Genomic DNA, 57,671 nt, shown 5'->3' with positions numbered 1-57,671 from the left:
GTAATAACGTAAGCTGTTTATCTATAATTAAAACTGGTTTGAAGTTAAACAAAAAGACACAAATGAGACAAAAGACCCCTTGCATGGAAGGTATGCGCTTCAAACCAGGGATGTGTGGCAGACTGCATCAAGGCAAGGCATTATGTCCTCCGAGGAGATGTAATCCACATCAAAATCAAAGACATGAGCGAAAAGATTTATCTCATGTACCTGGCTCTGCCTGCATAAAACTGTCTGGTGGCACCCATGTGTCAGGCAAATGCTTGTTGGCCCAGCGGCACATGGCTTGTGCAATCGGCAACAGGTCATGCCCGCGCTCAGTTAGCGCATAGGCATAGCGTTTTGGGCGCTCTTGATACAATGTTTTACGCACCAGACCACTTGCTTCCATTTTCAACAATCGGCTCGCCAACACGTTGGTGGTAATACGCTCTGGTGAGTTAAGGAATTCGGAGTATTTCGATTTCCCGTTCACCATGTCACGCACCAGCAGCATGGTCCATCGGTCTCCTGCCATTTCAAGAGTGACAGAGATTGGGCAACTAGATCTTGTTTCATTTGTCATAAGGCAATCATAACTTATGACTTGCGTTTTACAAGTCGCTATGTCTAATGTAACTAATAACTTGTTAATTGCAAGTTACTAGTTACTAAAATCTATGAAAACACGGCAGTCACCTTTGTGAGGGGAAAAACAATGAAACTATATAATAGCATGTCGCCGAATGGCATGAGGGTCGACATTTTTATTGCTGAAAAAGGCATTGAGATTGAGACCGTTAACGTGGGCATCATGGACGGTGAAACCCAAGGCGAAGCTTTCCGTAAAATCAACTCGCTGGGTGAAGTGCCTGTGTTGGAACTAGCTGACGGCACCATCATCACAGAAAGCATTGCTATCTGCCGGTACCTTGAAGCCAAACACCCTGCTCCTGCCTTGTTTGGCATTACAGAAAAAGAGCAAGCGCTGGTGGAGATGTGGAACCGCCGTATCGAGTTAAAACTGTTTCAGGTTATCGGTGCAATCGGTCTTCACACATTCGAGCTGTTCAGAGAACGTATTACTCAAGTGCCTGAGTATGCCGAAACACAAAGAAACTTGTTCCCCGAAAGGCTCGGGTGGCTTGACAAGGAACTTTCAGATGATCGCGCGTTTATTGCAGGCGAGAATTTCAGCGTGGCAGATATCACCGGCATGGCAATGCTCGGCCTATGTCGCTTTGTGCAATATGAAATTCCCGAAGAGCTTACCCGCGTTAAACGGTGGGAAGCGGCCATTAAAGCTCGACCAAGCTGGCCTCAAATGCCAGGTTAAACGACACTATTTAAAATGGCCGGTGAGCGTACTGTCTCGCCGGCATCCTTGTGTATCACCCGTGTGGAATATCTTCCAGAGGCACATAATCCACATCAAAACCGAAAGCGCGCGGAGCAACAGCTTTTAGCGCCTTTTCGCTGCGGAAGTACGCGGGACACCCAACAGCAAACACCGCCACCCGCTGGCCGTAACGCAAGCGTTCGGCATTAATGGGTGTGCCGGTTTCATAGTCCACAATCACGATCAGGTCCGGCACGGAGGCCACAACTTTACCGTCTCGTTCGGCCAGCAAATACTCATTCTTGATGGTGATATGCAGACTTGGCCCCTCTTCATCGAAACCTGAAATGGTTGCCTGTCCCACATCATAACCACCGACAATACGCGTTGCTTTGTCTGACACTTTGCCCACATGCAACATGCGGCATTCACCGTATATTGATGCACCAAATAGCGCCTGCAGATGCGGCAGCATTTCGTCGGCGCGACCACGGTTCTCGCGTAGCACTTTGCCCAGCGCAATAGAGAAGCTAACCGTGCCCGGAATGATAGCTGGTTTTAGCTCCGCCCCCGTCATGGGGTGTTCACCCGTCACAATCATACCGCCGGACACCATCGCCAGGCTGCGAATATGGCGTTCATAGGTCGGTGTATCTGGTGTCGTGAATGTGGTGATGTTGCCCGCATAGTCCATCGCAACCGCCGGCGTTGGCTTAACGCCCGCAATGGCATATGTCATCATCTGTGCCTCAGGCAGGGCGCGGCCCATACCGTCCCCGTCCACAACAGGGATATCGCACCCAGCCGCTGCCGCAATGGGAATAAGCGAGTTACCGCCACCAATCTCAAACGACACAACAGCATCCACCTTGCGGCCCACGTGTGCTTCAAACGCCTTCAATGTTTCAATACTTTCGCTGATAGACGGCAACAGCTCAAGGCTGACCGTGGGCGCGCCGACCCCGCCCAGCGCCACAACATATGCATCATCAGCCAAGTCCTCGGCATTAATCATGGTGGCAGGGCCGTATTTTTCGAGCGTAGCCTTCGTGATCATTTGTGGCACATACGGGTCGCCGCCACCGCCAGTAGCAAGAAAAACAGAACCCAAAGACAAGTCATCAAGATCGCTTGCATTTACCTGTTTCATGCATTTTCTCCAGCTTTATTCAATGCAGCAATGTCCCCTACCACTTTGACGCGCAGGCGCGTTGCGCCCTCGTCCATGTACGGAATTGCGGTTTCTTCAATGTCTGCCACGCGGATTGTCGCGGCGTCTGCACCAGCAGCAACAGCCTTGGCCGTTGCTTCGGCCGTCACCATTTTCACTGCTTCTTCACGCGGTGTTTCACGGTAGGACAAAAGCCGTTCCGTCTCACCGCCGATTTGCGCGATCGCAGCGCCAATAGCATTGGCAACACCTGCGTTTTCAGGACGGTACTGTTTAGATGCGGCCTTCAAGTCACCAGTGACTAAAAGCGCACCACCACCCACCAAAATGACAGGCACAGGGTCACTGTTTGGCTTCATCATATCAATGTTCTGGTCCAGCATCCGGTGAATGGTGGCGATGCCTGCCTCAATCACCGCGCGGTCCAAACCAGCAACACCCGCTTTGTCACCCACATCTGCGCTGCCAGCCGCCACAACAATGTCTGTAGCGGTCAAGGTTTTGCCGCCAAACACCAATCCTTCGGTGACAAGCTTATGGCCAACAGACTGCGGCCCCATTTTTGTGCCCTCGTCTGCCACGATACTGCCACCACCAAGGCCTACAGCCAAAATGTCTGGCATGCGGAAATTGGTGCGCACACCACCAACCTCGATCACCACATTGCTTTCACGCGGGAAACCATCCTGCAGCACACCAATATCGGATGTTGTGCCGCCAATATCCACGACAATTGCGTCCTTAAGACCCGTGAGCTTACTGGCACCGCGCAAGGAATTGGTTGGGCCGGATGCAAACGTCAAGGCCGGGAACTGCTTGACAAAATCAGCACTCATTAGCGTGCCATCATTTTGGCTGACATACATCGGGCAGTTCAAACCGCGCTGCTTCAAGGCGCTGTTGAACGCACCCACAACACGGTTGGCAAATCCAAGTAAAGCGGTGTTTAAGAGCGCCGCGTTCTCACGCTCCATAATACCCAAACGACCCATTGTGTGCGACTGCGTCACCCGCATACCCGGTATGGCAGCGGCAATGCGCTCAGCCACAATACGCTCAGGTTCTGCGTTCATAGGTGAAAACGCTGCCGACACCATAGCAGCAGTTAGCTTTTTCTTTTTCAGGTCTTCGATAACGGCATCGATTTCGCCGTCACGCAGGTCGGCCAGCGACCACCCATCATACAGCGTGCCGCCGTGGATCATGTATGTATGGCGACCCAGCACATCCGCAATATCGTCAGGCCAGTCAGCCATTGGCGGCAGGCCTGCACCTGACGGCAAACCAATACGAATTGCGGCAACCTGCGACAGCTCGCGGCGCTCCACCACAGCGTTTGTGAACTGCGTGGTACCTATCATAACTGCTTCAATATCACTGTCCTCAACACCGTCTGTTGCAAGTACAGTGTCCAGCGCATTCGTTACACCGCCCAGCACATCTGCTGTGGTTAGTGCCTTCGTTGAAGCAATGACATCTGAACTGGATAACAAGACTGCATCTGTATGCGTGCCGCCAACATCAATACCAATACGCATTACGCTATCTCCTCATTTGTCGTGCGATCACCCCATGACAGCGCACCGAACATAAGTGCTGAAAGGAAGGCAGAATCAAGCACACCAACACCGAGGACAGAACCAACAATACCCTCATTAATCAAGGCAGCGACCAGTGCACCAACCACCCATGCAACAACGGCCTTTACCGCGATTGGGCGGTTCGCGGTAAGCGCTTCCGCGGTGTAGCGGCTGCGCTTGATCAGCAGGTAATCTGTGATGATCACACCTGCCACCGGCACAAAAATAACCGCGAGAAAACCGAGGAATGCAAGGAAGCTATCGAGGATGTTCATGAAGGCCGCCACAACACCGAGCGCACCAAGTACTGCGGTAATAAGCGTGCCCTTCAGCTTGGGAAATGTCGCTTCAACAGACAGAACCGTGCTGTATAGATTCAGCGAGTTTAAAACCCAGCTACCTGCAATAACAATGGCAAAGGCACCGACACCCAGCCCGTAATGCAACAACACATCCAGAATTTCTGTTTTACCACTGGCAGCACCAGCCATACCAGCAACAGCAAACACAACGAGCTCAACCACCATATAAGCCCAAAAGGCCACATAAATAGCCCCGTGCCACTGGCGAATAAAGCGCGTGATATCCGGCAGAATAATCGCGCCGATGATAATGCCACCAACCACAGCAGAAACACCGTCACCAATTGTAAGTGTCGGTGTTTTTTCCATCGCCATCAATTCACCAAGTGAATGACTTTCAAACGTACCCCAAATGAGCATGACCGTAACAACAGCAAGTATCGGCGCAAGCGCGCTGGCAATCAGGTTGATGGCGCGGAAACCAAACACGGTGGTTGTGGTCATTAGAATACCGGCGGCAATTTCAATTGGCCATGCAGGAACAACAGCACCAAACACGTCTGCCGCCAAGCGCACAACCGCACCGGAAAACAGGTCGATGTTCACACCGAACCAGCCAACCAGCGACACAGCAAACGCCATGTTAACAACCGCTGCACCTCTGTCACCAAAGGCAATACGAACAAGCAAATAAGAACTAAGACGGGTACGTGCCCCTATAGAGCCCATAACGGCGCCAATCACCGTTAGTACCACTGAACCAATCAGCAGCGCGAGCATTGTATCTACAAACGAGAGGCCTTGATATATCTCAAGGCCTGCAACAAAAACCGGCAGAGCAAATGCTACCATAACCGCAATTGCTGCGACACGCGGCCATGCCACAAGCTGATCATCTGTGATCGGTGCGACTGAAAATTCGCTGCTATCGGTCATGTTGGCTTCCCCATTTCGTTCTTGTTAATACGCCTTCACGCTAATGCACTATGCATCATTTTTTACAAAATAGGCTTTTGAAATGTACCCACTGCACCGTAGGATATTTTCCTCACATACCAGCATTTAACATTTCCTTTAAGAAGTGTGCGAAACAAGGCTTGGCTACATGACCGACAAACCAACCATCAAGCTTGATGACATCAATCGGAAAATTCTGGCAACCGTTCACTTGAACGCCGACTTATCCAACCAGGAACTTGCTGAGCGTGTTGGCCTGTCACCAAGTGCCTGTTTTCAGCGCACCAAGGCGCTCAGGGAAGCAGGTTACTTCTTCAATGCGCAAACAGATATGGATCTGGACCGTATTTTCGAACATGTACTGGCACAAGTTGAGTTTACGCTTGAAAGCAACAACGCCCGTGCGCGCAAAACATTCGAAGCAGCCATCGAGGAAATACCCGAGTTTATGGATTGCCTGCGTATGAATGAAGGCGAATATATCTCGTTCACCTGCTGTCCCAGTACGCAGGCGTTAAATGCGCTGTGTGACACTATTAGCGAAAACCCTGACCTTGGGGTTAAAAACATCAAAGTGCGCATGGTGATGGAGCGTACTAAATGGTACCTCGGTTACCCATTAGAAAAGCTAAAGTGGAAAGAGTAAGCGGCAAATAAAGCCTTTCCAGTCAAAAAAAGAGAGGGCTCAAAAGCCCTCTCTCCAAACATTGGGTTTAGTTCTTATCAGAACTGCGCCCGAACTCTCAGGTAATACTGTCCACCGTTAAAGCCGAACGGACCAGCTTCCGGGTATAGTTGACCAAGGCTACCAGCAAACGGGTTTCTGTCAGAATGGTTGCTGAGGATGTTATCAACACCACCAACAATGCTTAGGCCTTCCCTGACTTCATACGTAACTTGTGCGTCAAAGAGGAACTCTGAACCGATGCCGTTAACACCGTTACCAGTATCGTCCCAGCCGCCATAATAGTTCACACGCAGTAATGTGCTGAACGGCCCCTGTGCATGTGTCCAAGTCAAGCTACCTTTAATGTTAGGCAGCAAGTCCTCTAGCGCAGCCACACGACCATCATTAATCGGGTTAAGCGTACCACGATCAGTCACTTTGGTTCTGGTGTAGTTTGCAGCAAGCGTCAGGTTAGAAACGCCGTCGCCCAGGTCAAAGCCGTAACGACCAACAACATCAATACCGCGTGTATTGGTGCTAAAGCTGTTTGAGAAGAAACGGAACTGAGACAGGTCATCAAGGCCGATGAAGTCTTGGCGGTTGATAGTACCAGCGGCATCAAGGCCCGTTAGCGCCGCGCCCACACTGTCAAAGCTTGTACCACTAACAGCGTTCAAGGCATCAAGGAAGTTAACGTTTGCACCCAAGGCAACGCGGTCATCAACATCGATGTCGAAGAAATCAACTGTCCATGTTGCAGCGCCCCAATCAAAGGCGAAACCAACCGAGATGTTGCGTGCTTCCTCAGTACCAAGCTGCGGGCGACCATTACCCTGTGCTTCGATAAAGTCTGCAGCCAACTGGCCAGCAGCTGATGACAAAGGCAGTGTACCTTGGTCGACCAAGACACCGTTCACGTTCTGTGTCGTCACGTTCGTAATATTGGCCTGACCAGCAGTTGGTGCATGGAAGCCTGTTGAATATGTTGCACGGATACGCAGGTGATCATCTGCATTATAGAGTGCAGCAAGCTTATAGTTAAGCGTATCACCGAAAGCGCTGTAATCTTCGTAACGAAGCGCACCTTGAACTGTTAAGTCCTCGGTAAGGTCAAATTCGATATCAACATAACCAGCATAGCTGTCCTGTGAATTGGATGAACTGTTAGGAAAGCCACCAAAGCCGTTTGAGCTTGATGAAAAACCTTGGTCAGCAAGTGGCCCAAGCGCAAACGACGCAGCATCACCAGCAAACAGATCAAATGTCTCTTCGCGGTATTCACCACCAAAGGCGATATTAATATCTGACGCAAAATCACTTGGAAGAGCATACACGAAATCAGCATTGATCGCTGTTTCAGTTTGCTTTTGTCCACCAGGAATAAAGTTCCTCGGCGTATCCGGGCCAAGCGAAGCGTTCACCGTGTTGTTAATGAAGAAATCAGTCCGGTTGGCACCGTGTGTAATGCTCAGATCATAGTCAAGGCCGGCACCAAACTCAAGTTGGCCGCGAAGACCACCAGCGATGCTGTAGTCTTCGTTGTCACCACCGAAGCGCGGGACAAAACCACCCGGGATAGTTTCAATGAAAGAGAAGCAGTTAGCACTTGCAGTTACAGCAGCAAGCACAGTCGGATCAGGGATAAGACCAGCGTTTCCTGTTAGTGGAATACCGGCAGGACAAGCCTCGCCTACGCCAACACCATCCAGATCACCAACACGAACAGACGCAACGCCGTCTGGGTCGAGTGCGCCGGTAAGTGGATCAACATTTGGGCCACGGTAAACACCGCCACGGTTTGTTGGATTTCTGTAGAAGAAACCACCCGTAACTGTTCGCTCTGCATAACTACCAAAAGCATAAACTTCAGCAGATTCACTTAATGTAATCGCTGAGTTCACAAATACTTTCAGATCATCTTCTACATCTGGCTGTCCCCAATATTGAGGCACTTCGTCAGTGTAAGAGTTGATCGTCTCAAAATCAGCTGCATCAGTATTGCCTGCAGCAATCAATGCCAATACGTCGTCACGGACAACAGAACGGACCGTGCCATCTGTATCGCCGTACTCAGCGCTCAAGCTTACGAAGCCCGTGTCACCAATAGGCAAACCCAAGTTAGCAGAAATCCGGTAGTTGTCGCCGTCGCCAGCGTATGTTGAGCCATAAGTAGCTTCAACCGTTCCGCCTTCAGCATTATCTTTCAATACAAAGTTGATAACACCGGCAATCGCATCTGAACCATACTGGGATGATGCACCATCGCGCAGAACTTCAACGCGCTTCAGCGCAATTGATGGAAGGGCCGAAATGTCTACACCCTGTGCGCCATCAGAGATACCACCGCCAAGGAAAGAGATAACGGAACCACGGTGACGCCGCTTACCGTTTACCAGAACCAGCGTGTTGTCAGGAGACAGACCACGTAAGTTTGCAGGACGCACAATACTTGCTGCATCGGAAATTGGCTGCGCGTTAATATTGAATGACGGAACAGAAGTTCTAAGCAAGTCTTGCACATCGCTTGCTGAACTCTGCCTGAATTCGCCAACTGAAATTACGTCGATGGGCGCAGGTGTATCTCCTGCTGAACGGCCTTTTCGGCGCGAACCAATTGTCGTGATTTCCTCAACATTGACAACTTTAACACCGTCATCATCTTCTTCATTTGTTTGAGCAACGGCAGGCAAAGCCATCATGCTTGATAGTAGCGCCGTCGATGTCAGCAAAGTGACATGCCTTTTAAAAGGACTTTTAATCATAGTGGTCTCCCCGTTCTTTTCACTAATTAAAGCTGTTTTTATGGCCCAGCTTTTCCCCAATCGTGACAGACTTACCCACTTCATTGCGCCGTAAACACTGGCGCATATTAATATTTGAATCGTGTATGCACAGGATGAAAGCAAAAAGCATATGCATTTATTTCAACCTATAGCTGTTACATAACATCTCCAATGTAGAGTGCGTCTCAGCACTTCATCACTCAAAGAGCCTCTTTAAATAAACTAAAGTTACATAAACAAAACAACTACCCGTGGCTCAGAGCTAGTATTAATCAATCGTATTAATATTAACTCACATAAGTTTTCTGACACCTTCAACCAATTATTACAATCTTGACCAAACAGTCACATATAGCGAAACTCTGAAGAAAAAAACTAATGTCACAAAAAAGCAACAATGAGAAAAATGAAATAAGATAAGAAACTTGATATTTATTGCGACATAAAATTATAAAAAAACTCAACACAACGACATTTAAGCATGTTCGTTTTAATATACAATTTTGCCTTCCATATCATGCAGGCGGTGCAAAAATTGAATAAAAAGCACATTCTTTTTGCTAAGTTTCAGGCATATTTTAAAGCTAATATTCCACTAACAGCGAAACAACTTTAGTTGGATGCTTATGTGAATTCCAAACCACCATGGAATCTGACCAATTCCGCATGAAAAGTTAAACTTTACACGCTTAACTTGTTTCACCGTTCTTTGGTTCGTGTTTGCAAACGATGCAACTGGAAAGCTAAAATACACCGAACGCCATAAACGTAGGAGTTTACTTTGAATAAACGGACCTTTGAAAGCCTGGTTATCTTGCTGGGTGCAGCCTTCACAATTGCTTTTTCCATCATTGTCATGCCGCCGCTAATCGAGAGTGGCGACATTATTGGCGCCTTTGCCGCTGGCTTTGTAAACCCATACGCATCGGGTTATTCGCTGGACACTATCATTACGGGTCTGATTTTGATCACATGGATCATTTACGAGCGCAGCACGCACCACGTGCGCGGCGGTTGGGTGGCTATCATTTTATGTTTTGTACCCGGCATTGCTGTTGCTTTTGCTTACTATTTAATCCTGCGGGCACGCCAACCCGAAGCAACGGTCTAAACCGCCCAGCCCTCGCATTAACTTGTTGGAAACCTACAGACGCTAACTTGCTGAATGCACGTGATACGCCAACTCTAATCGACGCGGCGCAATATACCTTGGGGGTATAGAATGATACTGGAAGAGATCAGTAATTATAAGCGAACGCTCAGGCTGTACATCAATGGTGTTGGCTGTATTGGCGCCTTTACATTTGCCGCAGTGCAACTGTCTACAAGTTATACGCAAATGTTTCTACTCAGCATGATTTGCGGCGTTTATTTCGGCATCGTATCGTTTTTTCTTTTCAAAGATGGCCGGTACCTCTGGAAAGGGCGCGGCATACTGGCTGTGCTGCCCACCACATTATTGTTTGCCATATATTCTAATCCCGAGTTCGGCGTTTATTGGGTTTATGTTGGCATTGTCACCTTGTTTCTTATGCTCGAGCTAATAGACGCTGCCGTCAGCTCTCTCGTTTTCACAGGCGCCGCCTTTTTCCTTGTCTCCGGGCATTTTGAGACTGATGTTTTATTCCGCATATATTCCACCGTCATTCTGGTTGGCGCCTTTTCCTTTTGTTTTTCATACCTGATTGATCGCCTGCTTGATACGCTGAATGCAACGGCAACACATGATCCATTAACCAAAGCACTGAACCGCCACACGTTTCACAAATCAATCAACGCGGCATTGGAAGATCATCAGCGTTATCAGGTAATTGGTGTCCTCTTCCTGTTTGACCTTGATCACTTTAAAAAGATCAACGACGAGCACGGCCACATAACCGGCGACAAAGTTTTACGTGATGTATCGAAAATTGTTAAAAACCGGATCAGGGAAACCGATCAGTTTTTCAGGTATGGCGGTGAAGAGTTCGCTATTCTTCTACGACACACACCACTACAAAACGCTGCCTTTCTTGCAGATGATATACGCGCGCGCATCGAAGAGTACGCATTCACTGACGGCATCAGAGTAACCATCAGTGGCGGCATCTCAGAGGTAGATAGCAGCATCGGTGTAAACACGTGGATTGAGCGAACAGATACTGCACTCTACGAGGCCAAATCATCTGGTCGGAATAATATTAAAATTCACATTCCCGCGCTGGAAAACTGGTCTAGCGAAGCCATTGCTTAAGTAGCCAATTGCGACAAAAACTGTGGCGACAATCAAAGGCCACCGCAAACTCTTTATGCACTGTCTTACCTATTCCTGCGCTCATCGGCGCACCTGCATCGCTTCACCTATATTACCGAAAGATCAGAAATTAATCACGAAGCACTGCCTTCGCGGCTTCAATGCGGGCATTAAATATTTTCAACTGTTCCCCATCAGCATATGCGGCCGCAACACGATTTGATGCGCTGTCCAGTGCCCGAACAAGATCAGCCGAAGCTGCCGCCTTTGCCATTGCATCAGTGCTGCCTTTCTCGCCAATCCAGATAGGTGATGAATGTGCAAACGGATAACTATCCATTCCGGGCCATGCCATGGCGCCACCGTGTGCACGCGCTGCTATCCACCCGCCTTCAGGTAAGTCAACTTCTCCGTTAAAGGTTTTATTCTCCCCGGCATCAATGCCCGCGCTTCGCCACACTACCGTGCCGTTCACAACAACCTCAACATTCTCGACCGCCAGTGCAGACGTTAAATTGATAGACCATCTGCGCTTGCCATGTTGCGTTATGCCACCAGGCTTGGTGTTTCCGTCCACAGTAAACAGCAATGCAGGTGCATTGGTTACAAATGTTTCACCTGCCTGAACCGTGTTCATTACAGTGTTCCATGTGGCTGCTTTATTGCCGATATCAGCGTACACACGTGCGGAGCCAGGTGCCGGTGTGCGGTGAAAATCAGCGAAACTGTCTGTACCAGCCATAGCAACAATTGGTTTACCGATATTCAACAATCTGTACCAAAGTTCCGAGGTGCCCAGTTCATCTGTCCATGCGCATACAATTTCAAGCCCGAGAACTTCTGCAAGGATAGCGTCAGATACAAATTCCAGCGGAATACTGGACAGGTTACCCTGCTCAAACGGATCATGATTTTTGGCCACGGGGTGAACATACGTGACCATGCCTCCTTTACCGCTGGCAAAATCAAGCACTTCGCCGTTGGAGCGATCCACACCGGCAAGCCTTGGGTAAACAGAACGCGGCCCCCAATGCCATGGGCGGTATTCTTCCTGAATACCCACAAGACCCACATGACCATGAAAATGCGAACGCACTTCTTGCCCTATCTTGACAATGTTACCCCGTGTGGTTGTTACATCCCGCCCTGTATAGGGACGATCGATTAAGCGCGTATGCAAATTCGCCAACAATGAAGCACCAACATTCAAGTTTTCACCGTCCATCATTGGCTTCAGGTCGTCTGGCACCAATCGGTAAGGACCATCATAATTCAGGTGAAAATGATAATCAGCGGAGGCGTATCCGCTCGCCGGTGCATCCCACACCTCATCAATTGATAATTCAATTTCGTCGGCATTGTCAGAGCCCAAATCAATGATCTGGCGATCAGCCTTGGTCATCAGGCCGTTTACTGCTGTGATAGTCAGCGCACCTGCCGGTACATTAAGAGTGATGGCACCATCAGAATAGAAATAATTCATGCCGTTTTCACCGTCGAAATATACAGCACCCTTGCTCGGCACAACAGGGTGCCCTGTCGCATCCAGCACGGACAAGCGCGCCGGTGTCGGCTCACCGCCTTTTACTGTGCGTATCGTCACACTGCGGCGATCTTCGCCCCAATTCCTGCTGCGAATAGCTACATCCTCAACGGCACCGCCGTGTGCAGACGTGCGCTTCAGTTCGTATTGCTGGTTGGCATCCGGTTCCGAGAAGTAGATGGTGTCACCGCGCGCGCTCCACGTCGGCGTCAGCGCATAACGTGTGCCATCCGTTAACTCACTGCGCAAATTTGGCTGATTAACGTCCATACTAAACAGACGGTAATCGTCAATCTCCGGCAACGTCACCACAAGCGTTTGCTCACTGGGGTGTACATCAGCCATCAGGTGCGCTGAAATACCCGTGGAATAGAGCGCAACATCCGTGCCTTTGGTGAATGAGCGATACCGCAAATGCTTGGACGAGAACCCTTCCAGATGCACATAAACCATACCGCTGCCATCAGCCAGCAAACGCGCGTTGCGTTCAACACCCGCAATGTCGGTCACTTGCTCACGGTTGCCAGCGCTCAGGTGTTGACGCCAAATATTCAGTGTGCCGCCAATACCAGACGTAAAATACACATATTGACCATCTGCTGAGAAAGTTGGATCCAACTCGATTGTAGGCGTGTTAATGACTGTTTCACTGCCGCTTTCCATACTCCGCACAATAATGCTGGTATCAGCACCGTCATCCCTGATGAAGGTTATCAGCTTACCGTCCGGCGACCAGCGTGGTCGCGCGTCCACAGCCTTCGTGTCAGTAATGCGCACAGCGTTGCCCGATGCCAAATCAAGCGACCAGATAAACCCCGCGTCTGCGTAAACCAGTGTTTTACCGTCCGGCGATGCGGCAGGATCAATAGGACCAGAGGTTAAGCTCGGGAACTCATGGCCTTCGAGATAAACCTGATGCCCAAAGCCATCCACTTTCGGATAACGATTTGTCCACTGCGCGGACACATCGGCAGCAAACAGCCCTGCACAAAACACACCGAGCACACCCCCGATTATACCAGTGTTGAATGTGGTCATCGCGATCCCCTTTTTAATTAGATAACCGTTGCCCCCGAGGTCACCGATTACCTTTATTTTATTTAGTTTTCAGTCTTTGGCTTGAAAATACATCGACGGTGTGGGTGCCGGGTTCGGGTATATGCGCGATGCATCTGCCCCGCTATACATCACCCCGTTTTGCATTACCCAACTTATGGCACGCGCGTTTTTGATGTCTTCAAGCGGGTTTTTATCAAGCACGATCAAGTCAGCAAACTTACCCGTCTCAAGCGAACCTAGCTCATCACCAAAGCCATGATACCAGGCACCATTAATGGTCGAGATTTCAATAACCTGCGCTGGTGTAAAGCCCCCCATTTGATACAGCTCCATTTCCCAGTGTGCATCAAGGCCGCTCATTTGGCCGTGTGCACCAAGCTGCAAGGACACGCCCGCCTCATAAAGCGGTTTCAATGCGGCTGCCATTTTGGGCGCATACTGCTCGTCGTCCCGGAAATAGGTTGGGCGGCGTGTGCGCAAAAGCTCATCCCGCGTTTGGAACTTTAACAGCTTTGCATCTTCCCAAACACGTTCTTTCCGGTGGAAATACGTTTCACCAGACGGGCCGTTGTACACAACGATTAATGTCGGCGTAATACCAACCTCTGTTGCAGCCATAAACTTCGTTACGTCGCTATAAAGCGGGGTCATTGCCATCGAATGTTCAAGACCGGTAATACCGTCAATAACCTGGGTCATATTCATCTGGAAATTCGCAGCGGTTTCCGCCACATCATGAATGCCAAGCGCACGCGACGCTGCCACGGTGGCATGACGGGCAACACGGTTAAACTGCGTGTAATCCTTCACTGCTTCCGCACCAAATGCGTTATTGTAACTTAACGCCTGATACGCATCTTCGTACGAAGTAATGGGGCGCATCAAGCCTTTACGGTATTTGGCACCAAAAATAGGCGTGCCGCTTGTAAACAGGCGCGCGCCGTACGTTTTACCGGCCTCAAGACGATCACGCACCCATGCGTCTTTTTCAGCGGTACCATATACTTCGTATAATGTGGTGACCCCGTGTGCGAGCGGTGACAAAAGCCCTGGCAACGACCCTTCAATTGTATGCAGGAAAGACTGATTGTCGCCGCCGTAGTGACCGTGTGCATCAACGATACCTGGCATGATATATTTACCAGTGGCGTCAAACACCTTTGCGCCGTCAGGAATGGTCACATCTGTGCCAATGGCGACGATTTTATCATCTCTCACCAGCACTGTTGCACCTTCAATCACACGGCGGTCGCTATCCACCGTGATTACCGTTGCACCCGTTAGCGCAATCGTGCTGTCAGGCTTGGCAACCGTATAGGCAACAGCAATATCTGTTTTCCTGGCGCTGTCTTTTTTGTCTGCCAGCACATCATCCAGAGCTTTTTCATAGAACTGCGTACCGCGTGTCCAATACAGGCCGTTGCTGTCTGCTTGCCAGCCCAGATAAACGCCTTCTTCGGTATCAATACGCTTGGTGAAACCCATTTTGTTTTCAGCGCTGATCGTCACCGTCTTACCGACATAGTCAAACGGTGTTACGAAATTGCGCTGGTATTCACGAAAGGCGATCCATTTCATATCAGGCGACAGCATCGCACGTGAAGACACCGGGAAATTATAGAGTGTTTTCTCGCCTTCACCGTTCAAACCAATGCGTTTCAGCATCAGGCCATCATCACTAAATTCCGCGAAGTAAATAGACTGCCCATCATCCGAAAACCGTATAGGGGAAGCACGGCGAATTTCCGGCGTGTTGCCATTTGACCAGCTTGCACGCACGTCTGTCACTTTACTGATCGTGCCGTCACTTTTGCGGACCATCAGTTCGAAACTGGTCTGATTTTCCAGTCGTGTGCCATTAGCCAATGTGCCGGGCCCGCGCAAGAACGCCAGCATTTTGCCATCAGATGAAAGGGATAATGCGCCGTACTGTGTAGCAAGCTCAGTTAACTTTTCTGGACGACCGCCGCGCAAACTGCGGCGGTATATGGCACCCATGTCTTGGTCACTCCAGGTCGCGTAATATACCTTCTTGTCGGCGCTGTTATAGACCGGGCTGGCTTCAAGCACATCGCTGTTGGTAATATTGCGCACGCCTTTGTCGGTGTGCAGATACAGATCACCAAGTGCTTCTGATAGAATACCGCCTGCTGCAGGGCTGGCGAAGCGCTGAATACGCGTTTTGCTTTCCCCCGTTTTAATTTTATTAACCGTGCGCACAGTCCTGTTCACTTCGCGGGATACCTGCGCGGTAAACGGAATATTGCGCACGTCACCTGTTGCCGTATTGATGCGCACAATCTTACCGCCATCACTGAACAAAAGGTCCGTACCGGATACCCACGCCATGCCTGCACCCGCACCGTAATGGTTTCCGTTTTCCATCTGGTCACGGTCAAGGCCGGTGCGGACCATACGGTCCTTGCCTGTTTTCAGGTCGCGCACATAAAGCGTGGTGGTTAAATCTTCACGGCCCATAAAGGCCAACTGATCACCGTCCGGTGACAAATGTGGGTTAAACGCTCCGCCAGCTTTTTGCACATATATCTCAGCCTCGGCAGTCGCTTTGTTGTATCGGTATATACGGGCACCGTCGCTTGGCAGGCGACCATTTGCGTGTTCGTAGTAAATAAAACCACGCTTGGCATCATCAACATACTGATTAGCAAAACTGAAAATAGCACTGTCAGCAATCTTTTGCTTTTCTCCAAAACGGTTATAGATCTCGCCGTGCAGTGTCAGCTCACGCGGATAACGGGATGCCATAATATGCCGCCCATCGGCAGACCAACTGGCACGCACCACAGGTTCTTTGGATTTGGTCAGGTTTTCAAGCTTGCCGCTTTCGCGGTTCATGATCCAAATATTGTCAACGCCGTCACGGTCTGACGTGAACGCGATCTCGCTACCGTCCGGGCTAAAGCGTGGCAGATGGTTCCATGACCGCCCACTGGTCAGCGCCTTGGCAACACCACCGGCAACCGGCATTTCGTATATGTGCCCAAGCAGATCGAAGATAACGGTCTCGCCATCCGGCGACACATCAAGGCTCATCCACGTGCCTTCAGATGTTTCAAACTCTACAAGCTGTGTCGGGGTACCCTCAGGGTTTGCGGTGTCGATCGACCATTCTTTTTTATCTGCGCTATCATCTATTGCAGATGCCACAAAAGATGGCAACGCGGTCAGCATTGTTGCGGCCGTCAGTGCCGATACCAATTTCGCTGAAATGTTTAAAGTCATCATAATCCCTCAAGCCTCATCCAAGGCATGTTTGTTAAAACAACTCAAAACACCTGTATTGTTATACGCAGACTACACCCGTATTTCTATAGCCCAAATGGCACAACTAAAACCCAAATGGCGTAGCTAAAACAAAGAACAGAACTGCTACTATAGCTATACTCGTGGTTATTAGACCCGTTTTTCTTGAACGAAGCCATCCAGACAAGCCAATGCTGGCAAGCAGACTAAGGAAACCCAAACCATATCCAAGCAACATACTTGCCCACAAAATGTTCATAACAGTCACATCAATGGGTTTTGGAAAGTCTGGATGGAGGAGAATGATTAATCGCCATGAAGCAACAACCGCAATCAATAAACTGCAAGCCGCTAACGCCGATGCACCAACTATCCAGCTAACTGATTTCTTTTCCGAGGTAAAAACCAAGATAGTTACGAGTATGGTTGCCGAGATACCGCCCAAGAAGGCACTAACAAAGGATAATTGTTCCGCGACAGCGGTGACATAACTGGGGTTGAGTTCTGCCATCTAAAATCCTGACCTTTCCAGTGACGTTGATGAGATGATACTAGCATATGAGCTATTTACCAACCAACTGGCGCGCAAAAACTGCCGAAACTTATGCATTATAGCTTACTGATTCTGAGAACTCACAAGCATCCAGTCGAGCTGGCAGGTTGCTGCCTTAATCGACAGCAACCTGCATTCATGATTTCTACCAGGCTATACCGTAGTCATCGCCGCTGTCGCTGGCACCGCCCCACATAGATCCTGTTTTGTGATCAAAATAGATCGCAGTCACAGGGCTGTAGGTCCGGTTCACAATCTCAACACGGTAACCACGCTTGGTCAGCTCACCGCGCACCCACTCAGACACTTTGCCTGTCACCTGAATGCGGCCCGGCTCTGATTTGTGCGCGCCGAACGAGCTTTGCATCTGATAACTGGTGACATTGTGTGCCTCAACCGCTTCCTGCACGTTCATGTCGAACTCAATCATGTTGAGGAAAAACTGCAGCAGGTTCTGATCCTGACTGTCGCCGCCTTGTACCGAAAAGGCCATCAGCGGCTTGCCGTCTTTAAGTGCAAGGCTTGGTGTCAACGTTGCACGCGGACGCTTGCCCGGTGCCACAACATTAAACGGGTTCAGGCTTTCATCAAGAACGAAGCTTTGCATACGCTGGCTAAGGCCAACGCCGGTTTCACCTGCAATAAACGCTGGTATCCAACCGCCGCTCGGCGTGATGGATACAACCCAACCTTCTTCGTCTGCCGCTTGAATGGATGTTGTTCCCGCGAGAAACGCTTCATCATCTGTCATCAGGTTCGGCGTCAGGTTTTCCGCAACTTGAAAACCATCTGCGCCTTCGCCCGAAGCTTCCGGTGGAATGGGTGTCCATTTTTCAAGCAGGTCAGTGTATGGGTTTTCACCGCCCTGAAACGGATACGGATCACCCGGCTTAACGTTTTCGTCGTTTTTGTCCCAGTTGATTTGCGCGCGCCGCTGTGCTGCATATTCTTTTGACAACAGACCACCAATTGGCTCTTCAGGTGCCACATATGGGTCACCGTAATAGAAATCACGGTCTGCAAATGACAAGTTCATCGCTTGATAAAGCGCATGAATGTAATCCAGTGAATTGTAGCCCATTTTTTTCAGATCAAGCTTCTCAAGAATGTTCAGCGCTTGCAAAAGCACTGGCCCCTGCACCCACGTGGTCAGCTTGTAAACATCCACACCTTTGTAATTGGTGCTTACTGGTTCCTCGATGTAGACCTGCCATTTATCCAGATCTTCCATCGTGATCAAGCCGCCGTATTCTTTGGAACCACGAACCATTTCCTCTGCGATATCACCGCGGTAAAAACGGTCATAAGCTGCATAAATTGCTTCTTTGCGGCTTTTACCGGCTGCCAGTGCCGCAGCTTCGGTATCCACAAGCTTTTGGAGAGTCGCTAACAACTTGTGCTGCTGAAAAATTTCACCAGCGTAAGGCGCTGCACGCTCTTGACTGTCATCATCGTTCAGATGCGGCAAAAACACTTCGCGGGAATATTTCCAGCTTGAGAGCAACTCTTTGCGGCCCTCAATGTTATCGGCCTGATTTTCCTCAATCGGATATCCATCAGCCATCTGCATGGCCGGTGCCAGCACTTCAGCAAGGCTTAGCTTTCCGTATTCAGCCAACATTACCATCAACCCGCCTGGTGTACCGGGTGTGACGGCAGCAAGCGGGCCGTATTCAGGCGGGTATGCCATACCTTTACCCTTGAAGAATTCCGGCGTTGCACCAGTGGGCGCCACACCCAGCGCATTGATACCGATGACTTTACCGGTTTTCGGATTGTAAATCAGCGCCTGTGTTTCACCGCCCCAGCCAAGCGTGTCCCACATAGTGCTGGTAGCAGCGAGCATGGCGCAAGCTGCATCCACCGCATTGCCACCGCGCGTAAAGGTCATGCTGCCAGCCGTGGCAGCCAGCGGTTTACCTGTTACCGCAACCCAGTGCTTGCCGTGCAACACCGGCTTGAGCGTTTGTGCCGTTGCCGGTGCACCAGCGCCAAGCATACCAATGCTGCATACTGCAGCCGCAAACACGGAAGACCGCGCCGCTGATTTAAAGGATGAAAGACGAAAACGTGACAACATAAAAGACCCCTGTTTGACTTAGTAAACCCACAAAGCAAACCCTAGCCAGCAGCGGTGCAAAAGTAAACAGAAGCTGGGCTCTGTGCGTTGTATAGCAGGCAATGAATTCAAACTTTAGTTTTCTAGGTAGCCCGACAACAGCTGTGCATTGCGGTAATTAGCCTGCCATCCAATATCGAATAGGTCACCGAGAAGCGGAATAAGGCCAATGAACCAATCAATAAACACATTAACAGCCATACGCAGCTTAATAGAAAACGGCACACCGCACTTATGAGCCTGATAGATAATCCAGCCAGCGAGCACTGCCGTGATCGTGTCACCAACGCCCGGGATTAAACCGATTAATGCATCCAGCCCAAAACGGAAACGCGTGCCCGGAATGCGGTATTTTCGGTCAAGTAACTGTGCCAAATTTTGTACGCGTCTCACGCGTTTTTCATGTTTTAGCACACGGGGCTCCTCTCAAACATGCATGTATAGAAAGTAAGAACTGTAGCCATTGTTGCAAGTGTGACGCTACATACAAAGCAGGTGAAGCTGTTTACGTAGCAGGTGAAATGGATCGCGATTTCTTTGAGGAAAAAGAGATTGATGCATGGCAAATTGTGACATTGCGTAAGTGATCAAGAACTGAATAATCCACTAAAGCTATGGCTAAAAGTCTCCTCTCAGTGCGAGAGGGGGCTTTTCACTTCCCATGAATCGAACCCCGTCACATGGGGTAACAGGGGTTGATTTGGCGTATATTAACACATAGCCGCAACCGTCTTACGGTTCACCGCAAGACATGAGCAAACACCGCACATATCGCATTACAGTTGTTTCCTACACATGACGGTTAGGAGATGACATTATGCAGGCATCCAAAATACAAACCATCCTTTGGTGGCTTTTCTTTGCTGCTTACTTTGCCTCAAAGTATTTTGTTAGCGGTTTTACCGGCTTTTCGTGGGGTTATCTCCTGAGTGTAGTTGTTCTGTGCATCCTAACTGCGCTACTACCATGGTACGGCGCGAAATGGATTGTCAGCAAAATGCAGGGTGCCGGGCACATCATGACAGCGCTTGTCCTTCCTGTTGCGCTGACCACACTCGGTCTAAGCATTTTCTTTTTAGCGTTTATTGCACCCAATTACCCAACCATTGAACTGGCAAACATCATTCACCGTGCATTGATGCCCGGCGCTGCCATAACGGTACTGCTATTCTTACCGGACACGATCAACAGGCTACGCGGCAGCAATAAAACGAACGAAACTGACGCCTGAACCAAGGCATAACTTTTGCCACTGTTTTTTTGATATCAAAGCAAGGTTTCAGTAAACTGAAGCCTTGCTGCTTACTTAAGCTTGTGACAATCGTTGCTAATATAATTTGTCTGACAGACAAAATGGTGCTAGAGCGTGCGCCTTACGCGCTGATACAGTCAGCATTTAATAGATACTGCGCCCCGCCTGCCGCACCTGTTGCCGCCCTGGCGCACCCGAAAGAACAACATGACAGAAATTGATGGCATCGCATCCGGCATTGCTCCTGGATTGGCGCAAGCCCTTGCTAATCGCGGTTACACCGAGCTAACGCCGGTACAAAAGGCAATGCTCGCACCAGAGCTTGACGGCGCAGATGCGCTTGTTTCCGCACAAACAGGCTCCGGCAAAACGGTAGCATTTGGTATCGCCATAGCCCCTACCATTCTAGAAGGCGCGGAACGATTTATCGCTGCCAACACACCGCTGGCACTGGTTATCGCACCAACACGTGAACTAGCCCTGCAGGTAAAACGCGAACTGGACTGGCTTTATGCACCAACCGGTGCCGTTATTGCGTCATGTGTAGGCGGTATGGATATGCGCACAGAACGCCGCAACCTCGACCGCGGCGCACACATTGTTGTAGGCACGCCTGGCCGTTTGCGCGACCACATTGAACGCGCATCGCTTGATATGTCAGCACTACGCGCCATCGTGCTTGATGAAGCAGACGAAATGCTCGATCTTGGTTTCCGTGATGACCTGGAATTTATGTTAGGTTCTGCGCCAGAAACACGTCGTACGCTGATGTTCTCTGCCACTGTACCGCGCACAATCACTGGCCTTGCCAAACGCTATCAACGCAATGCCGTGCGTGTAACTACCAAAACTGACGACAAGCAGCATCTGGACATTGAATACCGCGCCATGGTGATGGCACCAAGCGACCGCGAGAACGCGATCATCAATGTGATCCGTTATTTTGATGCACAAAACACCATTATTTTCTGCAGCACACGTGCAACGGTTAACCACATGACAGCGCGGCTGAACAACCGCGGCTTTTCCGTTGTGGCTTTGTCCGGTGAGTTGAGCCAGAAAGAACGCACACATGCACTGCAAGCCATGCGTGATGGTCGGGCGCGTGTGTGTGTAGCAACAGATGTTGCTGCGCGCGGCATTGACTTACCAGGTCTGGAACTCGTAATTCATGCCGACATTCCTAAAAACAAGGAAATCCTGCTGCACCGTAGTGGCCGGACAGGGCGCGCTGGTCGCAAGGGTGTTTGTACATTAATTGTGCCATACAACGCACGCCGCCGCACAGAACGCCTGTTGGAGAATGCCAAAATTGATGCGGCATGGGGAAAACCGCCATCAGTTGAAGAAATTACAGCGCGCGACAATGAACGTTTCCTTAGTGATCCATCATTTACCGAACCAGTAACAGATGAAGAAAAGCCGCTCATCGAGCAACTGATGGGCCATCACAGTGCCGAGCAAATTGCAACGGCACTCGTACGTATGCGTATTGGCAACCAGCCTGCACCGGAAGAATTAACGGACGACGGTCCACTGCGTGACAGTGGCTATGTGCGCGGTGAAGGCCGTGACCGCAACCCGCGTGAACGCAAACCCAGAGAGCAACGCCAGGACTTTGCTGACGGCACATGGGTTTCACTATCTGTTGGCCGCAAACACAAGGCGGAGCCCCGATGGTTGTTACCGATGCTCTGTAAAGCTGCTGATATCACCAAAAAAGATATCGGCGCTATTCGTATCAATGATGACAATACACACGTGGAATTAGCCAAAGGCATCTCTGATAAGTTGCTTTCAGCACTTGGACCTAATCGCAAGCTAGAAAAATCTATTTCCGTTGATGTACTGCGTAGCCCAGCGCCCGCCACAGACGGTGGAAACACTGAGCGCAAATCATATGGTGACAAGCCAAAGCGTGACCACAAACCATTTGATCGCGATAAAAAACCATACAGTCGTGACGATAAAAAACCTGCATGGAAAGATAAACCAAAGAACGACAAGCCCCGCGGCGAAAAACCGGCTTGGAAAGACAAGCCTAAAGGTGAGAAGCCTGAATGGAAAGATAAGCCAAAGGCTGACAAGCCCTATGCCAAGAAGGCTACGCCTGCAGCCACAAAAGCGCCCTCACCTAAAGCTGAAAAATCAGCATACACACCGCCGGTTGGTGATGATTTACCAAAAGTAAAATCAAAACCCGGTAAAACAAAGCCTGCGAAAGATACACCGAAAAAGAAAAAGCCAAAATGGACAAATGCACAGCGAAAAGAACGCGATGCAGCATTGAAAGCACAAGGTAAACCAGCGTTTAAATCTGCCAATAAAGCGAACAAAGGCAAAAGTGCATCAACAGCTGGCGGCGACACGCCGCTGCGGCGAAAGAAAACTGATTAATTTAGATTAATGTAAGCGCGCTAATTGCCGGTGATTTCGCTTAATCGGCCACTAGCGCGCAAAGCTTCAAGCTTGTCATTAACATGCGACATCAACTCTTCCACCTGTTTGCTGCGCCGGCAAACCAGCACATCTTCATTGCTCACAATACTGTAATCGGCCTCAAACTCGAAATTGGCGATAGCAGGATCACGCTTCATCAAAAGGCTAACGTCATAGTCAAAAGCCACAGCAACATCGACACGTCTCTGTTCAAGTAGAGCAAAAGCCTGAGCAGGTGTGTTCGTTTGAATAGCGCCTGTTGATTCCGGTAAAAACAATGGCTTGACAAAATCGACGCTACCAGCACCCGCATCAAGCGCAATCAGCTTGCCTTCCAGGTCATCTTCACTACGAATCACAGGCTCGCCTGGCCGCGTATAAGCCATCATGGAAATACTATTGATTGACTTGGAAAACACGAGATCATCAGCCGTCATACCTCGCTCCGCATAAACGCGCGGTGTTGCAGACCCTACAAAAATACAGTCCGATCTTTCGCCAAAAAACGAACGACGCGCACGGCGAATTGGAAGAGCTCTCAGTCTAATTGGCTGAGTATAGTCGGCTGTAATAAGGTCGTATATCTCGTTGTATGGCCCCGGGTTCCCCATATCAAAAAGACCAGGGATAATAACACCTGCTATCTCGATACTTACAGCTTTTCCAGATAGGTTCTGACCTGCACTGGCAACAGGAAATGCCAAACAACTTAATGTAACGAAAGCAACACGCCGCAAGCACTTAATTTGTGTTAGTGATATCATCGTTTCACGCTTGTTGATCCTGCTGGTCAGAGCAAATAATTATGTTTGCCAGCTCCCCATAGCGTCAAACTTCAACTCAGCACTGAATTACACACAAAATATGAACTAAAGGTTACCAACAAACAGTGTGGCACCGAAATTCATAACACATTCGTATAGTTTGATGTGAAGTCTAGTATATCCAGAACTTTAAAATTGCTATTGTTGCGCTTCTTCGACCACTTGTCTTAGGCGATCTTTGCCGAAAAACATCTCGTCGCCAACATAAAAAGTCGGAATACCAAATGCACCGCGCGCCACAGCAGCAGCAGTGTTTGCAACAAGCTGTGCTTTAATATCTGGGTCAGCTGTTTTGGCAAGCAATGCGCCGCCATCAAAACCAGCGTCGGTCATCACCGAAACAAACACATCCGGATCATCCATTTTTTTGTCATCTTCCCACATAGCAGTGAGGCCTGCCTCAATGTAATCCAACAGATAACCATCTTGCTTTGCCGCAATAGCACCGCGCATCAACAGCAGTGTATTAACCGGAAAATTCGAATTGAAATGAAACTTGGTCAAACCGTGCTTCTTGATAAAACGCATCATCTCAAGGCGTTCGTAATCCAGTTTCCCTTTAATGCTGCCAAACGCCATCATCGGCGCCTGATTGCCTGTAGCTTTAAAAATACCGCCAAGCAAACAAGGAATGTAATTCACTTTAGTATCAGTACCTGCCAGCACACTGTCTATTGCACGATGAGCCAAGTAAGCATTAGGACTGCCAAAATCGAAGATAAAGTCTATTGTTTTTGCCATCAATCAAGTTCCTACCAATTTTCTTTCCAGGGTCTTAGGTCTAGTTCATGCGTCCACGCCGTGCGCGGCTGGTTATGCAGCATCACATAATTTTCTGCGATGTGGTCAGGGTTTAAAATTGCATTTTGTTCCCGCATATCATCCACCTGCGGGATAATCTCGCGAATGAAATTAGAGTCAATCGCGCCGTCAATGACAGTATGCGCCACATGAATGTTTTTGGGACCAAGTTCACGCGCCATAGACTGAGCAAGCGCCCTAAGCGCAGCTTTTGCGCCTGCAAATGCTGAAAAGCCGCTACTGCCACGCACACTTGCGCTGGCACCGGTAAAAATGATTGTGCCACGTTCACGTTTAAGCATGTGCTTGGCAGCTTCACGTCCCATAAGAAATCCTGCAAAGCAGGCCATTTCCCATACTTTTCTGTATACGCGCGCTGTTGTTTCCATGATTGAAAAACGAACATTGGCACCAATGTTAAAAACAGCAACTTCAATGGGGCCAATATCTGCTTCTACCTTATTGAACAAGGCAGACATAGCGTCTTCATCGCGTGCATCTGCTGGCATTGCAACCGCACTACCTCCATCCTGAATGATACTATCAGCCAATGCTTGTAGTGCATCAGCATGGCGCGGCCTGCGGACAAGACAAACAGTCATGCCTTCACGCGCAAAAGCGCGCGCTATCGCAGCACCCGTATCATCGCCTGCACCGATAATAACGCAGGCCGGTTTGCTATCAGATTTCTTCAACACCGCAATCCTTTCGTAATGAATACGCTATATTACCATAAGTAATAATAATGGTTTAATTTTGCAACCAATAATGATAAACATGCGCCATAAATACTCAAAATGGATGAAAAATGTCACGTTCTCACACACAAACATGCCCCATAGCCGGTGCACTTAATATTATCGGTGATCACTGGACATTACTGATTGTACGTGAGGCTTTCTACGGTGCCACACGCTTCGGCGAATTCAGGAAAAACACCGGTATTGCAAAAAATTTATTGGCTAGTCGCCTGAATACATTAGTGAGTGAAGGCGTCTTTAAGCGCACTATCTTTGCTGACCGCGGCACAACACACGCATACGCATTAACGGACAAGGGGCGTGCTTTGCAAACCGTTATGATTGCCATAGCACAATGGGGCAACACACATGTTTACGGCAAAGGCACTGAACCTATTTTGCTGATTGACCGCACTACGGGCGAACCGTTAAACGAGTTGCAAATTCACGATGTAAAGGGTGACCCAATTGATGAAAAAAACATTGCATTTGCACCTGGTCCCGGCGCAAGCAACGCTGTACACATAAGGCTAGCTGAAGCTGCGGCGCATCTGGCGGAGACAAACCGCAAAACCAAGCCTGCTGACATGTACCGCAAATAAACTAGCTATCAGTCACCAAACATGATGTGCCACATTAGACGCCCCGGCATCATAGCAATGGCACCGGCAATCACCATACCGCCCATATAAAGCCCGCGGACAGAACTGGCGTGTGCGGCAACATCGCCTCGCCTGATCTCTATGATTGACTTGGGCACATTATAAAGTGTGAGCACAACAAACAAATGAATAGGCGAAAAACCCCAAAGGGTTGGCATACTGCTACCTTCAAACCCTTGAATAAAAATAGCGCTAACAGCCACAACGACCATCAACACCATCCACACCCAGCCCACCTGCTTATGATGGCGCGTGCCTTTCTTTCGCATGAGCTGATAAGCCCCAAGAAAAAAAGCTGCAATGGCTGTAAACAAATGGATGGTAATTTGGATTGGTAACCGCTCGAACACATCAATGTTCATAGTATTCCCCTCACTGTCATGGGCTTTTGATCATTTCTACACACGCATGAGAATGAAACCCTTATGTATCTATATTGGGATGAAACGCCCTGCTTCAAGTTACGAACAAACCACCCTTTCGCTGGCAACACATGATGGGAGCGCTATAGTTACGTCAATTTTCTGCTAAAATACCAATCTTCTGGTACGGAGAAGTAGATGCATTTACCAACAAAAGCTGACATTGCAGAAGCGCGCAAAAATCTTGAAGGTGTTATTGTGCGCACACCGCTAGTACCGTTTTTTGGTGAGGCCCCATCGAGCAAGCACCAAATATACCTGAAGCTGGAAAACACACAGCGCTTCGGCTCGTTTAAGGTGCGCGCAGCCACTAATGCTATCAAATCGCTCCCGGCCGGCGTACTAAAACAAGGCGTGGTGACAGCAAGCGCTGGCAATTTTGGTCAAGGTCTTTGTGCCGCAGCAAACCTGCTGGACGTAAAATGCACTGTCATTGTGCCAGACACAGCTGCACGCACCAAAATTGACGCTATGCGCAAACTTGGTGCCATCATTGTAGAAGTGCCTTACGCAGAGTGGTGGCACACACTGGAAACTCGCAACACACCAATGGAAGGGCAGTTCATTCATCCCGTTTGTGAACAGACAGTGATGGCAGGTAACGCAACTATCGGCGCAGAAATTCTGGAAGACTTGCCCGATGCGGACATCATCACCGTGCCTGTTGGTGGCGGAGGGTTGGCCTGCGGCATCGGCAGTGCAGTTAAAGGGGCAGGCAGCGACGCACGATTAATCGCAGCAGAATCTGAAACCTCGATGCCTGTTGCAGGTACACTGGCAAACGGCAGTCCCATAGAGGTAGAGCACACCATCAGCTTTATTGATGGCATGGGAGGCAAGATTGTACTGGACGCCGTGTGGCCATTGCTAAAGCAAATAATAAGCGGCGCAGTAAGCAGCACACACCACCAAGTTGCTGATGCAATCCGGCAAATGATGATACACCACAGTGTAGTTGCAGAAGGCGCAGGCGCAGCATCACTGGCCGCAGCATTACACCATATGCCCGATCATTTGAGCGCTGGCAAAAAGGTCGTCTGCGTCATCTCGGGCGGCAACATCGACAACAGCGTCCTGCAAACCATCATGAGTGGACAAACGCCGCCTTAAAACAGTATGGGCTTACTCAAGTTGCTACTCGTATTGCAAGGCTCGCACAGGCGGGATAGACGCTGCCTTGAGCACCAATGCTGTCGTAAGCAAAATTGTAATAGAGACAATCGCACCACCGCCCATTAAATAATAAACTGGACTTATATCAATACGGTACGGATATTTTTCCAGCCAACCGCTCAGGAAATAATAAGCCACAATCCATGCCGGTATATTAGCGACCAACACTGGCTTCATATATTGCCATGTAAACAATTTAATATTGTCGCGAACACTGGCACCGTGCACCCGTCTAATGCTGATCTCTTTGGTACGATGACTGATGGAGTTAAGCACAAGCCCCACAAGTCCAACCAACGACAAAACAGCAGCAAGGCCAGAGAATATTGTGAAAAGCGTCAACTCCTGATTCTCACGGTTGTAAAGGCCGTCGAGGCGCTCTTCCATGAATATCTGCCGGTAAGGTATCTCAGGGTACATTTCACGCCACACAGTTTGTAATTCTGAAACAACGCTTTGCTCGCGCGCTGGGTCAAACCGCACAGTGAGCGTCCGAAAAATATCGGCATGCCTGAAATAAACCTTCGGGTCTGTTGTTGTTCGTGCAGAAATAAACTGCATGTCATCCACAACACCAACAACCGTAACGGTCATAAAACCACCACTGTCTACAGTCATATAAATAGGTTCGCCAATAATCGCTTCAGGGTTTGCGTACCCCAATGAAGTTGCTGCCAAACGATTGATAACAACATTTCTCGTGTTTGTGTCTGTCGGTGCCGTGCGAATGCGTCTCAGGTTAACCTGATCTGCTGCATACTGTTCATTGAGCGCGCGACCAGCCGCTATTGACGCACCAAAGGTATCAAAGAAATCATAATCAGATGCAACCAATCGCAAACCCACATCTTGATCCTGCGCAACATGTTTGGAGAAAAAGCCCTCGACTGAAAAAGAATTATCACCGGGCACAACTTCAGAGCGGGTCACTGATTGAATACCTTCAATATTGCGCACACGGTCTTTAAACGATTCTGCACGCGCGGTATCTGCTCTGTTTATCCCGCGCACCAATAGTAAATTCGATGGGTTATACCCTACGTCCAGCGTATTCATGTGAGTGATTTGCTGGTTGATTGTCATAGCCCCAATCAACAACGAAATGGATGCCGTAAACTGGATAAAAACCAACACGCGGCGAAAGCGATTAACTTCTGCGCGCTGCGAACGACCTCCAGACAAAAATTTGACTGGACGAAACCGACTGGTAATAACAGCTGGATACAACCCTGCCAAAATACCAAGCCCAAAAATAGACAAAGCAAATACGATAAAGCCTTCGGTTTGAAATATCTCCGCCAGTGAATATTCCACGCCAACAATGGAGCCAAAAAAGGGCAATAGATCATCTGCAACCAGCAAACCAAGCAGCGCCGCAAGCACTGTTTGCAAGATAGATTCAGTCATAACATGTGTAACAATATGCTTGGCACTAGCTCCTGAGACTTTCCTGATACAAAACTCTTTTTCGCGTTCAACCGCACGTGCCATCGCCAGGCTGACATAGTTAAAAGTTGATATGGCAAGGATCATGATCGCCACTGCAAGGAAGCCATACACCGTTGTATAGTTCCCGATGCTGTTACCAGCCGAACGCCCACTTGAGCCTAAATGAATATCGCCAAAAGGTTGAAGGAACAGCCTGAAGATATCCTTCATTTCGCCGGGAGAGCTAACATTGAACGGCCTGTGCTGGTCAACAAATGCAGCAAGTTTTGCATGAACATCTTCGACATTTACACCCTCCTTAAGGCGCACATAGGTGCGCAGGCTTACATTGCTCCATGATTCAGGGCGATTAGCAAACTGATCCTGAAAAGGCATAACAAAGTCGAAGGAAAAATCAGTATATTGCGGTAAATCCTTGAACACACCCGTCACCGAATATTCAATGTCATTCGCTGTAAACGTCTTCCCCAGAGCCGTTTCGCTGCCAAAATATTTAACCGCCATGGACTGTGATAAAATGGTACTATTGAGCGAGCGAAAAGCATTCTCTGCATTACCTTCAACAAACTCTACCGGGAATATTTTCAAAAAGTCAGCGTCAGCAACAGTCACATTCTCGTAGTTCAGAAAATCACCATGTTCAACTGTCCATAGCCTGTTACCAACACGCACAGCTGTTTCCACCTCACTGATTTCATCAGCCATTTTAGGGGCAAGTGGTGTCATAGTGTTGATCATGTAACCTTGACCGCGCAGGAACTGCCCCTCCACACGGTAAAGTCGCTCTTGGTCAGTGACCCAGCTATCAAAGTTCAATTCAACATGTGCATAGAGCAGAATGAGGATGGTAGCTGCAATGCCGCCCGCAAGCCCAATCATGTTTAGAACAGGCAAAACCGGTTTGCGTATTATCTGTCGGAACCCTGATTTGATGACCTGCTTGAACATATGAACTCCCTAAAAGGTAACGTCGTGACTTAACTATTTTTGATTAACCATCAATATTTAGCAAAGTTTATGCCAAGGCATTTCATCATGTTTAGTCCTTTATTTTTAATGTTTTAGCTTTTTCACAGTGCCCCAACGATGCCTATTACTGTTCGTTATCGAACAATCGCGTTCGAAATCGAACAGCCACTTTCTCGCAAACAAAACCGCAAGGTTTTCTCATAAACAGTTCAACAACGTCATAGTTTGATCATAGTTTTCCTGCAGTTTTACAACGCGATGAGAAGCATGAGATTGGGTGGTCTTCATGAGTATCGAACTTTTCCCGCACATTGTGCTGGACGTTGCCACAGACAAGACATTTCGACAATCACGTCTGCCTGCAGAGTTAGGCAAGCGAAGATACAAACGAGCGCGCCGCATTGTGCCGTTCATTTGGTATACTTACGGAAATGAGTTTCTGAATTATCCAAGTGCGTATCAAAACTGGCCAACAGAAACGAATACTTAGGGTTTAAACATAAAAGCACACTAGTTTCGCCGCCTTTGCACAACTTCGCTATTTATTCTCCGAAAAGCGCCAACGTTTCAGGCGGTACATCACTTCGCTCCACCCATGCGGCAACAATGGCGTGATACCTCTGCCAATCTGCGGCGATAACACCAATCGGTCGTTTATCAAGGCTGCGTGCGAAGGTGAGAAAATACCGAATACGACTATCCGCTTTTGAAATCATGCTAACGACAGCGCGCGTTTGCAGGCTTACGCGGCGGTCGCGCTGTGCCATGATAATTGCGGTTTTGGTCTCAGCTGCTTTAGCTTCAGCGTCCAGAATGACATCCGCCTTGCTGCGACCCACCTGAGCTTCTAACCATTCGGTAATTTTGAACGTATCTTTCACCAGCACACCCTACATAGTTTCCGCATTCATAAATGCAGCCACGGCCCATGTCATTAAAAGATACAGTCTCAAAGAGTTAAATGGTGGTCGGTACTGGGCTCGAACCAGCGACCTCGTCGATGTCAACGACGCGCTCTACCAACTGAGCTAACCGACCGTCCATTTCAAGAGTTGCGTTATTGGATAACGCATTGTTCGAGGTTGGTCCCGAACAGACGGCTGTTTACAACGCTGCCATTTCGGGCGCAAGTGGAAAGTCGTTTATCCGCATGGATTAACCGCCATATGTTAAGCGCTATCTTTCATGAATGGTTGTGATCGTTTGCGGGTGCCACCCGCTCTTACCACAGCGTTCATCACAGCTGGTGCCATCGGCGGCAATGACATTTCACCCATGCCCACAGGATCTTTGGTGCTGTCCACCAAATGTGTCTCGATCACAGGCGGTGCATCTGCCATGCGCATCATGATGTAACTATCAAAGTTATCATTCACCATCTGTCCACCCTCGATGCGAACCTCTTGCCTCATGCAGGCGCTGAGGCCATCGTTAATGCCGCCTTCCATCTGAGCAATAACACCAGCACGGTTCACTACCGTGCCCACATCAATGGCACCCGTTACTTTGTGCACTTTAAATGTACCATCCGATAATAGCTGCACTTCCACAACATGAGCGCAGTAACCACCAAAGGTAAAGTGGCCCGCGATGCCTTGTGCCCAGCCATCCGGCATCGCCTTACCCCAGTTTGCTTTTTCGGCAGCAAGCGTTAACACGCCAGCCATACGGCCCGTGTCATACACATCGCTACCATGCTGGCCGTATGGCAGCTCTTCAGGCGCACCAAGTAACCGCAGGCGCAGTGCAAGCGGGTCTTCACCCAACTCATCAGCAATCTCGTCAATGAAGCTTTGAATAACAAACGCATTGGCCGTGTGCGCAGGTGCGCGCCAACTGCCCTGCGGCGCGCCAGACTTGGCAACAAAGTATTCCATCTTCATGTTGTCGACACGACCCGCAGGGAAATCATCCACATACAAGTCCGCATCAAACAATTCATTCTCCGGTCTGCCGCGGCGGTAATGTTTCGGTGTGCCGGCAAGGCGCTGTGCCCATGCGGTCAGATTGCCGTCAGCATCAAAGGCAGCCGTCATTTCATGGTGTCCCATCGGGCGGTAAAAATCATGTGCCAAATCATCTTCACGTGTCCAGACAAGACGAATGGGAAGGCCCGATGCTTTGGCAATTGTTACCGCCTCGCCCACATGATCGCTGGTAAGCCTGCGGCCAAAACCACCGCCAAGGCGCGTATAGCGCACGTCTATCTTCAGTCTATCAATACCAGTGATGCCGTTGGTCATCCGCGATGCACCAGACGGACTTTGGAAAGGACCGATCACCGTTGCACTATCTTCGCGGATATGCGCAATGCAGTTTTGTGGCTCAAGCTGTGCATGAGAAACCAATGGCAATTTGTATGTGCGTGTGATCACTTTGTCAGCACTAGAAACAGCAGCAGCATAGTCGCCGTCACTGCGAACAATCTGGCCTTCACCTTTCAGCAACTCGTCGCACTGCGCAGCCAAACTCTCACTACTTTCATCAGTATACGGACCTTTGTTCCAGGTTATATTCAATAGTGCGCGTGCTTTTTTAGCGGTCCACACATCTTCAGCAATCACAGCTACACCGCCCGCTAGATATGTGTAATTACCGTCAAGCGAGGGTCTGTCCATAACGATGATATCGATTACACCAGGCAATGCACGCGCTGCAGCATCGTCCACATTCTCGACATATCCATCCAAATAAGGACAACGTTCCACCATGGCCGTCTTGGCTCCGGGATAATCCATATCCATGCCGTAAAGTGGTTTGCCTGTTACAATGTCATGCACCACTTTGTTTTTTTCCGAAGTCCCTATCAACGACCAATCGCTACGCGCCTTAAGGTCTGGCTCAAAACCATCTGGCAGTGTTTCCTTCGCTGCCTTACGTACAAGGCTGCCGTATGAAACGCGGCCACCGGTAGGGCTAACAACAAAGGATTTTTCTGTCCGCAGGTTAGCCACATCTGTACCAAAATGCTTCGCACCGGCCTGCAACAGCAATTGCCGCGCAGTGGCACCAGCATTGCGCAATAATGTCCAATTGTCAGAAATACTGGTTGAGCCACCCGCACCCTGCGGCACCACACCCCATGCCATACCGCCATCTGCTGTTCGCCTTAACATTAAGGGAAGCGGCTTGGACTTGACCTGATCAAAGTCAGCATCAAGTTCTTCTGCAAACAACATGGCAAGCGATGTATCCACGCCTTGCCCCATATCCGGGGACGGGCTGAAAAACACCATGGTATTGTCAGCATTAATCTGAATAAGCGGAGAGATACTGTTATCATCGTTCGCATCAGTATCATCCATTGACCGCGCGAGCGCAGCTACCGGCGCACCGACAATAAGTGCACCGCCTGCCAGGCCATATGATAAAAACGCTCTTCTTGTTGGATTGAAACGCATCACCTTCCCCTCATGAATGTTCCGTCGTCACATAACTTTGCTTATTTTTGTTAGAGTATAACCTCCGCTTCTACACACGTCAGGACCACTGGTCGCAAACAGAAGGCGCTTCAACGCATAATTCACCGGTGACAGCAGCATAAAAAGCCGTTAGCGTGCGCTCATGAACAGGGAACAAGACACAAGCCTGACCACAAAGGCGGCCCACAAAGACGCGGACGCACCTGACGCATACGTGCTGCGCTTACCACTGAAAAATCGTGCACCTGTTGTATTTGCGGTACCGCACAGTGGTCGCTTTTATCCGGAAAGTTTTCACAGAGCATCGAAACTTTCGCCTCAAGATCTACGCTTGTCCGAAGATGCGTTTGTTGACGATCTGTTTGAGCCGGTTTCCCAAATGGGTGCCGCAATGCTGGTTGCAACACATGCGCGAGCCTATGTTGACTTAAACCGCAGCGTCGACGAACTGGACCCTTCCATGTTTAAAGATGGTTTGGGCGATACCCCTGTTGACATTAACAACCGTGTCAGCGCGGGACTTGGTGTTATTCCGCGTATCATCGGCGAAAACATGCCCATATACGAAAACAAGCTAGCTGCACGTGAGGCGTTCAAACGATTGGATGCCGTTTACAAACCTTATCATGCCAAATTAGCTGACCTGCTGATGAGCCAAATCAAGACGTACGGAACATCTATTTTATTTGATTGCCATTCAATGCCCTCAGGGCCAGAGCTACACAGGCGCGGACAGCCACAACCTGACATTATCCTGGGTGATTGCTGGGGCACCAGCTGTAACCGCGAACTCACAAGCCTTGCAGAAAAACTATTTTTCGAGGCCGGATTCAACGTTAGACGCAACATACCTTACGCAGGTGGTTATGCCACACGTCACTATGGCAACCCCAAGAATAACTGCAACGCACTGCAGATAGAAATTAATCGCAGCATCTATATGGATGAAAAACGCGTGGAAAAGCAGCCACACTTTAATGAAGTCCGCACACGGATCACCACAGTCGCTAGCGCGCTCATAGACGCAACCGAACCACAAGCTAAAAATCCACCACTCGCAGCTGAATAGCTGCAATCCCGACATTAAATGAGTTTATAAAAAAAGAGGCCACGCTTTCGCGTGGCCCAGGCTCAGGGAGGAAACGCCCACGGAGGGCATCGATGGACTTAACCATCAGTACTAAGATAAAACCGAGAAGTGCTTTTGCCAAGGGCTACGCAGATAACGATTGTATGACAGAATAGTTATCTACGGCTAAACTTATGATTTAAATAGGTAATATTGTTGCGTTTACGCGATAAAAATTTCAATTGAAAATCAACACCTTTGCTCGATTAATGCTTCAGCACAGCCTGAAGATGTGCGAATCGCGTTAAACGGTTTTTTCAAAAAACCTTCATGCAGACTACACAGAGTTGTCACAGGGCAGCGCCATGGTCGCCGCCAACAAGACATCGCCTAGAAGTCGAAATCATTCGATCAACACTTGGGACATAACCCGGCAAAGGTACATACCGCGATGACCATGCTTTCCCGCGCTTTACAAAAAGATATTCCCGTAAATGACGATATTTTGGAGGCGTTCATATCAGACAATGACACAGACACCCACACAGGAAACCATACCTCAAAACAAGATAAAAATTACACTTACCGCAGTGTGTTTATATCCGATACACATTTAGGCACCAAAGCTGCGCGTGTGGATTTGCTGCTGGATTTCCTTAAAACCATACACTGCGAGCAATTGTATCTTGTTGGTGACATAATCGACGGATGGCAAATAAAACGCTCATGGTACTGGGACACGACCCACAACGACGTTATTCGGCGCATTCTGAAAATGGCGAAACACGGCGTAAAAATCGTCTATGTGCCGGGCAACCATGATGAAGGTTTGCGCGGGTTTGAAGGGCATGACCTTGCTGGTGTCTCGTTGGCACATGAGGTCATTTATGAAAGCGCAGATGGCAAACGTTATTGGGTGTTACACGGTGATCAATTTGACGGTGTTGTGAAATACGCCAGATGGCTCGCCCATATTGGTGATCGTGCCTATGGTTTACTGTTGCGGTTAAACACCTCCTTAAACGGTATACGCCGGCTCCTCGGCTATGACTATTGGTCACTTTCAGCATACCTGAAACACAAGGTTAAGAATGCCGTTGAATACATAGGAAAGTTTGAGGAAGCCGTTGCATATGAAGCCAAACGCCGTGGTGTTGACGGCGTTATATGCGGTCATATTCATCACGCTGAATGCCGGGATTTTGACGGCGTCAAATATATGAATGATGGCGACTGGGTCGAAAGCTGCACCGCGCTGGTGGAACACAGCAACGGCAAATTCGAGATATTGCACTGGGCAGATGAAATTGCCGCACGCCATGAAAATCAAAACCCGTTATCCACCAAAAGACAAAAAATACGTAAACCCAAGAAACGCAAAAAAGAAGCTTCAACTCCCCCTATTCCCATAGCGGCAGAATAATCATGATCCATTCACACAGTTTTGCAGACAATCTTAAAAGCACTACGATAAGCCCAAAGGACAAGAAGCTAAGAATTTGCCTGATAACAGACGCGTGGCACCCGCAGGTAAACGGCGTGGTACGCACTCTTGATAGCTTGCGCCGTGAACTACGCACTGAAGGACACCGCGTGTTAATGATTACGCCAAACCGCTTCAAGACCATAGCTTGCCCGACATATCCAGAGATACGCCTTGCCATCAACACCATGTTTCGCATGTCTGCGTTTTTGCGTAAATTTAAGCCTGACGCCATTCACATTGCAACAGAAGGGCCATTAGGGTGGGCCGCACGGCGGTGGTGTGTCCGAAATAATGTATCATTCACGACGGCATACCACACTGCATTTCCTGAATACATTGAAGCGCGCACCAGATTGTCAGCAAACATATTTTACCCGATTTTCCGACACTTCCACAGCCGAAGTGCTGGCGTTCTGGTTGCTACACCAACAGTCAGCAACATGCTGCACAAACGCGGCTTTGCAAACCTAATGCCGTGGACACGCGGTGTTGATACCAGCCTGTTTCGGCCAAGAAGCTTTAAACCCAACACAACCAGATCAACACAAAATAAACCAACCTTGCTATACGTGGGTCGTGTTGCAGTCGAAAAAAATATCGAGGCCTTCCTTACTTGTAAAACACATGGCACCAAGGTAGTTGTTGGTGACGGTCCGGCATTTAATAAATTGAAAGCTGCTCACCCAGATGTCGACTTTTTGGGCGCCAAATTTGGCACTGAACTGGCACAATTATACGCGGATGCCGATGTATTTGTATTCCCTTCGAAAACAGACACCTTTGGCTTGGTTATGATTGAAGCATTGGCTGCAGGCACCCCTGTGGCAGCATATCCGGTGCAAGGTCCGGTAGATGTGCTTGGTCCAACTGGTCAAGGCCCTCAAACGAAACATTTCGCGAATTGGTCAACGCCAATTGCTGGGCTCGACAAAGACCTGTCTGTCGCGATTGAGGAAGCATTGAAAATTGATCGTGCCGCGTGTCGTGATTTCGCTCACTATTATAACTGGAAAACAGTCAGTCAACAGTTCCTTGGCGCGCTGCAAGTACAGGCGTGAAAGCATACCGAAATAGTACCAAGAGCAAACGAACAACGCTTTTAGGCATGCCACACCTTACCCCCAATTGAACGGCGGGTTTGCGGCAAGCTCAGAGAGAGGGCGCTGCACAAGCAGGTGAAGGCCCTAACTAGACACTCTCCTTATTTTGCCAAGCGCAGGCAATTGTCTGCGTCAGGTTTTACAAACACTACTGACATATTTCGGCAGTTAGCCGTGCTAGATAATCAGATGAAAACAGCACTAGAAAAATGCTGAAGATAGTTATCGTTTTGATCAGCGAATGCGCGAAGTTTCGTCTATTATTCCGTCAACCTTATGAGATATTAAATTATGAAAATAAACTATGCCGTTCTTGGAACAAACAACATGGACGCTTCAATTAAATTCTATGATTTACTTTTCGAAAAAACAGAATTTAATCAGGTTTTATCAACTGACAGAATGGCCTTCTGGCAGGGCGAAGATAAAGATTCTGCATTTGCAGTAGCAATCCCTTTTAATCAGGAACCTGCAACTAATGGAAATGGAACAATGGTTGGTTTTGGTGTTGGCTCTGTCGAAGAAGTGAAAAGACTTCATAAAAAGGCTATAGAATTGGGCGGTGTCTGTGAAGGCGAGCCAAATCAACGAGGGCCTCGTTTTTCTGCATATGTGAGAGACCTGGATAAAAACAAAATATGTTTTTCCGAGTAAAACGCTTAATAGGCACAGGCAAAACATCACAAATAAGGCAAACAAACTTACTAAAAAGACTTTATTAATTATTTGCGTATAACATACTCTATGGAAACATATTTTGCGGTATCAGCTCTATGATAAAACTTCAAAAAAGAGCTCTAAATATAAGCATAGCATTACTGGCCTTATGTACTGCTTATTTAAATGATACTGCAACAGCGCAAGACGGTGCACACACTGAACGCAATGCAAGCGTACCACACCTTAAAATCTACACGCACCGCGACACTTTCTTTGCACAATTTCCAGAAAACAAACCAGCACAGGGTATTGTCCCTGAGCTAATGCACTGTGCAGCAAACAAAATGCAATTCACATATGAATTTGTTATCGCACCGCTCTCCCGCTCTCGGAATCTCATTAATGCACAAGAGCATATTCTCTGGTTCCCATCGACACATCAAGGGGACCCAGAACGAATGAGACGCCTCATTGGCCCCGTAGGTGACCTGAATTCATATTGGTATCAATTGAAGTCAAGCACGCTTGATCCACATTCAGAAGAATTCAAAACCAAAGCACGTGTCACTGCCTATACAAAATCTACATTTGCAGAAGAACTGCAAGAAAGTGGATATAATTGGGTGAGCGGAAGCGCAGACTATAACCGCCTTATCTATATGTTAATGACCAACAGGGTTGATGCCATGCTTGCGGTCGATTTCCATCGTGCGCTGAATAAGGATACGCAAATTCTTTTTGAAAAACACACCCGCAGAACCCTAGACAAAAGCGTAAAAGTTAGCATTCAGGTTTCGCGGTACATGTACAAGAATGAACCTCAATTTGTTAACATATTAGATAGCACAATCCATACCTGCTTGGGCAAATAGCTACCTCGGTTCCCTGATAAAATTGGACATCGTATCTATTGGTTAGAGCTTGTTAACTATTTCAACATAATATTTAAATTGGGGTCAAATAACGTGGCACCAAGTTGTGAAAAAAAATCAAAAATCCATTATAAAAACTACTGTAATCCTGCTGGCTTTGTATTTCATCTCAGCAAGCAACCTTGCATTTACCGCAGCATTTGCTGATACCACAAACACGGCAGATGCGCCTGACATCACAATTTTCTCGCACGGAGACACAACGTTTTCCCGCTTCGACGCAAACAGTGTCGCCGAAGGTAAAGTGCCAGAAACTCTGGCATGTGCGAACACACACTTGCCGTTCAATTATGACTTTGCCTTTGCACCGCTTTCACGTGCGCAAGCCGTGGTCAATAAGATGAAGCACACATTTTGGTTTCCTGCAGGCAAATCAGATGACCCTGAAAGGCAGGCACGCATGATCGGGCCTGTTGGGGAGGTAAAATTCTTCTGGTACCAGCGCAAATCAGACGCCACGGACACACAGAGCATATCTTTCAAACAAAAATCGCTTGTTACTGCATACAAAGGATCAACATTCGAGGCCAAATTGCGCGCAGAAGGTTACAACTGGGTACAAGGAAGTGCAGATCATAACCGTTTGTTATCGATGCTGTTATCCAGACAAGTGGACGCTGTGCTTGCAGTTGATTTCGGTTTCAAACTGAAAGGGGACACAAAACGATCATTCAATAAGCATGTATCAACAATAGAGTATAAAAGATTACCTGTTTATATTGAAGCATCACAACATATGGCAAAATATGAACCGGAATTTCTTGCTCAATTCCGTGCCAGAATTATGTCGTGCCTAAACCAATAACCTTTGGACTTCATTGGTTCGCAGTCTGAGCTGTCTTTATTAAAAACTAATATTACACACTTAACTCGTTTCAACACTACATTCCGGCTTATTATCGGTTAACAGCTACCAACGATTTTGTAACAGCCGCGCATGACATCCATCATTCATTTTTCCTCAATAACATTGCCGTTGTGGTGGTTTTCTCATTAGTGAAGTTACGGATATTTCTCCCCAAATACCGCCCTGAATATGAGCAGAACACGGCACTCGTATCCTTCATGTAAACATCACAAAGAGGGCTGCCCCTCTAGAATCCCCTTTTCGCTTGCCGCAACGGGTAATCCCCCGTATAAGGCGCGCGAGTTTGAGGAAAAGGGGCCGTGCAGCGAAAACCGCGCATGCAGCCTCTTTTTATATTTGAGCCAAACGCGCTCCCATATGCATTTGTGTAAAAGCGCCTTGGTAAATTGGAAGCACCATCATGACGAAGAAAATTCGCAATATTGCGATCATCGCACACGTTGACCACGGCAAAACCACACTGGTGGATAACCTGTTCAAACAGTCAGGCATGCTGCGCGATAACCAGCGCATGGACGAACGCGCGATGGACAGCGGCGATCTTGAAAAAGAACGCGGCATTACCATTCTCGCAAAATGTACGTCTGTTATGTGGAACGACACGCGCGTTAACATCGTAGACACACCTGGTCACGCCGATTTCGGCGGCGAGGTTGAACGCATCCTCTCAATGGTGGACGGTGTTGTGCTTTTGGTGGACGCCGCAGAAGGCCCAATGCCACAAACTAAATTTGTGACCATGAAGGCGCTTGCACTTGGTCTGCGTCCAATTGTTGTGGTGAACAAAGTAGACAAGCCAGACGGTGACCCAGACGCTGCTACCGATGCATGCTTCGACTTGTTCGTAAACCTTGACGCCAACGACGATCAGCTGGATTTTCCGGTGATGTATGCCTCTGGCCGTGACGGTTGGTGTGATGATGAGCTGGACGGCCCGCGGGAAAACCTGCACCCGTTGTTCGAGAAAATCATCGAGCATGTACCATCACCCAAAGTGGTAACAGACGGTAACATCGACAAGCCATTTTCTATGCTAATTAGCCTGCTGGACCGTGACAATTTCGTTGGCCGTATTCTGACAGGCCGTATCGAAACAGGCAAAATCAAAGTCGGCTCGCCTATTCATGCCCTCGCACGTGATGGCAAGGTCATTGAAACAGGCCGTATTTCCAAATTGCTCGCGTTCCGCGGGTTAGACCGTGTACCGGTTGAAGAAGCAGAAGCTGGCGACATTGTCGCCATCGCAGGCCTTACGGAAGCAACCGTTGCAGACACCATCGCGGTGCCAGAGGTAACCGAAGCGTTACACGCCATACCGGTTGATCCGCCAACACTTGCCATGACCTTCATGGTAAACGACAGCCCGCTTGCGGGCCGCGAAGGCAAACATGTAACCAGCCGCGTTATCCGTGACCGCTTGATGCGCGAAGCGGAAGGCAACGTTGCCATTGAGGTAACAGAGTCTTCAAGCAAAGACGCATTCGAGGTTGCTGGCCGCGGTGAGCTACAGCTTGGTGTGCTTATTGAAACAATGCGCCGCGAAGGTTTTGAATTGGCGATTAGCCGCCCCCGCGTTCTGTTCAAACAGGATGAAAACTGCAAGCGCCTTGAGCCTTACGAGACCGTTCAAATCGATGTAGACGAACAGTATCAAGGTTCAGTGGTTGAAAAAATGTCACTGCGTAAAGCCGAACTTAAAGGCATGGTACCATCTGGTGGTGGCAAGGTTCGCCTGACGTTTGATGCGCCTGCGCGCGGCCTTATCGGCTATCACGGCGAATTTTTAACAGACACACGCGGCACGGGCATCATGGCCCGCGCTTACGACCGTTACGATGCTTACAAAGGTCCAATCCGTGCACGCCAGCGCGGTGTGCTCGTAGCAACCGCAAGCGGCAAGGCTGTTCAATATGCGCTGTTTTATCTGCAAGAGCGCGGCACCATCATGATCAATCACGGTGTTGACGTATATGAAGGCATGATCATCGGTGAAAACAGCCGCGATAATGATCTGGATGTAAACGTACAGAAAGCCAAACAGCTTACCAATATGCGTGCATCCGGTAAGGATGATGCTATCAAGATGACGACGCCGAAAATTCTGCCGCTTGAAGAAGCACTGGCGTACATCAACGATGACGAACTGGTTGAGGTAACACCTGAAAACATCCGCTTGCGCAAGCGCTATCTGCTGCCGCATGAGCGCAAAAAAGCAAGCCGCACTGTTGAAGGTTAAGGCTGCTTAAATAAACATAGAAAAACGCCCCGTTTGTTATGCAGTCGGGGCGTTTTTATTGTCTTATATTCAGGCACTAGGGTGCAGCGTATAACCAGCGCAGGCCTTTACCGTATGCGTTCGGGATAACCGCCATATGACCACCCTGATCAATCACATCATATCGGTAGCGCCCCTGTGTTGCATCGCCAGACAACAACGTATCAAACGGTGCAATCGCGGCCTGCATAGCCACCTCCGATTTATCAACTGAAAAATAGATACGCGGCAGGCCTGCTGTGTTTGCTCGCATTTTCGCGAGCAATGTCGGTGCCCACGCGGGCTCTTCCTCCAATGATGGGCTGCTGGCCAGAATTCGCTGGAATAATGTAGGGGCCTCTGCCGCTACAAATGCCGCGAACAAGCCACCGCTCGAGTGACCATACAGCGCTTTATCATCGTCTTTTATCCGGTAATTGGCTGCAATAAACGGCAGGATTTCCTGCCTGAGTGCCGCCAGGAACTTTTCTGCACCGCCGTCTTTGGAATGAAAATCGCGCGCACGACCAGCGATCCATTTCTGGAAATCGCCATAAAAGATACTGGCCACCACCATGGGCGGCGCACTACCTTCAAATGACATCAGGCGCGGCACTTCGCTTGTCATGCCAAACATCACGTTACCGTCCAGCGCCAGCATCAGCGGAAACGCATCCTCGCTTTGGTTGTAACCAAACGGAATAGACACTGCGATGGTAATGTCCTCACCCATAATATCAGATGTAAAGGCGTGGGCCGTTGTGCCCACCAGCGACACTTCAGTATTCGCATCGTCCTGCGCCTGCCCAGCCACAGAGCCAATGCTCACTGCAACACATGCAACCAGTAACAATAAATTTTTCATGAGTGGTATTCCCCTTTATTTCCCATGAAAGGCATATTAGGTAATTTCTTTATTCAAAAAAGCAGCAAACTATGAATAGAGGGTATTGTGCGACGAAGCGGCAATAGCGTGATTAAACCGTTATGGTGCGGCTACCCCAGTTTGAAATAGTTACGAATGGCGAGCAGACCGAAGAAAATGAGAATAGCAGACACCGCGTTTTGCATAAACGCCCATGCCCGCACCACGCAACAAATCAGGTACATGTTTGGCGTAATAAACAGGCTTGCCGGTTTTGATGTCTGTGTAACTCGGTTCATCCTCGTATTCGATGCCATCAATAATCATGCGCTGCCCCTTATTACGAAGGCAGTATGCACCTACGTGTTGCGGTGGCACAAGCCGGAAATGATCGCGCATACCTTCCTTGACAGCAGCACGCTAAAGGCTGCGCTGGTTCACACAGCTCATCAGGCCACGGTGCGTTTTACCCGCTCCGCAGAACAATCACCAAATAAGGGGCGCTGTTTTATTTATTCTTCTTCATCGGGAAGAAAGAATTTTCCCTGCCTGATCGCGACACTCTCATTGACATAAACATCGAAAACAGAACTGTCATCGCCTGCAATTTGTATAATACAATTGTCGCAGATATCATCAATCATCTGCCCCGCTTTAATCGTTATGGTGCTGGTGGTTTCGCCGACAATGACAATAATTTCATAATCAACGGTATCCATGTTCATTAAACTGGATGCCATAGCACCCGGCGCAACAAGCAGGCAGGAAGCGGCAAAAGCTATTGCTTTAAACTTCATCAGACTCTCCTTCAATAAGGTCAGTCTTCAGTATCCTTTTTCAAAGTCGAAACTAAAGCGATATGTTTGCGCAATATCTATTTAATTATTGCATAACAACCATGATTTAATATCGCTATACCAATTTTCAGGTGTGCCTATAATACGCCCAAGTTCTTATGGAATAAGAAAATGGGGAGATAAAATGACACAGCCACATGCACATGAAACTGGCATACACAACACGAAAAAAAGATCAGCCCGCCGCCCGCGCGGTCAGCGTTCGCTTGATTGCCGGCTCGAGGTTGAGGATGTAACCACACAGACCTTCAACCCGGTCATAACGGATGAAACAAGGTCTTCCTCAATAGACTCCGAAAACATCACATAGGCGGGGTACCGGAACACCGGTGTGCCGGGCACCTGCCACAGGCGCTCTGCCTGCAAATGCTTGTCCACCACCCTGCGCGGGATATAACATGACCCACCATTCAAAAACAGATATTCGATACCGCGTGTACCAAGGTCCATCGAAAGGGCGGGCGATGTCATCTCTGGGAAGCTGAGGGCATGGTCAGCCTGAAATTCCGGCCCCCAATAAGACAGAACATAGCTTTCATCAAACACGTCTTTCTTGTCCGGTTCTGTCGTTACAAGAATAACCTCCTCTTCAAAAATCTTTTCTGCGGCAAATCCCGGACGATATTGCGGGCGGTACATAACGGCAAAGTCAAGCGAGCCATCCACAAGCTGCTGTGTCAGCGCAAGGGCATGTCCCATCTCTGCGCGCAGGGCAACATCTGGCGCGTTGCGGCGCATCCAACCAAGCCACGGGATCAAATAACCATCCCACAGGCTGACCTGCCCACCGACCCGCAAAACAGACTCGTGACCTGTCGAAATACCAACATCCATACGCGCCTGATCCCACATCCGTACCATCGCAGACGCATGACGCAGAAACTGAACGCCGCTTGGTGTCAGCATTGCGCCGTTTTTCCCGCGCTCGAACAGGTACGCCCCCAAGCGGTCTTCCAGCGTACGGATGCGCACGCTTACAGTTGATTGCGTAACATGCACGATTTCCGAGGCACCTAAAAAACTGCCAGCCTCGGCCACTGCCAGAAAGGTTCTGATATGCACAATATCCATTTCAACCTCCATCTATTTATATATTCGATAATAATGTCATATTATATTCTCTTTATACACTTAAAGTTTCTCTTATACTCATAATCAGAACATAAGCAGGAGGCAGGTGATGGATGTAATTCAAATACCGGATGTATCGGAAAACTGGTTGAACAAAGCACATTACTGGAAAGCATCACGTGCACGGCAGCATTATGCAAAAGCTAAAAAGCCTTCAGATATTATGGAGCGCCTCAGGGTTTTATCCGCCGTCTGTAAATGGCAGGGGCAAAACGATCAAAGCATGGAATTCATGCGCGCATATACCTCGCTTGAAACAAAATTGAAGAATACGAAATAAGCAAACTGATGCACTGCATCAACAACTTGAACCACGATGTCTGAACAGGAGATAAAAATGGCATCACTGAATCACCGTCAGTACACAGCGCATAAATACCACGCCAATTATAATGACTATGAAGGGCTGGATTACGACGATTACGATTACGATTACGGCGATTATGACAAAGAATACAGCCTCAATCATAATCAGAAAGATGATTGCTCAGGCTATGATATGCCAGGTCGGGTGAAATCCAAAAAGCAAGCACGGAAGTTTGCACGCCGCGGAAGATAGCAAAAAATATATCATACCGATGGCGTCAAATAGCCAAGTAATCAGGAATTACCCAGTAAAGGGCAACACAGCTAGGTGAACCGTCTAGGAGAATATATCCCCATGAAGAGAGCCCCCTCTCTTGAGAGCTAGATACATGCCAACTTGCCTGCCAGTGCCGCTGACAGCAGCCGAGTCATTAGGCGGATCACCTAACCAACAGCACACTCATGTTCGTACCAATGTGCGGACATGAGCTGTGCATAAAGAACAGCCCTGCCTCTTGTATACCAACCCAACCGTGATGTGGTCGCCCCTAAATATCACGCTGATTAACCCGCTTCATCAGGGCTTCGGCGCTTTCAACTCGCTCTGAGTAGCGGTCCACCAGATAGTCTGCGTTGCCGCGTGTCAGCAACGTGAACTTCATCAGTTCCTCCAGCACATCAACGATCCGGTTGTAATAGCCAGATGGCTTCATGCGATCGTTATCGTCAAATTCCAGAAATGCCCTCGCAACAGAGGACTGGTTCGGGATGGTAATCATCCGCATCCAGCGGCCCAGCTGGCGCATCTGGTTCACTACGTTAAACGACTGTGACCCACCGCACACCTGCATCACCGCCAGCGTTTTGCCTTGTGTTGGTCGCACCGCACCGATGGACAGTGGCACCCAGTCTATTTGCGCTTTCATGATGCCGGTCATGGTGCCGTGCCGCTCTGGCGAGCACCAGACCTGCCCCTCAGACCATGCCATCAGGTCACGCAGCTCTTGCACTTTGGGGTGGCTCTCGTCTGCATCGTCCGGCAGCGGCAGGCCCGACGGATCATAAATCCGCACTTCAGCGCCCATAACCTCAAGAATACGCGCGCTTTCTTCCACAACAAGGCGACTGAATGATCGCTCACGCAAGCTGCCGTATAATAATAGAATTTTAGGCGGATGGGTCGGCAGATTTGCAGTAAAATTAGCCACCACCGGCACATGCAATGCATCTGTATTTACGTTCGGTAGGTCATCATGTTCGCTCATATCGCACGCCCTGTTTCAATGCAGTGATTTGCATATATAAGGGCTTAATCACATCTGTCTACCACACCACATCCAAAACTCTTTTTTTAGCGCAAAGAAAAAGGCTGCGCCCAACGACACAGCCTCATTTTATTATTTAACGCAACCGAAACATGCGATCCGTTTAGAAGATGATATCAGCACGCGTCAGGTCATCAAAATCAGTATTGATCAGGAACACACTGTTACCTGCACCAAGGTCGATCAGAAGACCATCCGCACCATCAATTGTTGTTTCACTGGATGCTGCCACTACAGACGCAGTATCAACAAAATCAATATCTGTTTGCGAAAGATCGAGCGTATCACTTCTGGCAGAAAAATCTGTGATTGTGTCATTACCGGCACCGCTGCCAAAAGCGAAAGTATCGGACCCATTATTACCGGTTAGCGTATCGTTACCTGCTCCGCCTGTAATAATATCCACGCCATTACCAGCAATGATGATGTCATCACCTTCACCGCCGTTCAACGTATCGTTTCCGTTACCACCGTTCAGCGTATCATCGCCGGCATCGCCAGCAATAACATCAGCACCATTACCGCCGTTCACAATGTCAGCCCCGCCGTCACCAAACAGTTGGTCGTTACCGTTACCACCTGATATTTGATCCGCGCCAAAGTCACCAGCCACCGTATCATTGCCGTTGCCACCCGAAAGGGTGTCATCTCCGAGGCCGCCTGTAATATTATCGCTGGCATTGCCGCCACGGATATTTTCACCAGCAATGACCGCCCCGTAAATGATCAAACCGCTATTATCCAAAGCTATCAAATCATCAAACGTTAACCCAATCAGACCAATCAACTGATCGCCAAAGTCAATGCGAACACCGGCGGCCACTTCACTTGCAAACTGCAGCAAGGAAGGCAGATCTGAAGCGCCAAACAAGTTGGAACTGAGGTCCAACACGTCGCCGTCAGCTAGAGATAAGTCAAAGATGATAGTCCTGTCAGCATCACCACTTGTCGTAACAAAAGTATCAGCACCAGCACCGCCGGTAAGAGAGTCTGTGCCTGAACCAACAAGCGTATCATCACCTTCACCACCACCCAACTGGTTGCTGCCTGCGCCGCCATCGATGAAATCGTTGCCGTTGAGGCCTGAAAAATTGTTGTCCCCTGCATCGCCGATAAGGGTGTCGTCAAAGTCGGAACCAAATACATTTTCAATGCCAATAAGCACATCGGCACCACCTTCACCGTCATCAAAAGCAACACCAGCAGACAGATTAACATCCACACCAATTGTATCACCCTCTTCCTGCACTGGGCCACCATCAAAGCCGCGCCCGACGAAAGAATAATTCGCTGTATCTTCAGCCCCTTGCGAACCATCGAGTGTGTCATTGCCGGCACCACCAAACAGAGATACAGGGCCACCAACACCAGTAATTAGTATGTCATCGCCTGCACCACCGAACGCCTCATCTCTGACTGCTCTGTTATCAGTACTTGTGCCCAAATCGAGCGTGTCATTACCGTCACCGCCAACAAGCGTGTCATCACCTTCACCGCCAAACAAAGCATCATCACCGGCACCACCAGAGACAAAATCATTACCTTCTCCGCCGTTCAGAATATCATCACCAGCGTTACCGTTTAATTCGTCATCACCGCCGAGGCCGTCGATTGTGTCATCATTAACCGTGCCAGTAAGAACGTCTGCGTCAGGTGTTCCAACCAGCTGGACACCAACAGGAGCCGTACCGTAGATGATCTGGCCATTCGCATCTGCAGCAATCAACCCATCAATAGTCAAACCTTGAATACCAAGGTTGCCGCTGAAATCACCGATTGGAATATCAATGCCACTGCCAAAATCAATTACAAGCGCCAAAATAGCGTCTAGGTCGGTAAGACCAAGTGTGGTTTGACTAAGGTCCAGCACGTCACCGTCTGCAACATTGAAGTCACCGATGTTGACGAAATCATTTTCAAAATTTGGAATGATGAAAACATCAGCGCCTGAACCACCCAGAAAGAAATCGGAACCACCACCACCAATCAGTGTGTCGTTACCGTCATCTCCGAAAACAATATCTGCACCAGCGCCGCCGTCGATAAAGTCATCGCCTGCATTGCCAAATAACGCATTATTTCCCGCGTCACCAATAATCACATCATTAAAGAATGAACCGCCAACATTTTCGATGCCAATCAGCGTGTCCGTACCACCTTCACCATCATCAACTGTTACGCCGCTAGCAAGGTCAACAAAAACACCTGTTACATCACCGGGTAGTTGAACGGAACCACCATCAACACCAAACCCAACATCGAAATAATCGATCTGATCATTTCCACCCTGCGAACCATCGAGCGTGTCATTGCCTGCGCCGCCAGTTAGCAACTTCGGACCACCTGAGCCACCGATCAACAGATCATCTCCGGCACCCCCGCGCGCTTGATCTGTTGTTAATAAACCATCTCCGCTTGCACCGAGGTCCAGCACATCATTACCATCCCCGCCAACAAGGAAGTCATCGCCTTCGCCGCCGAGCAGAAAGTCATCACCTTCATTACCAAATATGGAATCATTTCCGGTGCCACCGTCGAGAATGTCCGCGCCTTCGCCGCCGCTAATCTCGTCATCGCCTTGATCACCAAAAACTGTGTCAGCGCCAGAAAAACTATTGATTGTATCGTTGCCAGATGTACCTAGAATATCATCCGGTTCGTTAGTGCCTTCAATAAGCATGAAATAGCCCCCAAAATATGTACTTGATATACAATTGTAACTAGAAATAGTACACTTAGGTCTATGGCAAGCCATTGATTAAACGTCAAATAACAATTGTAACTACTTGCAAAATTTGATCACTCATTCAAACGCAGGATGCCAATCGGTCCTGGAGGTGAGCAATAACCGGTGCGGATGCTGCGCAAACTATTGCAGCTTGAAAACTTTCTGCAGCGTCAATGGGGCGTGACAGCATGCGTAGCAATTCACCGCGTGCAATGTGATAAGGCGCGTAATCGGACAATCGTTCCGCGCCTGCCAGCGCTTCAAGCTTCAGAAATGCTTTTTCGGGTGTGCCAGCAAATGCTTGTGCTACGCATGCATTCACAGCTACAACAGGTGAATTAGTCATGGCTTCAAGCCGGACATAAAGCGCACAAATACCGGTCCAGTCTGTTTCGCCGAAATGTTTCGCTGTTGCATGTGCAGCAGCTATGCCTGCCTCAAGGTGGTAACGCGAAAGCGCATCACCCGCCTGCGCCATTGCCAGATGCACCATGCCGCGCTTGATCAACTCAGTGTCCCATAGCGCCCTGTTCTGATCACGCAGTAGCACAAGTCTACCACTCATATCATTATTGGCGGTATCTGGCCCTGTACGCGCCGCAAACCGTGATGCCTGCAAATTCAGTAGTGCTGCTAGTGCGTGCACCGCAGGCTGCACCGTCTCGCGCGCACCAGCCAGCACTTCAGCAAGACGCAAGGCCTCCAGCGCAACGTCCTGCTGTATAAGAGCTTCACCGCGCCGCGGCGCATACCCCAGCGCAAACATCAAATAAATGACCTTCAACACTGTATTCAACCGCGCCTGCACTGCAAAACGGCTAAGATCGTTCAAGTCATGGCTTGTGCCTTCACCATCAAGTGCGCGTAGCTTGCGTTTTGCCCTTGCTAAACGTTGACCCACAGCAGCTTCTTTTTTCAGAAACACAGCGGCAATATCACGGGCGGTAAAACCACTCACCACTTTCAGGGTCAGCATCAGCCTGTCTTCTTCAACAAGGCTGTCGTGGCAGCAAAGAAAAATCAGTTTCAGTTCAGGGTCATTAACCTGCGCACCATAAAACTGGCCGTGCATATGGTCTGCCACTTGCGACATAACCGCATCATCGTGCTGGCGAGGGTCATGTTCGCTTTCATCATCATTGGTGATGGACTGTTCGCGCCCCTCACGGCGCAGACGATCGTATGCCTTATTGCGTGCAACCCGGTTTAACCATGCCGCAGGGCTATCCGGCATGCCCTTAAATGGCCATGACTGCATAGCGGCAATGACAGCGTCCTGAACTACGTCCTCTGCCATCTCAAGCCGCTTAACACCAAGTTTAGTCACAAGGTCAGCAACAAGCCGCCGGCGTTGTGTACGGGCCATGCGCTCAAGTTGCGCGCCAACAAGTTCATGCGCAATCACTTTAGAGGGCGCTGCTTGCGGCGCGGCAGCATTAACACCATCCGCACCGCTTTCCCCAGCTATCGTGCTGTTATTAGCATCTTTTATGTTGTCATGTTCGGTCACATCAACTCAATCAGTCGGCTGCACTTCGCGGATTTCCAGCGTGCTGTTGTGCACCATGTGTGGACATGTTTTCGCTATAGCTACCGCGCTTGCATAATCCGCAGCTTTAATCAGCATAAAGCCACCCAATACTTCAGCCAGTTCAGCCATGGGCGCATCATGCACTTCAATGCCAGTGTCAGTTTTGGTAAGAGTTTTACCTGGTCCATCCGCTAATTTCTCTCCGCCAACATACGTGCCTTCAGCTGACAGTTTCTCGACCCATGCGACATAATCTTTGATGATATCCATATAGTCATCTTCTGTTAAACCATCGTATCTGTCCGGTGCATGATTAAGCAATAATGCATATGTGTTCATTTTAGTTCCCCTTCGCGGTTTATATGGTTGCATATGCAGCACGTTATTTTCTGCCTGCATGACCTAGTGTCGAACAAGCAGACAGTTTTTTGACATTACCATCTCAAAACAGACTTGAAGCATAGGTCAAGAAAAGCTTGGTTACCATTTACTAACCCTTTTGCCTGTAAACTTACGCAGCTGCAGGCACAATGCCTTCATATATCTGGATACAGGCGATCATGGTTGAGCGAAAAATACAGGTTTTCTTTTACGGTGCGCTAATGAGCTCGGACGTCATGCAATCACTTGGGATAAAGCGGCGCGCATTCGCGCCAGCTCAAATAAGCGGTTATGAGTTAATCATTGGTAGCTCAGCCACTTTAGTAGATTCCGGTGACGGTATTGTATACGGCATTCTCGCAAACCTCACCCATACAGAATTAAAGCAGGTTTATGAAAGCCATACGTCCAGCGTAGGTTTGGCAGGATATGTACCAGAGCCTGTTTTGGTACAGACACGCGGCGGCAAGGTCGTTGCAAGCCTGACCTATATTATGCCGGAGGTCGAGAACGCCGCCCCGCGGCCCGGTTATGTAGAGAAAATTCTGGAAGCAGCAAAAAGCTATGGCTTTCCTGCATGGTACAGAACGCACATTCAGCGCTTTCTGCCTCAGTCTGAAGAGCGCGTGGCTTAAGCAACCCTCTGGCTCCTTTTGGTATTACGCGCTATTGTTGTTGTGCGTGATAGGGGGAGAACACGTGACAAGGGGAGTTAAAGCATGGACCGTCGTCTTTTACTAAAGCTGATGGGAGCCGCTGCAGCAACCAGCATGATTGCTCCAATTGCAAATGCTGCAGGCATGCGTGTTGTCGTAGCAGGCGCGGGCATTGTCGGTGCATCCATCGCATATCACCTAGCTAAAGCTGGCGCATCCGTCACCGTTATAGACTCTGAAGGACCAGCAAGCCACGCCAGTCGCGGTACGTTCGCATGGATTAACGCCACATGGGCAAAACAGCCTCGCGCTTACCACGCCCTCAATCAGGAGGGTGTTTCTAATTGGCAAATATTAAGCCAAGAGCTTAATATTCCGCTCAGGCAAACCGGTTCACTGGAATGGTTTGACGGTAACACGCGACAGCAAAAGCTTACAGCCCAGATAGATGAGCAAATCGCGTGGGGTGAACCAGCCCGTATGATTGATGCGGCTGAAGTTGCCAAACTGGAACCGGGCCTCGTATTTGACAGCACAAAAGCCGCTTATTCTGGCAACGATGCCGCAGTAGACCCCGTTGCTGCAACGCATGCTATGCTTAATGCAGCCAAAGCAATGGGCGCAAATCTGATATTCCCCAGCAAGCTCACTGCAGCATCATACTTAGCAGGTGAGCTAAAAGAGGTGACAACAAGCCAAGGTGCAATACGCACAGACAAGTTGGTGCTGGCAACTGGTGCGGCACCCTACATGATGGGTCAATTTACCGGCACTGATTTGCCGCAACGGTCCACACCAGGTGTGATCGCTATTACCAAACCCATGGCCCGGATTATCAACCGAATTATTGCGGCACCCGGGGTGCACATGCATCAACGCGAAGATGGTCGCGTTGTGCTCGGCGAGCAAGACGGTGCACCACAAAACCAAGCACACGCTATGCGCCTTGCCAGCAGACCCAATGCATTCCCAACGCGCGCTTTCGGTGAAGAACATGCTGCGCGCATGCTCGCAGTTGCTGAACAATTTGTTCCTGCAATAGCAACTGCCGAAATCGAGAATGTTTACATAGGCTGGAGGCCATTACCGATTGACGGGCACCCCGTTATAGGTGTGGCACCGAAACAGCCGGACGTATATACAGCGGTTATGCACAGCGGCGTGTCGCTGGCACCGATTGTAGGCCAGCTTGTCGCACACGAACTGTTAACCGGCGAAACAATAGAACGTCTTGGCCCGTATCGCCCTGATCGTGATTTTACTGAAGTTAAACGTTATTAGCTGCGCAAGCGTTCAAGGAAACGGTTAACTGCTGTTTCCAACACACCTGCTTGCTCAGACAAACCACCTGAGGCTTCACCCACAACGGTTGCCGCACCTGCACTGCGTTCAGACATTTCCTGAACACGGCCAACATTCTGGCCCAGGTTTGCAGTACCTTGGCTTGCATTCTGGACACTGCGGCTAATCTCGCCTGTGGACGCTTCCTGCTGTACAACGGCTGCCGCAATCATACCTGAGATCTCACTCACCTGATTGATAGCACCGCGGATAGAATCAACCGCACCCACTGTGTCTTGCGTTGCTTTCTGCATGGCACCCACTTGCTCTTCAATCTCTTGAGTCGCGCGAGCTGTTTGGTTAGCCAGAGACTTAACTTCGCTTGCCACAACAGCAAAACCCTTGCCTGCATCGCCTGCACGCGCAGCCTCAATAGTGGCGTTAAGCGCAAGCAAGTTTGTTTGCTCGGCAATTTCATTGATCAACGTGATCACCTCTGCAATGCGGCCAGACGCATCAGACAAAGAATTAACGCGGTCTCCGGCTTCTTTGGCAACATCCATGGCGTTCATCGTTGTTGTGTTTGCGCTTTCGACCTGCATTCGAATTTCACCGATGGCATCGGTCAGGCCTTGTGTTGCCTCAGCAACTGAAACCATGTCCTGCCCTGTTGCATCTGTAGCTGATGCAGCCGCGTTAACCTCAAGGCCTGTTTGCGCTATAGCGTCTGTCACTGTTTCCGCAGCCATTTGCAGTTCAGCAACCGAACCAGACAACACTTCAATAACGCCCGAAATTTCAGTTTCAAATGTTCCAGCCAGTTCAAGCTGCATGCGCTGACGCTCTGCCGCATTATGTTCAGCCTGCATGCGTTCATCATCAATACGCTTTACATCAGCCTGCCTTCGTTCTTCTTCTGCAGCATGCTCTTCTTCTTCGCGCACAAGCCGCGCAGATTCTGCTTCTTCACGCAACTTCTCGGTTTCCAGAGAATTCTGCCGTAAAAACTCTGCAGCACGTGCCATCGCAGCAATGCCGTCACCGTGATCCATATCCGTAACAGGGTTGGTGTATTGACCTTTAGACAAAGCAACCAATTCATCCTGCAGGCGGCGCAGCGGCCTCATAACACTGGATATAATAGCAACAGACAACGTAACAATCAGAATAAACAAAATGCCAGTGTACCAGTAAACAGTGGTTTGGTGCGCTTCAGCTTCACTTGCTGAAACAGCCCCTTCATTCAACTCCTGAATGAGTGAACTAAACTGCCATACAATGAAAAGAGTACCCAACAAAGACAGTACTGTAAGCGCCCAAATACGCACATTCACTTTAAAATTACGCAAAAAATTGATCATCCAGCTCGCCTCAAAACAAAGGTATTTTCATATAAATTGTTAATGCCCACCATGCCCGCAGCATTTGTAAATACTGTGAAGCTTCATATGGTTGACGCCATTTTGCAGAGAATTCGTTAACTTTACGTAACAATCGAACGCTAATTTACTCTTGAATCGCCCCACTTCGTTCTTATGTGATTTATATAAAGAAAATAAATAATGAATTAACAGCGAGCGATCAGGAGGAGCAAATGCGCCTATTAATGGCGATTTTTTTACCACCCATAGTTTTCTTTACAATTAACCGCCCTTTTCAGGGGATATTCTGTGCGTTTTTATGGCTAACAGTAATCGGCTGGCCCGTGGCCGCAATTTGGGCCGTTTATTCCTTGAGCCAATACCGCAACGAGGAACTGCGCCGTGACATGGATTATGGCCGCCGTTACAGCCGGTATCGTTGATTCGGCTCTAGTTAGACGCACATAAAGACAGCATGGAGACTATATTATGATTGGTGCAATTCTTATTGGTGCCGCAGCAGGCTATTTCGCGGGACATATCTTGCGCGGTCGCGGTTACGGTGCACTTGGCAACATTGTACTTGGTGTATTGGGCGGTGTGCTCGGTGATCTGGCATTCGGCGCACTCGGCCTTGGCCCTCACAACCTCATTGGTGACTTGATCTCCGCAACCGTAGGCTCGGTAGTTCTTGTGTATTTCTTTGGCAAGAAAAAGCATGGTGGCCGCGATGATGATTAAAACCGTTCTCTAGCATGCACAATGCTTGCTAGAGCATACGCTTGAGAACCGAGCGCTTTTTAACAATCTGGTGATAAACCACCCCGCCAATATGCAACAGGAACAAAACTGCCAGCATGTACCAGCTAGCAACATGCAGCCCTTCCCAGAACTGGTGGCGCGGTATATCTCGCTCAAACGGTGTCGGGATCGAGAACAAGTCAAAGAAAGGCACATCCCAGCCAACTGTCATCAACGACATACTGCCGGTTATCACTTGCGTGGCAACAAATACATAGAAACCCATATGAACAATGTGTGCGAGCCGCGCTTGTGTCTTGTTTTCGCTAAAGGCCCTGGGCGCTGTGTTGAACATCCGCCAACCAAACCGAACTGCCAACAGCAGCACCGCCAACACCCCTGCTGATGCATGCAGTCTGATTAATGCACTTTTTTCGTCACCGCGCGGCATGTCGCTCATGTAAAGCCCAAAGGCCACCAGCCCGATCAGTAATACTGCCATGATCCAATGCATGGCTTTTGCAAGCCAGCCATATTCACTTTCAGTATTACTAATTGCCATCGTTACCTCCTACGGTTTCGCATGTGATTCTAGAAACTAGATGTCCAGGACACAGTTGTACGGAAGTTTCTGTTAACACCCGGCACACCTGCAAACACACGCTCTGCATTGGCGTTAAAGATGTTATTCACGCCCATATCAACCCGCAAGCCTTGCAGCGGCCCTTCGGTTGGCTGCCACACAAGGTATGTATCAACTGTCTCGTAGGCGCGGCGCTCGTTTGCTGGATCATTCACCTTTGTCAGCGCGCCAGAAAACTCGGCACGCGCACCAACACGCAGGCTTTGTGCCGGCATCTTCACTTCACCAACAAGGTTCAACCGGTTTGGTGTCAGGATACCGACAAAATCACCCGTGTCTTGGTCGGTGCCGTCAATGGTTGCGTAAGCGGCAGACAGATACAAATAGTCGCTGCTATATTGCCCTTCGATCTCGAAACCTGTGATTTCGGCACTTGCTGTGTTCACATTGCGGCTGGTGCCTGATGTACACACGCCCGGAATGGGCGCAAAGCATGACGGCGAAAATTCCACATTCACCTCAAGGTCAATCAGGTTCGTCACGTCATTGTCGTAGTAGCTACCTTTGATAACCAACTTGTCACCATCAGTAGCAACATCTTCAAATGTCAGGCCTGCACCAAACTCAAACGCTTTGGCCCGTTCGGATTGCAAATCAAGGTTTGGCACAAAGAAATTAGGCGCAAACACACCCGGCCCCGCAGGAATAACAAAATGCAGGTTATCAGCGAATATCTCGTTGAATGACGGTGCGCGAAAGGCCTCGGAATAATTACCAAACAACAAGAGCCAATCGGTAGGTGTGTAAGATATGCCGATTTTAGGAGACGTTGCACCATCGCTGGAGTTCAAGCTGGCGTCGCGGTCTGATGTGTTGTCGAAATCATCATAGCGCACTGCCGGAATAATCCGGAAACCACCAATGGCCGTTGGAATGGCAAAGTCGGCCTGAATGAAAGCACCAAATGTTTCAGACGTTGCATCAGGTACGCCGCCGCGTGTGCCGTCTGCCGTTGTATTATCAAGACCAACCTGTTCATCACGGTAATATTCACCGCCGTATGTGAAAGTAACACTGGCATCACCGCCCAAAGCGAATTTGGAACGGTTATCGGCAACAAAGCCATATGTTTTTACACGGCGTGAAATTTCACGTGTGGTGTCCAGTTCGGCTTCATCAACGCGCGCGCGTGTTGTGTATGCCACAATGCCCAGATCAATCAGGTCACTGTCAGGGTTATAGGTCAGGCCGCCGCGCCATGTTTCGCTGCGGATATCCTTGTCAACCAGATCACCGGTTGAAATGCCTTGGCCGTTGTTTGGCTCACGCGCGTCGTTGTTAAACTTCAGCCACGAGAAATCGAGCTTGAGGTCATCGCTGACCTGTGCCGAAAACTTAACAAGACCTGATGCAATCTCGTCGTCGCCCTGCAGGTCAGCGCCGCGCGCCAGATTAATGTCGCTAGAATCCCTGAAGCTCAAGCTGGCAAGGCCACTGTAAGCACCGTCAGCAGACTGACCAAATACTGTCCCGCCGTATAACCATTCGTCGTTTGCACCCTGAAAACCGCCTTTAACACGGTAACCAAATTGATTGTCTTCACCGAGCAGGTCGCGTGCATCCACTGTCTCAAAAGCGATCACACCACCGATGGCACTGGAGCCATAAAGGGCAGAACCCGGGCCACGCACCACTTCAGCAGAGCGCAGCAGATCTGGCTCAATGAAAAAGCGGCCATCATGACCAGACAGGAAATTCTGGCGCACACCGTCAAACAGCACCAGCACGCCTTCGCCGGAAATACCGCGTAGCGCTGGTGTTTCACCCGTGCGTCGTGGGCCGCCGTCAAACTGC

At 49.1% G+C, this 57,671-nt stretch carries 50 protein-coding genes and 1 tRNA gene (1 of these 51 only partly in view); 22 read left to right on the top strand and 29 right to left on the bottom strand.

What is annotated here, in order from left to right; all coding sequences use genetic code 11:
• Nucleotides 1-202: 202 nt before the first annotated feature.
• Entirely contained in the window at nucleotides 203-565 is a 363-nt protein-coding gene (locus tag OEU88_RS06795) for a winged helix-turn-helix transcriptional regulator (protein WP_262694383.1), read from the bottom strand.
• Between the two features lie 132 nt (nucleotides 566-697).
• Between OEU88_RS06795 and OEU88_RS06790 the strand changes: the two genes are divergently transcribed.
• The gene (locus OEU88_RS06790) at nucleotides 698-1,315 is read left to right on the top strand and encodes a glutathione S-transferase family protein (protein WP_262694382.1); all 618 of its coding nucleotides are present in this window, start codon (nucleotides 698-700) and stop codon (nucleotides 1,313-1,315) included.
• A gap of 55 nt (nucleotides 1,316-1,370) precedes the next feature.
• Here OEU88_RS06790 and OEU88_RS06785 read toward each other — a convergent pair whose 3' ends face one another.
• The 3 genes from OEU88_RS06785 to OEU88_RS06775 are packed head-to-tail and all read right to left on the bottom strand — an operon-like array spanning nucleotide 1,371 to nucleotide 5,307.
• The gene (locus OEU88_RS06785; RefSeq protein WP_262694381.1) at nucleotides 1,371-2,468 is read right to left on the bottom strand and encodes a DUF917 domain-containing protein; all 1,098 of its coding nucleotides are present in this window, start codon (nucleotides 2,466-2,468) and stop codon (nucleotides 1,371-1,373) included.
• Nucleotides 2,465-4,027, bottom strand: coding sequence for a hydantoinase/oxoprolinase family protein (locus tag OEU88_RS06780; protein ID WP_262694380.1), 1,563 nt, complete (start codon nucleotides 4,025-4,027; stop codon nucleotides 2,465-2,467). Before OEU88_RS06780 ends, OEU88_RS06785 begins: the two co-directional genes overlap by 4 nt.
• The gene (locus tag OEU88_RS06775; RefSeq protein ID WP_262694379.1) at nucleotides 4,027-5,307 is read right to left on the bottom strand and encodes a purine-cytosine permease family protein; all 1,281 of its coding nucleotides are present in this window, start codon (nucleotides 5,305-5,307) and stop codon (nucleotides 4,027-4,029) included. The genes OEU88_RS06780 and OEU88_RS06775 overlap by 1 nt, the downstream gene beginning before the upstream one ends.
• A 169-nt stretch (nucleotides 5,308-5,476) precedes the next feature.
• Between OEU88_RS06775 and OEU88_RS06770 the strand changes: the two genes are divergently transcribed.
• Nucleotides 5,477-5,974, top strand: coding sequence for an Lrp/AsnC family transcriptional regulator (locus tag OEU88_RS06770; RefSeq protein WP_262694378.1), 498 nt, complete (start codon nucleotides 5,477-5,479; stop codon nucleotides 5,972-5,974).
• A gap of 77 nt (nucleotides 5,975-6,051) precedes the next feature.
• On the opposite strand, the gene OEU88_RS06765 is transcribed toward OEU88_RS06770, so the two are convergent.
• The gene (locus tag OEU88_RS06765) at nucleotides 6,052-8,757 is read right to left on the bottom strand and encodes a TonB-dependent receptor plug domain-containing protein (RefSeq protein ID WP_262694377.1); all 2,706 of its coding nucleotides are present in this window, start codon (nucleotides 8,755-8,757) and stop codon (nucleotides 6,052-6,054) included.
• An 802-nt stretch (nucleotides 8,758-9,559) separates the two neighbouring features.
• On the opposite strand from OEU88_RS06765, the gene OEU88_RS06760 reads away from it, so the two are divergent.
• Nucleotides 9,560-9,889 (top strand): DUF2834 domain-containing protein, encoded by a 330-nt coding sequence (locus tag OEU88_RS06760; protein WP_262694376.1) that lies wholly within the window; start codon nucleotides 9,560-9,562, stop codon nucleotides 9,887-9,889.
• A gap of 111 nt (nucleotides 9,890-10,000) precedes the next feature.
• Entirely contained in the window at nucleotides 10,001-11,011 is a 1,011-nt protein-coding gene (locus OEU88_RS06755) for a GGDEF domain-containing protein (protein WP_262694375.1), read from the top strand.
• 130 nt (nucleotides 11,012-11,141) lie between these two features.
• On the opposite strand, the gene OEU88_RS06750 is transcribed toward OEU88_RS06755, so the two are convergent.
• From OEU88_RS06750 to OEU88_RS06730, 5 genes are all read right to left on the bottom strand, one after another.
• The gene (locus OEU88_RS06750; protein ID WP_262694374.1) at nucleotides 11,142-13,592 is read right to left on the bottom strand and encodes a CehA/McbA family metallohydrolase; all 2,451 of its coding nucleotides are present in this window, start codon (nucleotides 13,590-13,592) and stop codon (nucleotides 11,142-11,144) included.
• Nucleotides 13,593-13,661: 69 nt separating this feature from the next.
• Nucleotides 13,662-16,859, bottom strand: a complete 3,198-nt coding sequence (locus OEU88_RS06745; protein WP_262694373.1) for an amidohydrolase family protein — start codon at nucleotides 16,857-16,859, stop codon at nucleotides 13,662-13,664.
• 103 nt (nucleotides 16,860-16,962) lie between these two features.
• A complete protein-coding gene (locus tag OEU88_RS06740) occupies nucleotides 16,963-17,388 on the bottom strand; it encodes a hypothetical protein (protein ID WP_262694372.1) in 426 nt (141 codons plus the stop codon).
• Nucleotides 17,389-17,575: 187 nt separating this feature from the next.
• Complete coding sequence (locus tag OEU88_RS06735) at nucleotides 17,576-19,429, bottom strand: gamma-glutamyltransferase family protein (RefSeq protein ID WP_394805242.1); 1,854 nt, start codon at nucleotides 19,427-19,429, stop codon at nucleotides 17,576-17,578.
• 195 nt (nucleotides 19,430-19,624) lie between these two features.
• Nucleotides 19,625-19,963: a DUF4112 domain-containing protein gene (locus OEU88_RS06730; protein WP_262694370.1), complete on the bottom strand. Its 339-nt coding sequence runs from the start codon at nucleotides 19,961-19,963 to the stop codon at nucleotides 19,625-19,627.
• A 403-nt stretch (nucleotides 19,964-20,366) separates the two neighbouring features.
• Here OEU88_RS06730 and OEU88_RS06725 point away from each other — a divergent pair, with 403 nt between their 5' ends.
• A complete protein-coding gene (locus tag OEU88_RS06725) occupies nucleotides 20,367-20,780 on the top strand; it encodes a hypothetical protein (RefSeq protein ID WP_262694369.1) in 414 nt (137 codons plus the stop codon).
• 228 nt (nucleotides 20,781-21,008) lie between these two features.
• Nucleotides 21,009-23,198, top strand: coding sequence for a DEAD/DEAH box helicase (locus OEU88_RS06720; RefSeq protein WP_262694368.1), 2,190 nt, complete (start codon nucleotides 21,009-21,011; stop codon nucleotides 23,196-23,198).
• A gap of 20 nt (nucleotides 23,199-23,218) precedes the next feature.
• On the opposite strand, the gene OEU88_RS06715 is transcribed toward OEU88_RS06720, so the two are convergent.
• The 3 genes from OEU88_RS06715 to OEU88_RS06705 form a co-directional block, all read right to left on the bottom strand.
• Nucleotides 23,219-24,004: a substrate-binding periplasmic protein gene (locus OEU88_RS06715; protein ID WP_262694367.1), complete on the bottom strand. Its 786-nt coding sequence runs from the start codon at nucleotides 24,002-24,004 to the stop codon at nucleotides 23,219-23,221.
• A 198-nt stretch (nucleotides 24,005-24,202) separates the two neighbouring features.
• A complete protein-coding gene (locus tag OEU88_RS06710) occupies nucleotides 24,203-24,805 on the bottom strand; it encodes a 2-hydroxychromene-2-carboxylate isomerase (protein ID WP_262694366.1) in 603 nt (200 codons plus the stop codon).
• Nucleotides 24,806-24,816: 11 nt separating this feature from the next.
• Nucleotides 24,817-25,560, bottom strand: a complete 744-nt coding sequence (locus tag OEU88_RS06705) for an SDR family oxidoreductase (RefSeq protein ID WP_262694365.1) — start codon at nucleotides 25,558-25,560, stop codon at nucleotides 24,817-24,819.
• A gap of 113 nt (nucleotides 25,561-25,673) precedes the next feature.
• Here OEU88_RS06705 and OEU88_RS06700 point away from each other — a divergent pair, with 113 nt between their 5' ends.
• Nucleotides 25,674-26,207, top strand: coding sequence for a winged helix-turn-helix transcriptional regulator (locus tag OEU88_RS06700; protein ID WP_262694364.1), 534 nt, complete (start codon nucleotides 25,674-25,676; stop codon nucleotides 26,205-26,207).
• Nucleotides 26,208-26,215: 8 nt separating this feature from the next.
• Here OEU88_RS06700 and OEU88_RS06695 read toward each other — a convergent pair whose 3' ends face one another.
• Complete coding sequence (locus OEU88_RS06695) at nucleotides 26,216-26,629, bottom strand: DUF2306 domain-containing protein (RefSeq protein ID WP_262694363.1); 414 nt, start codon at nucleotides 26,627-26,629, stop codon at nucleotides 26,216-26,218.
• 198 nt (nucleotides 26,630-26,827) lie between these two features.
• Here OEU88_RS06695 and OEU88_RS06690 point away from each other — a divergent pair, with 198 nt between their 5' ends.
• Entirely contained in the window at nucleotides 26,828-27,799 is a 972-nt protein-coding gene (locus OEU88_RS06690) for a pyridoxal-phosphate dependent enzyme (protein WP_262694362.1), read from the top strand.
• Nucleotides 27,800-27,823: 24 nt separating this feature from the next.
• Here the strand turns inward: OEU88_RS06690 and OEU88_RS06685 are convergent, their stop codons facing one another.
• Nucleotides 27,824-30,259, bottom strand: a complete 2,436-nt coding sequence (locus tag OEU88_RS06685) for an ABC transporter permease (RefSeq protein WP_262694361.1) — start codon at nucleotides 30,257-30,259, stop codon at nucleotides 27,824-27,826.
• 307 nt (nucleotides 30,260-30,566) lie between these two features.
• On the opposite strand from OEU88_RS06685, the gene OEU88_RS06680 reads away from it, so the two are divergent.
• Nucleotides 30,567-30,770: a hypothetical protein gene (locus OEU88_RS06680; RefSeq protein ID WP_262694360.1), complete on the top strand. Its 204-nt coding sequence runs from the start codon at nucleotides 30,567-30,569 to the stop codon at nucleotides 30,768-30,770.
• Between the two features lie 52 nt (nucleotides 30,771-30,822).
• Here OEU88_RS06680 and OEU88_RS06675 read toward each other — a convergent pair whose 3' ends face one another.
• The 3 genes from OEU88_RS06675 to OEU88_RS06665 all read right to left on the bottom strand — a co-directional run bounded on the left by OEU88_RS06675 (nucleotide 30,823) and on the right by OEU88_RS06665 (nucleotide 33,681).
• Entirely contained in the window at nucleotides 30,823-31,161 is a 339-nt protein-coding gene (locus OEU88_RS06675; protein ID WP_262694359.1) for a hypothetical protein, read from the bottom strand.
• Between the two features lie 81 nt (nucleotides 31,162-31,242).
• A tRNA-Val gene (locus tag OEU88_RS06670) sits at nucleotides 31,243-31,318 on the bottom strand.
• Between the two features lie 131 nt (nucleotides 31,319-31,449).
• A complete protein-coding gene (locus OEU88_RS06665; protein WP_262694358.1) occupies nucleotides 31,450-33,681 on the bottom strand; it encodes a xanthine dehydrogenase family protein molybdopterin-binding subunit in 2,232 nt (743 codons plus the stop codon).
• A gap of 163 nt (nucleotides 33,682-33,844) precedes the next feature.
• Between OEU88_RS06665 and OEU88_RS06660 the strand changes: the two genes are divergently transcribed.
• From OEU88_RS06660 to typA, 7 genes are all read left to right on the top strand, one after another.
• Nucleotides 33,845-34,771, top strand: coding sequence for an N-formylglutamate amidohydrolase (locus OEU88_RS06660; protein WP_262694357.1), 927 nt, complete (start codon nucleotides 33,845-33,847; stop codon nucleotides 34,769-34,771).
• Nucleotides 34,772-35,222: 451 nt separating this feature from the next.
• Nucleotides 35,223-36,194 carry a UDP-2,3-diacylglucosamine diphosphatase gene (locus tag OEU88_RS06655; protein WP_262694356.1) on the top strand — a complete coding sequence of 324 codons (972 nt, stop codon included), beginning with the start codon at nucleotides 35,223-35,225 and terminating at the stop codon, nucleotides 36,192-36,194.
• 2 nt (nucleotides 36,195-36,196) lie between these two features.
• Nucleotides 36,197-37,315 (top strand): glycosyltransferase family 4 protein, encoded by a 1,119-nt coding sequence (locus tag OEU88_RS06650; protein WP_262694355.1) that lies wholly within the window; start codon nucleotides 36,197-36,199, stop codon nucleotides 37,313-37,315.
• A 333-nt stretch (nucleotides 37,316-37,648) separates the two neighbouring features.
• Nucleotides 37,649-38,011 (top strand): VOC family protein, encoded by a 363-nt coding sequence (locus tag OEU88_RS06645; RefSeq protein WP_262694354.1) that lies wholly within the window; start codon nucleotides 37,649-37,651, stop codon nucleotides 38,009-38,011.
• Between the two features lie 119 nt (nucleotides 38,012-38,130).
• On the top strand, nucleotides 38,131-38,889 hold the full coding sequence (locus tag OEU88_RS06640) for a hypothetical protein (RefSeq protein WP_262694353.1): 759 nt from the start codon (nucleotides 38,131-38,133) through the stop codon (nucleotides 38,887-38,889).
• A 106-nt stretch (nucleotides 38,890-38,995) separates the two neighbouring features.
• Nucleotides 38,996-39,754, top strand: coding sequence for a hypothetical protein (locus tag OEU88_RS06635; RefSeq protein WP_262694352.1), 759 nt, complete (start codon nucleotides 38,996-38,998; stop codon nucleotides 39,752-39,754).
• A 463-nt stretch (nucleotides 39,755-40,217) separates the two neighbouring features.
• Nucleotides 40,218-42,053: a translational GTPase TypA gene (gene typA, locus OEU88_RS06630; RefSeq protein WP_262694351.1), complete on the top strand. Its 1,836-nt coding sequence runs from the start codon at nucleotides 40,218-40,220 to the stop codon at nucleotides 42,051-42,053.
• Between the two features lie 76 nt (nucleotides 42,054-42,129).
• Here the strand turns inward: typA and OEU88_RS06625 are convergent, their stop codons facing one another.
• The 4 genes from OEU88_RS06625 to OEU88_RS06610 form a co-directional block, all read right to left on the bottom strand.
• The gene (locus OEU88_RS06625; RefSeq protein ID WP_262694350.1) at nucleotides 42,130-42,936 is read right to left on the bottom strand and encodes an alpha/beta hydrolase; all 807 of its coding nucleotides are present in this window, start codon (nucleotides 42,934-42,936) and stop codon (nucleotides 42,130-42,132) included.
• A gap of 150 nt (nucleotides 42,937-43,086) precedes the next feature.
• Complete coding sequence (locus OEU88_RS06620) at nucleotides 43,087-43,335, bottom strand: hypothetical protein (RefSeq protein WP_262694349.1); 249 nt, start codon at nucleotides 43,333-43,335, stop codon at nucleotides 43,087-43,089.
• Nucleotides 43,336-43,448: 113 nt separating this feature from the next.
• Nucleotides 43,449-43,733, bottom strand: a complete 285-nt coding sequence (locus OEU88_RS06615) for a hypothetical protein (RefSeq protein ID WP_262694348.1) — start codon at nucleotides 43,731-43,733, stop codon at nucleotides 43,449-43,451.
• 255 nt (nucleotides 43,734-43,988) lie between these two features.
• Nucleotides 43,989-44,864, bottom strand: a complete 876-nt coding sequence (locus tag OEU88_RS06610; RefSeq protein ID WP_262694347.1) for a LysR family transcriptional regulator — start codon at nucleotides 44,862-44,864, stop codon at nucleotides 43,989-43,991.
• Between the two features lie 109 nt (nucleotides 44,865-44,973).
• Here OEU88_RS06610 and OEU88_RS06605 point away from each other — a divergent pair, with 109 nt between their 5' ends.
• Both OEU88_RS06605 and OEU88_RS06600 read left to right on the top strand, forming a co-directional pair.
• Nucleotides 44,974-45,204, top strand: a complete 231-nt coding sequence (locus OEU88_RS06605; protein ID WP_262694346.1) for a hypothetical protein — start codon at nucleotides 44,974-44,976, stop codon at nucleotides 45,202-45,204.
• 57 nt (nucleotides 45,205-45,261) lie between these two features.
• Nucleotides 45,262-45,483, top strand: coding sequence for a hypothetical protein (locus OEU88_RS06600; protein ID WP_262694345.1), 222 nt, complete (start codon nucleotides 45,262-45,264; stop codon nucleotides 45,481-45,483).
• A 295-nt stretch (nucleotides 45,484-45,778) separates the two neighbouring features.
• Here the strand turns inward: OEU88_RS06600 and arsH are convergent, their stop codons facing one another.
• The 4 genes from arsH to OEU88_RS06580 all read right to left on the bottom strand — a co-directional run bounded on the left by arsH (nucleotide 45,779) and on the right by OEU88_RS06580 (nucleotide 51,153).
• On the bottom strand, nucleotides 45,779-46,495 hold the full coding sequence (gene arsH / locus OEU88_RS06595; RefSeq protein ID WP_262694344.1) for an arsenical resistance protein ArsH: 717 nt from the start codon (nucleotides 46,493-46,495) through the stop codon (nucleotides 45,779-45,781).
• 163 nt (nucleotides 46,496-46,658) lie between these two features.
• Nucleotides 46,659-49,235: a beta strand repeat-containing protein gene (locus tag OEU88_RS06590; RefSeq protein WP_262694343.1), complete on the bottom strand. Its 2,577-nt coding sequence runs from the start codon at nucleotides 49,233-49,235 to the stop codon at nucleotides 46,659-46,661.
• A 127-nt stretch (nucleotides 49,236-49,362) separates the two neighbouring features.
• Nucleotides 49,363-50,793 (bottom strand): RNA polymerase sigma factor, encoded by a 1,431-nt coding sequence (locus tag OEU88_RS06585; RefSeq protein ID WP_262694342.1) that lies wholly within the window; start codon nucleotides 50,791-50,793, stop codon nucleotides 49,363-49,365.
• 6 nt (nucleotides 50,794-50,799) lie between these two features.
• The gene (locus tag OEU88_RS06580) at nucleotides 50,800-51,153 is read right to left on the bottom strand and encodes a YciI family protein (protein ID WP_262694341.1); all 354 of its coding nucleotides are present in this window, start codon (nucleotides 51,151-51,153) and stop codon (nucleotides 50,800-50,802) included.
• 191 nt (nucleotides 51,154-51,344) lie between these two features.
• Here OEU88_RS06580 and OEU88_RS06575 point away from each other — a divergent pair, with 191 nt between their 5' ends.
• Together OEU88_RS06575 and OEU88_RS06570 are read left to right on the top strand one after the other, a co-directional pair.
• A complete protein-coding gene (locus OEU88_RS06575) occupies nucleotides 51,345-51,830 on the top strand; it encodes a gamma-glutamylcyclotransferase family protein (RefSeq protein WP_262694340.1) in 486 nt (161 codons plus the stop codon).
• 84 nt (nucleotides 51,831-51,914) lie between these two features.
• Nucleotides 51,915-53,132, top strand: coding sequence for an NAD(P)/FAD-dependent oxidoreductase (locus OEU88_RS06570; protein WP_262694339.1), 1,218 nt, complete (start codon nucleotides 51,915-51,917; stop codon nucleotides 53,130-53,132).
• Here OEU88_RS06570 and OEU88_RS06565 read toward each other — a convergent pair.
• Nucleotides 53,129-54,493, bottom strand: coding sequence for a methyl-accepting chemotaxis protein (locus OEU88_RS06565; protein ID WP_262694338.1), 1,365 nt, complete (start codon nucleotides 54,491-54,493; stop codon nucleotides 53,129-53,131). The genes OEU88_RS06570 and OEU88_RS06565 overlap by 4 nt on opposite strands.
• A 233-nt stretch (nucleotides 54,494-54,726) precedes the next feature.
• Here OEU88_RS06565 and OEU88_RS06560 point away from each other — a divergent pair, with 233 nt between their 5' ends.
• Nucleotides 54,727-54,936 carry a YqaE/Pmp3 family membrane protein gene (locus OEU88_RS06560; RefSeq protein WP_262694337.1) on the top strand — a complete coding sequence of 70 codons (210 nt, stop codon included), beginning with the start codon at nucleotides 54,727-54,729 and terminating at the stop codon, nucleotides 54,934-54,936.
• A gap of 46 nt (nucleotides 54,937-54,982) precedes the next feature.
• The gene (locus OEU88_RS06555; protein ID WP_262694336.1) at nucleotides 54,983-55,234 is read left to right on the top strand and encodes a GlsB/YeaQ/YmgE family stress response membrane protein; all 252 of its coding nucleotides are present in this window, start codon (nucleotides 54,983-54,985) and stop codon (nucleotides 55,232-55,234) included.
• A 28-nt stretch (nucleotides 55,235-55,262) separates the two neighbouring features.
• Here the strand turns inward: OEU88_RS06555 and OEU88_RS06550 are convergent, their stop codons facing one another.
• Both OEU88_RS06550 and OEU88_RS06545 read right to left on the bottom strand, forming a co-directional pair.
• Nucleotides 55,263-55,796, bottom strand: a complete 534-nt coding sequence (locus OEU88_RS06550) for a cytochrome b (RefSeq protein ID WP_262694335.1) — start codon at nucleotides 55,794-55,796, stop codon at nucleotides 55,263-55,265.
• A 29-nt stretch (nucleotides 55,797-55,825) separates the two neighbouring features.
• Nucleotides 55,826-57,671: the 3' portion of a TonB-dependent hemoglobin/transferrin/lactoferrin family receptor gene (locus OEU88_RS06545; RefSeq protein ID WP_262694334.1), read on the bottom strand. The gene runs 281 nt beyond the window's last position; only the last 1,846 of its 2,127 coding nucleotides appear in the window; its start codon lies off the right edge, out of view; its stop codon occupies nucleotides 55,826-55,828.

This window comes from Kordiimonas aquimaris (assembly GCF_025574485.1).
GTDB classification, from domain to species: Bacteria; Pseudomonadota; Alphaproteobacteria; order Sphingomonadales; family Kordiimonadaceae; genus Kordiimonas; species Kordiimonas aquimaris.
Note: the sequence above shows the minus strand (reverse complement) of the source record. Positions and strands in the feature narration are given on the sequence as shown.

What these genes read in the sequence shown, in the direction of transcription:
- OEU88_RS06795 (WP_262694383.1), bottom strand. Translation starts at nt 565, where the DNA reads ATGACAAATGAAACAAGATCTAGTTGCCCAATCTCTGTCACTCTTGAA.
- OEU88_RS06790 (WP_262694382.1), top strand. Translation starts at nt 698, where the DNA reads ATGAAACTATATAATAGCATGTCGCCGAATGGCATGAGGGTCGACATT.
- OEU88_RS06785 (WP_262694381.1), bottom strand. Translation starts at nt 2,468, where the DNA reads ATGAAACAGGTAAATGCAAGCGATCTTGATGACTTGTCTTTGGGTTCT.
- OEU88_RS06780 (WP_262694380.1), bottom strand. Translation starts at nt 4,027, where the DNA reads ATGCGTATTGGTATTGATGTTGGCGGCACGCATACAGATGCAGTCTTG.
- OEU88_RS06775 (WP_262694379.1), bottom strand. Translation starts at nt 5,307, where the DNA reads ATGACCGATAGCAGCGAATTTTCAGTCGCACCGATCACAGATGATCAG.
- OEU88_RS06770 (WP_262694378.1), top strand. Translation starts at nt 5,477, where the DNA reads ATGACCGACAAACCAACCATCAAGCTTGATGACATCAATCGGAAAATT.
- OEU88_RS06765 (WP_262694377.1), bottom strand. Translation starts at nt 8,757, where the DNA reads ATGATTAAAAGTCCTTTTAAAAGGCATGTCACTTTGCTGACATCGACG.
- OEU88_RS06755 (WP_262694375.1), top strand. Translation starts at nt 10,001, where the DNA reads ATGATACTGGAAGAGATCAGTAATTATAAGCGAACGCTCAGGCTGTAC.
- OEU88_RS06750 (WP_262694374.1), bottom strand. Translation starts at nt 13,592, where the DNA reads ATGACCACATTCAACACTGGTATAATCGGGGGTGTGCTCGGTGTGTTT.
- OEU88_RS06745 (WP_262694373.1), bottom strand. Translation starts at nt 16,859, where the DNA reads ATGATGACTTTAAACATTTCAGCGAAATTGGTATCGGCACTGACGGCC.
- OEU88_RS06740 (WP_262694372.1), bottom strand. Translation starts at nt 17,388, where the DNA reads ATGGCAGAACTCAACCCCAGTTATGTCACCGCTGTCGCGGAACAATTA.
- OEU88_RS06735 (WP_394805242.1), bottom strand. Translation starts at nt 19,429, where the DNA reads ATGCTTGGCGCTGGTGCACCGGCAACGGCACAAACGCTCAAGCCGGTG.
- OEU88_RS06725 (WP_262694369.1), top strand. Translation starts at nt 20,367, where the DNA reads ATGCAGGCATCCAAAATACAAACCATCCTTTGGTGGCTTTTCTTTGCT.
- OEU88_RS06720 (WP_262694368.1), top strand. Translation starts at nt 21,009, where the DNA reads ATGACAGAAATTGATGGCATCGCATCCGGCATTGCTCCTGGATTGGCG.
- OEU88_RS06715 (WP_262694367.1), bottom strand. Translation starts at nt 24,004, where the DNA reads ATGATATCACTAACACAAATTAAGTGCTTGCGGCGTGTTGCTTTCGTT.
- OEU88_RS06710 (WP_262694366.1), bottom strand. Translation starts at nt 24,805, where the DNA reads ATGGCAAAAACAATAGACTTTATCTTCGATTTTGGCAGTCCTAATGCT.
- OEU88_RS06700 (WP_262694364.1), top strand. Translation starts at nt 25,674, where the DNA reads ATGTCACGTTCTCACACACAAACATGCCCCATAGCCGGTGCACTTAAT.
- OEU88_RS06695 (WP_262694363.1), bottom strand. Translation starts at nt 26,629, where the DNA reads ATGAACATTGATGTGTTCGAGCGGTTACCAATCCAAATTACCATCCAT.
- OEU88_RS06690 (WP_262694362.1), top strand. Translation starts at nt 26,828, where the DNA reads ATGCATTTACCAACAAAAGCTGACATTGCAGAAGCGCGCAAAAATCTT.
- OEU88_RS06685 (WP_262694361.1), bottom strand. Translation starts at nt 30,259, where the DNA reads ATGTTCAAGCAGGTCATCAAATCAGGGTTCCGACAGATAATACGCAAA.
- OEU88_RS06680 (WP_262694360.1), top strand. Translation starts at nt 30,567, where the DNA reads ATGAGTATCGAACTTTTCCCGCACATTGTGCTGGACGTTGCCACAGAC.
- OEU88_RS06665 (WP_262694358.1), bottom strand. Translation starts at nt 33,681, where the DNA reads ATGCGTTTCAATCCAACAAGAAGAGCGTTTTTATCATATGGCCTGGCA.
- OEU88_RS06660 (WP_262694357.1), top strand. Translation starts at nt 33,845, where the DNA reads ATGAACAGGGAACAAGACACAAGCCTGACCACAAAGGCGGCCCACAAA.
- OEU88_RS06655 (WP_262694356.1), top strand. Translation starts at nt 35,223, where the DNA reads ATGACCATGCTTTCCCGCGCTTTACAAAAAGATATTCCCGTAAATGAC.
- OEU88_RS06650 (WP_262694355.1), top strand. Translation starts at nt 36,197, where the DNA reads ATGATCCATTCACACAGTTTTGCAGACAATCTTAAAAGCACTACGATA.
- OEU88_RS06645 (WP_262694354.1), top strand. Translation starts at nt 37,649, where the DNA reads ATGAAAATAAACTATGCCGTTCTTGGAACAAACAACATGGACGCTTCA.
- OEU88_RS06640 (WP_262694353.1), top strand. Translation starts at nt 38,131, where the DNA reads ATGATAAAACTTCAAAAAAGAGCTCTAAATATAAGCATAGCATTACTG.
- typA (WP_262694351.1), top strand. Translation starts at nt 40,218, where the DNA reads ATGACGAAGAAAATTCGCAATATTGCGATCATCGCACACGTTGACCAC.
- OEU88_RS06625 (WP_262694350.1), bottom strand. Translation starts at nt 42,936, where the DNA reads ATGAAAAATTTATTGTTACTGGTTGCATGTGTTGCAGTGAGCATTGGC.
- OEU88_RS06620 (WP_262694349.1), bottom strand. Translation starts at nt 43,335, where the DNA reads ATGCGCGATCATTTCCGGCTTGTGCCACCGCAACACGTAGGTGCATAC.
- OEU88_RS06615 (WP_262694348.1), bottom strand. Translation starts at nt 43,733, where the DNA reads ATGAAGTTTAAAGCAATAGCTTTTGCCGCTTCCTGCCTGCTTGTTGCG.
- OEU88_RS06610 (WP_262694347.1), bottom strand. Translation starts at nt 44,864, where the DNA reads ATGGATATTGTGCATATCAGAACCTTTCTGGCAGTGGCCGAGGCTGGC.
- OEU88_RS06605 (WP_262694346.1), top strand. Translation starts at nt 44,974, where the DNA reads ATGGATGTAATTCAAATACCGGATGTATCGGAAAACTGGTTGAACAAA.
- OEU88_RS06600 (WP_262694345.1), top strand. Translation starts at nt 45,262, where the DNA reads ATGGCATCACTGAATCACCGTCAGTACACAGCGCATAAATACCACGCC.
- arsH (WP_262694344.1), bottom strand. Translation starts at nt 46,495, where the DNA reads ATGAGCGAACATGATGACCTACCGAACGTAAATACAGATGCATTGCAT.
- OEU88_RS06590 (WP_262694343.1), bottom strand. Translation starts at nt 49,235, where the DNA reads ATGCTTATTGAAGGCACTAACGAACCGGATGATATTCTAGGTACATCT.
- OEU88_RS06580 (WP_262694341.1), bottom strand. Translation starts at nt 51,153, where the DNA reads ATGAACACATATGCATTATTGCTTAATCATGCACCGGACAGATACGAT.
- OEU88_RS06575 (WP_262694340.1), top strand. Translation starts at nt 51,345, where the DNA reads ATGCCTTCATATATCTGGATACAGGCGATCATGGTTGAGCGAAAAATA.
- OEU88_RS06570 (WP_262694339.1), top strand. Translation starts at nt 51,915, where the DNA reads ATGGACCGTCGTCTTTTACTAAAGCTGATGGGAGCCGCTGCAGCAACC.
- OEU88_RS06565 (WP_262694338.1), bottom strand. Translation starts at nt 54,493, where the DNA reads ATGATCAATTTTTTGCGTAATTTTAAAGTGAATGTGCGTATTTGGGCG.
- OEU88_RS06560 (WP_262694337.1), top strand. Translation starts at nt 54,727, where the DNA reads ATGCGCCTATTAATGGCGATTTTTTTACCACCCATAGTTTTCTTTACA.
- OEU88_RS06555 (WP_262694336.1), top strand. Translation starts at nt 54,983, where the DNA reads ATGATTGGTGCAATTCTTATTGGTGCCGCAGCAGGCTATTTCGCGGGA.
- OEU88_RS06550 (WP_262694335.1), bottom strand. Translation starts at nt 55,796, where the DNA reads ATGGCAATTAGTAATACTGAAAGTGAATATGGCTGGCTTGCAAAAGCC.